Source organism: Bacillus altaicus (genome assembly GCF_042136375.2).
Lineage (GTDB): Bacteria > Bacillota > Bacilli > Bacillales > Bacillaceae_G > Bacillus_A > Bacillus_A cereus_U.
Genome location: NZ_CM143394.1, coordinates 2,300,076 through 2,357,746, shown reverse-complemented (window position 1 = coordinate 2,357,746; position 57,671 = coordinate 2,300,076). Strand labels below are relative to the sequence as shown.

The window sequence follows — 57,671 nt, the reverse complement described above, 5'->3', positions numbered from 1 at the left end:
TCGGATGGCTGAATCGAAATAGATTTTTGTAATGCTTCTTTAGCTCCTTTCCACTTTTCTTGTCTAATGTAAATTTCCCCTAGAATGTTATAAGGAAAGTATGAGGAAGGATTCAACTTAACAGCTTCTTTTATTAATTCAAGGGCTTTATCATCATTCTCTTCCTCAAAAAAGTACATCCAAGCAAGATTATTGAGAGATTGTACATCTCTAGATTCATGTACTGCTTGTTGAAACAATTCCATTGCTTCCTCATATTCATTTTGTTCAAACATTTCAATTGCCTTTTGATTAATGTTCAAGTAACTACCTCCGAAGTAAATAAATTCAACTATTCCATATTATAATTTTAAAATGTAAAAATTGTAATTTCCATAAAAAATAAGTTCGCTTCGTATTAAGTTCTTTCTCCTGTCTAAATTTAATCATATATTTGGATATCCAATTCGCAATGAATTTAGCATAGGTTTTTACAACACCACATAAATTTACGCGCTGTCTCCAATCTGTTTCCTTATTTATAATTAGTACAGTAAATCCATTAAAGTTCTGCTATAACAACAAAAGAGGGATACCAATTCATATGTGAATTGGTATCCCAAATTAATCTGTTTTTAATATCTCCCCACCGTCAACAAAACCGGTTATGATGCATGATCATCTTGCTTCTTCTTCATTAACGCTCTTTTCTTCATCGCTTTCGTCAAGTATCCACCTTTAAACGAACGGATTTCATAAGAAGACATAAATGCTTTCGGTGCAATTTCATTAATAATTTCTAACAGTTCTTTCTCTCTTGAACGCTTCGCAACGATATCTAAGCGATAACGTATAGAATTTATTCCTTCACCTTCAAATACTGTAACGCCAAATCCAAAGTGGCGTAATTCATTTACTAATTCATTACAACGGTCTAGTAAACTAACTTGATACGTAATATATCCAATTGCTAATTTATTCTCTATATAACCGCCTAATAATAGTCCCGCACTAAAGCCGATGACATAGGCAACAATGTTCATCCAATTTGATAAATCTTGAAATACAATACCTAAACTGACAATGTAAATTGCTCCTTCTAACAATCCTACACCTGCAGCGGATCTTGTTTGATTCTTTACAAGCAAAATCGTACGGATTGTTAAAGTTGGAACGTAAATAATTTGAAGCACAAAAATAAGTAAAGCTTGTAACATTGGTATCCACCTCTTTCGCAAATTCTTTTGTCATGATAACATACATAAGCTTTAGAAATCGATGGGTTTTTAAATTTTTTTTAAATTTTTTTCATACTATTGAAATGCCTCAAAAATAAGCGTATTATGTTTGGCGTAAATCCGATAAATACCAGTAAATCATTCGTATTATATCATTTATTTTTAAACGCAAAAAAGGAACCTGATTAGGTCCCTTTCCTCATAACTCTATGTTTTTCAAAGCATGTTCTCTTTGTTTCTCTTCTTCTTTTACTAGCTGCATATTTGCATAGGCTAAATTTGCAATCATTAAAAAGTGCCCACCTAATATTCCAGTACCAAATGCCCACATTTCCATTTCATGCTCAATTTCAAACATAATGATAGCCCCTAATATTGCGGCCGCAAATCGGTTTAAAACTCCTAATCCAGGAGCCTTTTCTTTCATCACAATACTTCTTCCTAATTTCTCAACTCTGCGAGCTAATAACCAAAGACAGTATGCACTTACAGCTAATCCAATACCGAATCCTGTCACTTGTTTTCCAAACGGAGTAACCGCCCACATTAGTAGTAAACCACTAAAGATCGTATACAATTGTAATCGATATACACGTAAGGCTACTTGAATCAAAATATCCGCTCCTAATTTCACATTTTATTATGTGTCAGAAGAAAAGCAGCAACTTACACAGTTGCTGCTTTCTCTTGTTCTTGTTCATGATCCATTTTTTGAATTTCAACACGTTTAATTTGATAAGCATCTTTTTCTAACACCTTAAATTCATAGCCTTCTGCTTCAACGTATTGTCCTTCTTCGATTTCATGATTTTGCATCATAATCCATCCACCGATTGTATCCACATCGTCTTCTTCAATGTGTAATCCAAACAAATCTTTTACTTCTGTGATAAGCACTTTCCCATCAACAATTTTATGATACTCGTTCACATGTTGAATTGGCGGTGCTTCATCTTCATCATATTCATCACGAATTTCGCCGACGATTTCCTCCAATATATCTTCAAGCGTTACAATTCCAGCTGTTCCTCCGTACTCATCATATAAAACAGCCATTGGAATTCGCTTCTTCTGCATTTGCAGTAATAAATCATGAATTGGAGTCGTTTCCATAACTTCAATAATCGGACGCATATACGTGCGAATCGATGATAAATCTTCTTGATCGTTGTTCATATATCGAATAAAGAAATCTTTTACATTGACCATACCGATAATATCATCTTTATCTTCTCCAAAAATCGGATAACGTGTGTATCGTTCATTTTGGATTACTTTCATGTGTTCTTCTACTGAATCTTCAAGATAGAAACCAACGATTTCTGTACGCGGTACCATGATTTCTTTCGCAATGCGATTATCAAATTCAAAGATATTATTTACATACTTGTATTCAGCTTGATTAATTTCTCCACTTTCGTAGCTCTCTGAAAGAATAAGACGTAACTCTTCTTCTGTATGAGCTACTTCATGTTCAGAAGCTGGCTTCAAACCGAATAAACCAGTTACAACACGAGCAGAACCATTCAATACCCAAATAAATGGATACATAACTTTATAGAATATCATTAACGGACCTGCTAATAACAATGTCACTTTTTCAGCTTTTTGAATTGCCATCGTTTTCGGAGCTAATTCCCCGACTACAACGTGCAAGTACGTCATCGTCATAAATGCAAGACCAAATGTTACTACTGATGAGATAGAAGGATTTAAGTTCCATTTCTCAAATAACGGGTGTAATAATTTTTCTATCGTCGGTTCACCTAGCCAACCAAGTCCCATCGCTGTAACTGTAATACCTAATTGACAAGCAGATAAATATTCATCTAAATTTGTTGTTACCTTTTTCGCTGCTAACGCACCGCGTTTCCCTTCCGCAACAAGCTGATCAATGCGACTTGAACGTATCTTAACAATCGCAAACTCTGCTGCTACGAAAAATCCAGTAAATGCGATTAAAATCGCAACCATGACTAAATTAAATATTTCCAATGAATCCCCTTAGTTAAAAAACTAAGGTGTCCACCTCCTGTATACTATAATGTTTTCTTATTTGTTCGTTAGAAAACATAGCCCGATACAAAAATTAAAGAGGTCGGATTTCACTTATTCTATAATAATAGAATAAGTGTCTGTATTAAAGCTGTCGTTTGACCTGATAAAGATTTCGATATTTTTTCACGTTGTGAATCAGTCAATTCATCTAAAAGAGGCTTTAACTCCGTTAGCTCTACTTCTAATCTATGAATATGGTCTGTCACTTCATTCACTTGTTTCGAAACGTGTTCATTGATACCGAGCAGCTTTTTCTTCTCCTCGATTCTCTCTTTAATCTCACAAAGCGGCATATGCATTTCTTTGCACTTCTCAATAAATTGTAATGTCTCAAATGCTGTTTCGTCGTAATAACGATAATTAGATTGAGATCGCTCCGCTTTTAAGATTCCTAGATTCGTATAATAATCAATCGTTCGTTTCGACACGTGAGCCATGAGAGCCAACTGTCCGATTCGATACACCTTCCCAACGATCTTCCCCCCTTGTTTATATTACTATTATCATACAATACATAAACTGTACAGTCAAACGTGATGGTTATCATTCACAAATTATACAAATTTCTAAATTTCATCCTTTATTAATAAAAACAATTAATCTATAACTATACAGCTTTTTCCTTTCAACCTTTCTTATTTAACAGCATACCTTACTAATAACGATTGCTTGTATAGGAGGAGATTAATATTAAAAAAACTATCATTTCTCATTTTTATAATGAAGAATACCTACTTCCATGGTGGCTTATGCATCATACAAAAATATTTGATCACGGCATATTAATTAATAGAGGTTCTACTGATCGTTCCGTAGAGATTTGTAAATTATTCGCACCCCACTGGGAAGTGCGAGATTCCAGATTTCTTGAGTTTGATCCAACAAATACTGATATTGAAGTGATGGGAATTGAAAGAGAAATTTCAGGTTGGAAAATCGTTTTAAATACTACTGAATTCTTTTGTTGTAATAATACAGAAGAGTTTTTCTCATCTCTTCATGCACTAGGACAAAATATGTATGCGATTAGAATGATTTTAATGATAGATAGCCATAAGTACAATTATTCAAAGCCAAGATACTCTATCCCATTAGTAGAACAACGATACCACGGCGTCTTCCCTTATAACCCAAAACTCGGATGTGCCTGGAGATTTATTCACAATCATCTAGATGGTGCATATTTACCTGGTAGACATTATTCGCGGCACGGGAATATAGTTTATGACTATCCTTCATTTATTTTAAAATTTTATTTTAGCCCTTGGAATGAACAGTCAAAGGCAAGAAAATTACAAATTACACCTACCCTTTCAAAAATAGGTGTTCAAATGGGACTCCAAACACATTACGGTCAATCTCCTGAAGAACTGGAAACACGTTTTTTAGAGCTTAGTAACGTAACTCAAGACCTCCGTAATAATCCTGAATATCAAGAATTATTTCCAAAGTTTAAACCATAATGTTTTTTGCATGGTCATCACCTCACACCATTTCATCCGCTTAATCAAAAACAATCTCATTTGCATAAAATATGAATACTGTATATATTATAAATTTTTATTTTAGGAGGAAAAAATGAAAGCTGTTATTCTTGCTGGTGGATACGGTACAAGAATTGGGGAAGAAACACATTTAAAACCAAAACCTATGATTGAGATTGGAACAAAACCTATTCTATGGCACATTATGAATTTGTTTAGCCATTATGGGATCACTGAGTTTATTATTTGCTTAGGCTATAAAGGATATGCAATTAAAGAGTTTTTTCTAAATTACAACTTACACATGTCAGATTTCACAATACATTTAAGCGATAACACAATTACTAGCCATTCTCATCCTATAGAACCATGGAAAGTTACATTAATTGATACTGGTCTAAATACCGAAACAGGTGGACGAGTTAAAAAGATAAAAAATTATGTTGGAGACGAACCTTTCTGTCTCACTTATGGTGATGGATTAAGTAATGTAAATATAAAAGAACTTATTGCATTTCATAAAAAACACGGAAAAATGGCTACTGTTACAGCCGTACAACCTCCTGGTAGATTTGGTTCTCTCGTTTTAGATAAACAATCTGTCACATCCTTTCAAGAAAAACCACTAGGTGATGGTGGATGGGTTAACGGTGGATTTTTTGTTTTAAATCATGATATTTTCAATTACATTAGTGGAGATAAGTCTGTTTTTGAAACCGAAACTTTAGTTCAGTTAGTAAACAAAAATGAACTGGCAGCATTTCAGCATACTGGTTTTTGGCATCCGATGGATACATTGCGCGATAAAAATAAATTAGTCGAGCTATGGGAAAATAATGACGCTCCATGGAAGGTCTGGTAATATGACTTCATCATCTTTTTGGAATAAGAAAAAAGTATTTATTACAGGACATACTGGCTTTAAAGGCTCATGGCTCACCCTTTTTTTAACTTCTTTAGGCGTAGAAGTAATCGGCTACTCTTCTCACCCTCCCTCAACTCCTAACCTTTTTGAACAATGTAACGCAGCAAAAGAGTGCATTACAATTGAAGGAGACATTACAGATTACGATTCTTTATTCCATGCCATAAAACAGCACAAACCTGATATGATATTTCATTTAGCAGCTCAACCAATCGTCACCACTTCATACAAAGATCCTATTGATACATTTAAAACAAACGTCTTAGGCACTGTTCACGTACTAGAAGCAGCAAAGTACGTCGAAAGCGTACGTCTCATTATTAATGTTACGAGTGATAAATGTTATGCGAATGATGGGAGCGGTAATCGAGCATTTGTAGAATCCGACCGTTTAGGGGGCTATGATCCATACAGTGCTAGTAAAGCTTGCGCTGAATTAGTTGCAACATCATATCAAAAATCTTTTTTTCACACGAACACCCTTTCACTCGCCTCAGTAAGAGCAGGCAATGTCATCGGTGGTGGTGATTGGGCAGAAAATCGCTTATTCCCAGATATCATTCGTGCATATTTACAAGAACGTCCTTTAAGTATTCGAAACAAAAATGCTATCCGACCGTGGCAACACGTATTAGATCCTTTACATGGTTATATCCTTCTAGCTGAGAAACTTTGGCATCACACGGAGTATGCAGAAGGATGGAATTTCGGACCAATTAATGAACCTAACAGAAGCGTTCATTATGTCATCCAATCTGTAATAAAATTATGGAATAAACCACTAACAATCCTTTCTCCCACTACAAATACTCCTTATGAATCACCTATTTTAACACTCGATAGTACAAAGGCTATAAGTAAACTCGGTTGGACTCCTAAGCTATCCACAGAAAACTCTATTTCTTGGACTGTTGAATGGTACAAAAAATATGCAGCAGGCGAAAACATAGAATCCTTCACAAGAGAACAAATCGATGCATTCAAAAATTTATAAAGGGGCTATAAAATGGAACAAAAAACATGCCGTTTTTGCGACTCATTGCTAAAGGATACTTTTTTAGATTTAGGCGTTTCCCCTCTCGCTAACTCATTTGTAGCTCCAGAAAAATCATATAAAATGGAACCTTTTTATCCGCTGCACACATTTGTTTGTAACTCTTGTTTACTTGTACAGTTAGATGAATTTGAATCTCCTCACAATATTTTTCACGACTATTTATACTTCAGTTCTTACTCCTCAAGTTGGCTACAGCATGCCAAACAATACGTAGAAATGGCAATTGAGCGATTCCGTTTAACGAAACATTCGCAGGTAATTGAAATCGCAAGTAACGATGGGTATTTATTGCAATACTTTCAAAAAGAAAATATCAATACGTTAGGAATTGAGCCAGCAAAAAACGTAGCGGAAATCGCTATCCAAAAAGGAATTCCTACGAATGTAAACTTTTTCAGAAACGACTTAGCAAAAGAGCTTCCACAAGCGGATTTAATCATCGCAAATAACGTTTTAGCACATGTTCCAAACTTACATGATTTTGTCGCCGGTTTAAAAACATTATTAAAACGAGATGGCACGATAACAATTGAATTCCCTCACCTATTAAACCTCATATCTTTTAAACAGTTTGACACAATCTATCATGAGCACTTCTCTTACTTCTCACTTATAAGTCTTCAAAAAATTTTAGCTCATCATCATTTACAAATTGTCGATGTGGAAGAACTTTCAACGCACGGTGGTTCATTGCGTATTTTTATAAATCATCTAAGCGCCCAATCAACTATCCATTCCAATGTTACAAATTTAATAAAAAAAGAAGTGGATCACGGGCTAGACACATTAGATTGCTATCTCCTTTTTTCTAAACGCGTAGAACAATTGAAAATAAATATTTTAAAGTTTTTGATTGAAGCAAAAGCTTTAAACAAACAAATTATCGGTTACGGTGCTCCGGCTAAAGGAAACACCCTTTTAAATTATTGCGGGATAGGAAAAGAATTTCTAGCTTATACAGTAGATAAAAACCCTCACAAACAAAACCTCCTTCTACCAGGAACCCGTATTCCAATAAAATCTCCAGAAGAAATTAAACGTACAAAACCTGATTACATTCTCATACTTCCTTGGAATTTGAAAGATGAAATTATGAAAGAATGCTCTTTCATTCGTGAATGGGGTGGGAAATTTTTAGTGACGATTCCGGAAGTTGAGGTGATTGAGCCATGAAGAAGATCCTTGTAACAGGTGGTAGTGGATGGATCGGTAAATATATTTTACATTCCCTTATACAAAAGGGCTATGAAGTGCACGCCACCTACAATAAAAATAAACCTTCTCACCTTTCCTGCCATTGGCATAAAGTAAACTTACTTTGCGATGAAGAAGTAAAAAAACTCATTTACGACATGAAGCCTAGTCATCTCATTCATTTAGCTTGGGAAGCAGTGCCGCCAGCATGTTATATATCTATTAATAATTACTATTGGCTTCAGTCTAGCATCTCATTGATTCAACACTTCACAACATGTGGTGGAAAGCGGGTCGTTGTTGCAGGTACAGGTGCAGAGTATGAGTGGTTTAACGGTGTATTATTTGAAGGTTCACCGCTTCTTTCCTATAAAACCCCGTATTCATTATGTAAAAACGCACTGCACTCCTGGCTACAATCATACGCTGGGCAAACCAGCCTCAGCGTATGTTGGGGACGAATTTTTCATATGTATGGCCCTCACGAACGTGGCAATCGACTCGTTTCTAACATTATCACTTCCTTATTAAAAAACGAGGAAGCACTATGTACACATGGAAAACAATCAAGAGATTTCCTCCATGTGGGTGACGTCGCTGACGCTCTTGTAACATTATTATGCTGTAACGTTACAGGCACAATAAATATAGCTTCTGGTCAATCTGTGCAAATTAAAGAACTAGCTTCTATCATTGCTAAAAAAATAGGAAAAGAAAATTTAATTAAACTAGGTGCTATCCCTTTTTCTACAGATGAACCTTTATTTGTAGGTGTTAATGTGGAACGTTTAAAAACTGAAGTAAACTGGAAACCAAAATACGATCTACACACTGGAATTGAAGAAACAATTTTATGGTGGGAATCATTTATAAAAAAGCATAACGATATGCCGTACTAAAGCGTAAATCCTTTGTACCTCCCGCTAATGCTCTATACCACGCTTCTAATCCTTCAGGTGTAATGATATGATGTGTCCCCATCCCTGCATGTATACTACCTTCAGAAAGAGTCGGACCAATTTGCAATTTTCTCTTTCTCATCGCATCGTTCCAAGGACTAAATCCGCACCATACGATACATGCAAGAGGTGGATAATTCATAGATTCATGCATAGTTAAATGTCTTCCAACAGTGTAATTGCCATGATCATGATTATGAATGAACCTCCCTCTTCTCCACATCTGCCATTCTTCCGGTAAATAGCCATGAAATCGCTGTTTCATTAATGAAACTCCATATCGTAGTTTCGGGTAATTATAGTTTAAATCTTCAACCATGATAAGCCCTTCTATCCAGTACATCCTCCCTCCAATGTTTTGTAACGATTTCCAAAACTGCTCTTTATCTTGTACACATAGAAACTCCGTCGTATTCAAAACCATTTTCCATCCTTCTATTTCTTGTTCAACTGCCATTACTTCTCGATCTGTCGCTAGTGCATCAAATTCTGGATGTGCAGAATCTCGTACTTCCCAATGCGGTGCAAGTTTTTTACAAATTTCAACGGAGCGATCTGTAGAACCTTTATTAATTAATATGCCATGATCAAATAGTCTCGTATGATGCATAAGCCACCATGGTAATAAATACTCTTCATTATAAAAATGAGAGATAACGGTTGTAGTGATGTAAATCTCCTCCTCTTTCTCTATTAATCTACTTTTTCATCCTACTCTTAATATACTTATCAGTTATGTAATTGGTTTCTTTTATTTTAAAAATATGTTTTTCTACCATATACTATGCTTTCTTAGACAACCACCATTTTCTAAAGAATCAACTCCGTACAATAACCCTCCTAACAAACTGAAAATTAAGTTATAATATCATTATAAAATTATGAAGGAGGAATGCACTCATGTACTACAACACTTCATTCGAAAACGATCAACCTATAGGCCGTCTATAAACTAAGACGGGCATTCATATAATAAAGTGAAACTTTAATCAGTGGGGGGCTTTATTCCCCACTGATTATTAGTTGAACCAATCGGGCATATACGGGCAGTTGATCCCCCGCCTAACTTCTTTGCTTTCGCTGAACTTTGAGGTAGGGGTCTTACTGCCCGTTAATGCGGGACAAATGCACTATGCCTCGTCTTAGGGAATAAATCATAACCCTAAAAATAGACGGAGGTACTTCAAATGAAACAAACCATTTTAGGAGCTATATGTTTATCACTAGCAGCAAGTATATGGGGCGGTATGTATGTTGTTAGTAAATACGTACTCGACTTTATCCCGCCACTTACACTCGTTTGGCTACGCTTTATTATCGCTTTCGTTGTTCTATATTTCATTTTGAAAATAGCTGAAAAAAAGCAAAAGAAAAAAGTAACCATTCGCAAAAAAGATTGGCTATTATTCGCTTGGATTGGATTTATCGGATATTTCATTTCGATCACATGTCAATTTATCGGTACAAAATTATCCGACGCTCATACAGGCTCCTTAGTAACGTCAGCTACACCTGCATTTATGGTTATATTTGCAGCGTTCATTTTAAAAGAGAAACTAACTACTCGTAGGCTTTTATCAACTATAATAGCGACAATCGGTGTCATTATCGTTATCGGATGGGATATTGAAATCGGCTCCTATTTTATCGGTACAATCATTTTAGTTGGGGCCGCTATTACATGGGCTTTACTGTCCATTTATGTAAAAATCGCTTCAGCTCGATTTTCATCTTTAGTTATTACAACGTACGCAATATTCTTTTCACTCTTTTTCATTACACCTTTTATGGTATGGGAATTCCAATCAAGTCCTATTGCACATATAAACATGTACGTATTATTAGGCGTACTCTATTTAGGAATCGTCTCAACCGCAGGTGCATTTTTTCTTTGGAATAAAGGGTTAGAATTAATGGATGCTAGCATCGGTTCATTATTTTTCTTCTTCCAACCTATCGTCGGTTCGCTACTGGGCTGGCTCCTATTAAATGAAACGTTAAGCAGTAACTTTTTCATTGGCGGTATCCTTATTATATGCAGTGTTCTAATTACTACTTTTGAAAAGCAAAAATAGTATAAAAAAACAGGCAGAGACTTAGTCTCTGCCTGTTCGCATAATTGGGTCTTGATCATGGAATCCTATACAAATTGGTATACTACTTTGTACTCCACTACATGCACTTATAAAACTACACACTGTTCTTGCGATTAAATATAAAGTAATACCTATAGCCTTTTTATCTAAATCAAAGCCATTTTCACCATAAATATCAGCTAACTCTCCTAAAGACGGTCCTTCTATTTCATCCGTCCAATCACTGGCCCAATCCTCATCATCTTCTTCAAGAAACATGTAATTGTCACAAATGTAGAACTGACTATCCCACTCATTATCAAGATCATACTCAAAATAAATCGCCTTTGCTTCTTCACTTTCAGCAATTTCTAACGCTTCTTTCAAACCTATTCTCATACTTTCCTTGTATGAATCTAATGGAATCAATTTAATGCGCTCCGCATGCTCACTTGATGCTAACGTGCTACAAACATCATAATACTTCGATTCTATTTGAGATACTGATAACGAAAATACGTCTTCCTGCATTTCCTCTAAATACTGAAAAATCCCCAAACTATTTCACTCCATACTCTTTACGCAAACCAATGTGCTGGGCGAGACAACACTTTCGGTAATTTCGTATGTTTGTCCCCTTTCGCCGCATTAATTTGAACTTGCGTAAGAAAAATACTATTGGTAAAATCTGTCCCGCGAATATCTGCATCTCGTAAATCTGCTCCGATAAGATCCGCTCCCCTTAAATTTGCATCTCGTAAATTAGCCGCAATAAGATAAGCTCCTCTTAAATTCGCTCCTTGTAAATCCCTCTTTTTAAGGTTAGCTCCCATAAGATCTGCTCCGCGGTGACTAATTCTTTTCTTATTTGAAGCATTCATTTCCTTCCAAACTAATTCACTCGTTTCTAAAAGTAAAATATTCACTTCTGCACGGTGTAATGGAATATTTATTTTCATTAACTCATCCGGACTTAAATTCGATAGGCGTTCTGTCTCTTCAATTGCTTCCTTCAACTCTTTATGAATTGTCTGCGTCGACTTTAATAGAATAGCCTCATTCAAATACCACAGCATTTCATGAAGCTGGTGCATAACTGGAAAAGCATCATACATTTTTCTAGCATGACTAGAATCTTTCCGCCAATCCATTCCTTTAAACGTAACTTGAGAAATCTTTTGTCCAGCACCGAAACATTCAAATACTGTACAACCTTTATAACCTTTTCCTCTTAGCTCTTTATGTATACTACATTTATAATTTGATTGTAAGTTGGAACAAGGTTTACCACCATCTTTATTTACCGCAAAATCTACTGAAGCCGCGAACGGTAATGCCACACAACATAAACCAAAACATTTTTCACAATCTGCTTTTAAACTATTGTGATTTACATCCTCTTCTACATGAAAATAATCGTTATGATCAGTCAAAATATATACCCCCTGTTGTCTTTTGACTATTTCATAATATTCCAACTCCACTAAATAATCAATTTAAAAACAAATGGACCTATTTCATTTCAAACAACAACATAATCCTTTTATTTCTTTTCATTTAAAAAGGACTTCCACTACAATATTAATTATAATTAAATTAAGAACTTTCAAATAATAAGGAGCGATACTATGGCATTAGAAATGAAAACAAACTGTCAAATTTGTGACCATTCCCTTCAGCCCGATTCTGAAGCATACATTTGCGTGTATGAATGTACATTTTGTGCACCATGTACAGAGGAAAGACAAAACGTTTGCCCAAATTGCGGTGGAGAGTTAGTACGTAGACCGAAAAAGAAATAATAAAAAGGCAAAAACGAACAGGAATATGTTCATTTTTGCCTTTTTATTTAACCTTTAAAATTACTTCTATTATTGATTTAAATGATTTTTAACTGCTCTTATAACCAATTCATGATCTACTTCTGGTGGTAATCCTGAGACTGTTATCATTCCAATAACCCCTACATTTTTTATTTGAATAGGAAAGGATCCACCAAACGCAGCATATTCCGAGCCATCTAAACGGTATTTTTCATGATATGGAATTCCGCTTATTTCACTTTCTATCTGCATATAATACGAGCTATGATTATGCAGGGAAACGACCCGTTTTTTACGCTCAATCCATTTCGTATTTTCCTCAGTTGTCCCCGTCATCTTGAAATGAAATAATTGCACACCATTTTTGGTTATATCAACAGCAATCAATTTCCCCTCTCGCTTTGCTGTTTCAACGATAAATAAACCTAATTGCAAGGCATCTTCATTTGTAAAAGAGGAAAATTGAAGTGTTTCCTCCTCTATTAAAATTTGCTTACTTATCTCACTCATATTTGAAGTACTCATATTTTTAACCTCCCTAATTGTTTTATAAACCATAGGCATTTTTGGGAATCACCAGGCTCTATAGTACCGTAAAGCTTGTTTTCTTCTTATTGGTGCTATTATGAATTATATTTAACACAGTAAAAATGTATGTTCTTTAAAGTGCTATAGGTACTAAACATTTAGTACAGGAATTTTCTACTTCTGTGATTCAGCTAATTCATTATAAGAAATACAAAAAAGCAAAGCGCCCACGCTTTGCTTCTTACAGAATCCCTTTTAATTTTTCATAAATTAACTTCGCTAAATACGCATAGCCTTCTGCTCCAAAGTGTAATCCATCTTTTTCTTCATCTTCTACGAATATTTTATAATTTTCTTCTTGAATCATCTCAGCATATAAATTAAGAAAATGGCTCCCTGTTTTTCTTGCTACTTCCTCTACCGCCGCCGCATACTGAACGAGTATTTCATTTGTTCTATGATGTTGTCTTTCTTCATCAACTGGTGCTGGGCTAATAAGCAATACTTTTTCTGGTGAAATACGGCTCACCATCTTCTCTAAGTTTTCTTTATATGCTTGTAATGGGACTTGAGCAAAAGAAACTGCATCATTCGTGCCAAGAAAAACTGTTACAAAGTCTGGTTCATGTGATAATACACCCTCTTCAATCCTTTGTAGTGCATCGAACGTATTATCACCCGGAACACCTGCATTAACCACTTTCCAATTTGGAAACATCTCTTGCAAACGTGGTGTTAACCTTGGCGTTCCACCAAAAAATATTTCATCAGCTGTAATACTATCTCCGAAGCATACTAACGTTTTCATAAAGCTAACTCTCCTTTTACGTATGAAACAACTTTCCTTCTATCGCTTTCATATATCTTTCAGCAGAACGTTCAACTGCCTCATTTGCATTTTCTTTTACTACTCGGTGAAAAGCATTATATAAACGATTAAACTGTAACGGTTTCACTCGATTCGCCATTTCCTCAACTTTTCTCGCCGGTAATGGAATTAAGTTTGGATAGCTATACATGAAGCTTACCCACTGCTGATCCGCTACAACTTGAATGATATCACCTGTTAATAAAATACCTTTTCCATCATTTCCTTCTTCCCAATGTAATACAGAACCACCACTAAAATGTCCTCCGAGACGATGCACTGTTACTCCGTCTGCTAATTGTAAAGACTCGCCAGTCCAATAAATAATACGACTACTAGGACGCATTACCCACTCTTTATCGTCTTCGTGTATATAAATTGGTACATCGAATGTTTCTGCCCATTCTACTTGTGTTGAATAATAATGCGGATGAGATAATGCAATCGCATCTAATCCACCCCACTCTTTTATCTTCTCAATTGTCGTTTCATCTAAATAAGTAATACAATCCCATAGCAAACGATATGACTCTGTTTTTACTACAAATGCCGTTTGACCAATCGCAAATTCTGGTTTTGTCGTAATACTATAAAGCCCATTTTCTTCTTCTATAATTTCATTTTTATACGTATCACTCGTTTGTAAGTTTTCTAAGGTCGTCCAAGACTGCCCTTTCGGATTAACATATTGTCTCTCCTCATCACAAATAAGACAACTTACCGGTTCTTCTACACTCGCTGCATACTGCACGCCACACGTTGTACAAACGAAATTATTCATAGTTATTCCCCTATCCCTTTAATTTTTTATTAAGCTGATATTTGTTGATCGTTTTCTGCTTTTTTATTTTCAAGTGATACGCTTATAAGAGTAATAAAGTAGACAACTGTAACCGCCATAGGAATTACAATAAATCCTTTTTTCGCAAAAAGAATCCCACATACTGACGTTACTAATACAGTTCCTACTGATAAAAAACCATAACTTTTACTTTCATAAATCCATACATATGGTAAAAAATGAACACCTATTAACATCGCTACTACAAAAGGTAACCACTCCGGAAATTGAAAATATGCAAGTAATACAAACGGAATATTCAATACATTTATCCCACCAATTACTCCAGCTAAAGTCCCTAGCGGATTTCCTTTCGCAAACATGTCAATTTTTAATATAGCAGCTATCATTAAGCCGAAAGGAAACACACAGCCCATACCAATTAAATATACCCACACAACTTGCTTTTCTGGAAGAATAACACCAGTTATGCTCGCTACAATCCAAAATAAAAGACCAGCTATTATAACAGGAAATCCCTTCTTCGTTTTTTGTGCTAAATCTCTTTTTGCTTCTGAAATGTTCATTTCTATATCTCCCCCAAAATATAAGTGCTATAATGTCGTCTTATTTTCGCTATCGAACATAATCTCATTCATCCAATAACGCCAAACTACTAAGTAATCTTCTAAATCTTTTGGGTGGTGTCTTATACACGTATCTATACGTAAATATAAGCCTATGACTATTTCCTCATATAAATCTCGTTCTTTTTTATGAAATACACATTGTTTTATCACATAATCAATCGTTTCTTTTGTTACATCTTCTGGAGTTGAACAGAACGCGTAAATTAAATCATATATAGGATCTCCTAGTACTGGTAATGGATCAATTACTCCATACAGCTCATTCTCTTGAAATATAAAATTATGAAATCCGAAATCACCATGTAATAAAAATGGCTGATTTATTCCAGTCCCCCTATTTGGACTATTCGCTAGTTTAAGAACAATTCTATACTCTTCCTCACTTATGTAACGTCTTACATTTTCATAAGCTTCCTTCACATTTGCCGTTAAAAATTCATTCCAAGATTGAACCAGACTTTCTTTCCATCCCCAGCCATCTGCACCTGGAACAATTTGATACTTATTGATAACTTCTTTTACAAGTGTAATAAGCGTACTTCGTTTATGTCCTTGTTCGCACGAAGTACTACCTTCAAGGAAAGAATACACGAAATATGTATGTAAAGGTTCTTTATACAAAAGCTTTGAAAATAACGCATTCCCTTCATAAAAAGAAAGAAAATTAGCTTCTTCACGTATTACTTTCGCTTCATTCGATTTCACAACATATCTTCCATCCAACAAATATACAGTACTTGTCGTTCCTCCGCTCAACACTTTCATGCTAGTTGGATAATGTGAAATAACCTTCTCATTAACTAGTTGTTTAGCGATTACTGAAATGTCCATTCACTCACCCTTACATCTGAAGATTCCCTCAATTCAAAAGACAACTTTACTATTATTTGACAAACCAATTAAAAATCCCTTTCGATATCTTAATATAACAGAAATTAATTTTTATTTTATTAAAACAGCTTCCTTCAAGATTTCATCATATAATTCATTCCATTTATAATGATACGCTGCACTCTCTTCTACTCTAACAAACATCCTTTTATCGGATTCATACTCACCGTCAAACTTATGCACTTCATTAATCTCCATCCGGTAGAATGGCTGATACCCTACTTTTGGATACGGACTATTTTCATTCCAATTTGGATTATCACTATGGTCAACGATAATATATCCAAATAAAGTACATTCTCCTTTTACATAACCTTCTTCCCACGCCGCTCATGGTCTATTAGTAAAACCTTATTATTATGAAAACAAAAACCGTGAACACTCGTGATTCTTTCGTATTCTGGCAATATACAATCTTTTTACCACGTTAACTTCACTTTTGATTCCCCATAATTTGCGGATATAGTTACCATTTCCCTCACTCCAAATGATCTTCATTTAATCTAGTAATTTCTATTGAATTATCTCTTTCTTTTAACTTACGAGCCAAACTTTCTACACCAAATACTTCTGTAAATGTGTGGCTTCCTACAATCAAATTGATGCCTTTAAATTTCGCATGTTGCACTGTATATAATGTTTTTTCTCCCGTTATGTACGTATCACAACCTTTTTCTAGCGCACGCTCAATAAGGTTTGTATTGTTTCCTGCACCTGTTAATATCGCAATCCGTTTTACTGGCCTGTCATGATTTTTCCAGCTCTTCACTTTCTCTTCCATTCTCTCTTCAAGTTTTTCAACTAAATTTGAAAAGGGAATCGCTTCTTTATATTCTCCTATTCCCGGTAGCTCTTCTTCCTCATACGTTGAATATTCCAGTATTGTATCTATCCCAATTTCATTAAATAACGACGTACACGTGCCAAACTTTACGAAATCTAACGGCAAATGAATCCAAAAATGATTCATTTCATATTCTTTTAATTTCTCAATACAAGCCTCTTCCATACCGAATAAAAAACTCCACGGTGCATGATGTGTAACTATCATATCTACCCCATTTTGATATGCTTCTTCAATTGTCTCTAGCGTCAAATTTGTCGTGTAACCTATTTTGTGAAATTCCTCTTTACTAATGTGAGTGAAGCCATACTCGTCATCACCGTATTTATTAAGGTGCTCTTCAAAAAGTGATGTAATATGTTCTTTAAACTGCGTTATATTCATTTTCATTTCTCCTTTCATTTACTTTTATATTTCAAAAATAAGGAAATACTATTTAACGATGTTACATACATATAGGAGGACAATATGAAACCTGAATTTTTAAAAGCTATACATGAAGCGATTGGAAATGTTGAGCATATTCATATAGAAGAAAGTGGTGCAGATAGTTTACTCATTCATCACGATGATGCACAGCAATTAAAACAAGTTGCTGAAACGTTAGAACACAATAATTTCCGCTCTACTATTAGAACAGCTGGAGATGCTTCGTATATTGAAGTGTTGAACAGATAAAGAGAAGTCCCAGCTTTGTGCTGGGCTTTATTCTTTTATATTGAAATTTCAAACTCTTTCACATATACCGCTGTTCCCGCAATATCTATTTGTAACTTCTCATTTTCTACATCTTTCGTTACATAAACCGTTACACGACCATCTTTATTTATTTCCTGTCCTTGCTCAACGATTAACTCCAGTTCATGGTCAAAATCTTTCTCCAAATACGTCGCATAGTACGCTCCCATTACACCTGAAGCTGTTCCTGTCACAGGATCTTCAATCGTTCCAGCATAAGGTGATGAGAAATGACGCCCGTGCATTTGCACCTGTTCATCATAAGTTTCTAGACAAACTGGATGGATAGAATTCTTAGGTATTTCTTTTAATACCGATGGAAACGCCTCATTTTTAGGTTTCATTCTTTCACATGCATCTAGATTTTTAATCGGTACAATTACAGTCCAATTCCCCGTACTTCCATATACAATCGGTACACTTGCATCTAAATCCGTTACTTCCAAACCGATACTATGAGCTAATTCTTCTTTTGAACCTGTAAAATCTTTAAACTGAGGTGCTGCCTGCCTCACTTTAATAAAGGTTTCTCCATTTTCATTTGCACCTATTTGTATTGGTAAAATACCTGCCTTCGTTTCAATCGTAAGGTTTATTTTCTCTTCTAATAAACCTCTTTCACGCAAGGCATATATAGTGCCAACTGTCCCATGACCACATAAATCCATTTCAAACCCTGGTGTAAAATAGCGCATTCTTATATCTGCTACTTCTGAAGAAAGAACGAAAGCTGTTTCGTTAAATCCAACCTTTTCAGCAATACGCTGCATTTCCTCTTCCGTTAATCCATCCGCCTCTAGTACAACACCTGCTGGATTTCCCATATTTGGTTTATTCGTAAATGCGTCGTAATGAAATACGTTTATGTTCTTCATTTACCTATCTCCTAACCCTTTTTAAATAATTTATAATAACTCTCTATCTCCGTTTTCACCGAACAATTATTTCTCCAAAATATCCTCTGCATCTTTTCATTTGAAGTATGTGTGCTTCCGATGTAATAAGTAGCCCCCATTTCCTTTAACATATGTAAAGATTGAAGATGCAGTTGGGAAGCAATTCCTTTCCCGCGATAATAAGGCATTACCCCAAAGTAAAATAAACGTCCTTCACTTTCTGTTCCAGGCTCTATATGCGGTATGGACAAACCAATCGGCTCATTTTTATCATAAAAAACAATGCATGACTTTTCCCAACCTTTACCTAACTCTGTTTGCACTGAATGCAGATGTTCATCGACATTCAGAATTGACGGTCGATTTCCTGATTCCAACATACATTGCTCCCAAATGCATGTGAATTCTCTTTCCGATAATGTCCCTTCTTCTATCGAGCGATATGTATATTGTTTTTCAAGCGCCTCTATATTGTTCAACTCTCTACACACTTCTATCTTTGCCGCGTACAAATCAAAGCCCTCATCAAGTAACACTTTTACACTTGCGTTATAACTACTAAACCTTTTGTTTAATACAATACTCGCTCTTTTTAACTCCCAATTAAAACAAACTTCTTCAAATCTACTTACCTTTTCTTTGTAAGTTTGTGCGCTATAAAAAACATCTTCTTCTATTTCTTCAATCGTTACTGCATTTGGTAAACCATTTAATACTTTTCTCGAAGGACCAAATAAATTTTGAACAACTGTAAGATCGTACTTCACCACTTTATTTCACCTACACCCGGCTCAATAAACTTCCCTGAAACCTTCTCATTTGAATCTATTACCCAATCATATATATTTTGTGCTCCTTCAGCCGGAGTCATATTCGCATCAAAGGCACCAATGTCAGTCTTTAATTTTCCAGGGTGAATTGCGGTTACACGAATTCCTTTATTCTCAAACTCTTGTTGTAAGCAGAGCGTTAACATATTTTGTGCGGCTTTTGCGATCCGATATGAATATGAGAACTTACCTTGTGGAAACTCTTTGTTCGCCATTTTATGCAATGAACCTAAACGAGAGGATACATTTATTATTCTTGGTTGATTCGACTTAGTTAAAGCCACATATGTACCTTTTACAGCTCGAATAACTCCTAAGCAATGAACATTAAATAGTTCCATTAACTCTTCAGAATTTGTACGTAAAATCTCGGTTTCCTTACCAGTAATTCCAGCGTTATTTATAACTAGATCAATATACTTTGTATATTCCTCCAGCTGGTTCTTAATTTGCTCCGTACTCTCATCAATCGATAAGTCTGCTAATATAGGAAAACATCTAGAACTAAACATTTTCTTCAATTGCGTTACCGCAACCTCAGTTCTAACTAGCGGATAAACAATATGTCCATTTTCATGAAACACTTTCACTAGCTGTAACCCTAATCCACGATTTCCACCTGTAATAAGTACCCTCATATATCCATCTCCTTATTTTTATAATAAATAAGAAAATCTGCCCACTTACCATTCCCCATAGAAAATGCCTCTCTCGTACATTCAAATGAAAAACCAGCTCTTTCTGCAAGACGAATGGATGGCTTATTATCGATATGTATATGTAATTCGATTCTATGAAATTGAAGGCCATTAAAAAATAACGGCAGCGCAGCTTTTACACTTTCTACTCCGTATCCATTTTTCCAATGTTGATTATGAATAGAGTAACCCATCATTGCCCATTGATAGTCCATACGTAAAATTTTTATAAGTTCTAGCTTTCCAATATTGGCGCCATCTTCTTTCTGAAAAATACCTAACACATACATTTCATCCCGTCGTGCCGCCTCATCAAATCCTCTTATCCATTCCGTAAACCATTCTTTCGTTGAAGACGACATGTCATGATAGCCATCATCGTATTTATATTGAGATGGTAACCTCTTATTGAATCCATCTAACCAACTTTCATAATCCTCTTTTTGAAATGGACGGATAATCAGTCTCTCTGTCTCTACTTGTAATAGTGGCAGCTTCATTTATATCTCTTCCTTTAATTATTAATTGAATATTCTTTATTATCTTACACAAAATACAAAATCTAGTAAATTATTATGTTTTTTATAAACAAAAATCCAGTTATGCTTTTTACATAACTGGATTCTTCATTATTTAATAACCTTTTATTTTACAAGAAAAACATCCCTTAATTCCCTCTTCAACACTTTCCCTAAAGCGTTTTTCGGTAATTCGTCCATAAATACAACTTCTGGTATTTTATAGCTTGCTAGTTTTTCTTTACAATGCTGAATAATCTCTTCTTCTGTTAAAGACGTTTGAATGTCCTTTACAATGTAAGCTGTTGGAATCTCTCCCCAAAAATCATTTGGAACTCCAACTACTGCAACTTCTAAAACACCTTTTATTTCATGAATAACATCTTCTACTTGATCTGGATATACGTTGTCACCACCGCGTACGATAACGTCTTTATATCTTCCCATAATATGTAGGAATCCATCGTCATCTATCATGCCAGCATCACCCATGTTAAACCAATTATCTTTTACTACCTTCTTTGTCGCCATTTCATTATTCCAATATCCTTTAAACATGTACGGACTTCTTACGTGGATCTCTCCAACTTCATTTGTTGTTAGTTCATCACCTGTTTCTGGATGAACAATTTTCAACTCAACATGCTTAAGTGTTTTCCCTACAGAAGACATTTTTTCTTTTCCCATATTTGGATGCCAAGAAGTTACTACCCAACCTTCTGTACTACCATAACCTTGCACCATATAAATGCCTTTTTCCATATATTTTTGAATGAGTGTTTCTGGCACCTTTGTACCACCACTTTGCGCTACTTTAAAGGCCGAAATGTTGCGCTCTTTTTTATCTAATTCATCAAGCATGTAACTATAAACAGCTGGGAACGCAAGCATCGTAGTAATTTTCTCTTCTTCAATCTTATCCCAAATAAGAGTAGGATTCGAATCAGCTAAAAAGACCATCGTAACGCCATGATAAATACAATTTAAAATAGAAAGCACGCCACTCATATGAAACAATGGGTGCACTGATAAAAAGCGTTCACCTGCTGGAATTTCTCTTTGCCCCGCAATTTCAGTAAAATAATGGTGTAAGTTTTTATGACCAATTACACATGCTTTTGCCTGTCCAGTCGTTCCTGAAGTAAATAAGTAAATGGCATCATCATCTTCATGAACTTCCACATTCGGCTCTGTTATTGGCTGTTCCTTTAATTTTAATTCAAATGAGCCAAATCCTTCTTTTGTCGTCTCAATTACATAAGGAATTTCTTTAACTCCATTAATCTTTAATACAACTTCACTAAATTCATCATCAATAACTAATACTTTTAATCTCGCTTCTTTTACAATCGATTCTAATTCATAAGCAGTAAGCTGATGATTAAGCGGAATAAATACCGCTCCAATTTTTAAGCTTGCCATCATAACGCTTGGAAACGGATGATTATTTTTGCATAGAATTCCTATACGATCCCCTCTTTTCACACCGGTATGTAACAAATAATATGCAAGCTGATTTACTCGTTCATTATACTGCTGAAACGAATACCTTTTCTCTCCACCGATAAGCGCTTCCAAATTTGGTGACTGCATTGCTCTTTTTTGTAATAATTGTCGCATCGTTCTCAAGTAAAACTCCCCTTTATATATGTTAGGTTTTTTATTTTACCAGATTAATTATTAATTTACTAAAGATTACACTTAGTAAATATAAAACCAATAAAGTGAAACTTTAATCAGCCCTCACCAATCGGGCTTTTACGGGCGGCCCGACTCCCACCTAACTCCCTCGTATTCACTGAATTTTGAGGTGGGAGTCCTACTGCCCGCAAATAGCGGGATAAAAAAATAGCCATCTACTTAAGCAAGTAAATGGCCATTTCTCCTTATATATTAGAATACTTCTTATTCATCACATATTGCACATACTCAGGTGCACTTTTATTAATCTCTTCATCACTCAGCTTATATTCTGCACCATATAAATAAAACGAAGGTATAAATTCCATTCCCGTGTATAAGCTTGTAGCGTGAAATGGTTTCGTCAACTCAGCCATTGTAATCCCGCTATTTTCATAGTCTTTTTCTAATCCACCTATAGAAATAGCTACACCAAACTCTTTTCCCTTCACTTTATCCCCTTTAGATCCGTAAGCAAATCCATACGTTAACACATCATCAAACCACTTCTTTAATAAAGGCGGTGAGCTATACCAATAAAATGGAAATTGAAATATATATCGGTCGTGTTCTACTAACAGCTTTTGTTCCTCTTCAACATTAAACTCCCAATTTGGTGCCGCTTTATATAGTTCATGCACCGTAACTTCATCGGAATGTTTCTCAAGTTCTTCTATCCATCTTTTATTAATTCGAGACTTTTCAATATCAGGATGTGCTACAATTACAAGTGTTTTCATATAGTTTCTTCCCCCTTATAAATAATTCAAACCCTTTAGTATTAGTATGAATGAGTCACATATAATTGAAAAGTACGTACTTTCAGGTACTATAGGAACCTTGAGGTACCTTTGGAGGTGTTATATGAATCAAAATAATGACTGCCCAATTGCAACAACACTCGATGTAATCGGCGGAAAATGGAAAGTTTATATTTTATGTGTTTTGATGGATGGAAAAATGCGAACAAATGAAATCAAACGAGAAATTCCAAACCTTACACAAAAAGTTCTTACACAACAACTTCGGCAACTTGAAGCTGATGGGATTATTCATCGTACCGTATATCAAGAAGTACCACCAAAGGTTGAGTACACAATAAGTGAACACGGAAAATCTTTAATGCAAATTATGAATGAACTATTTGAATGGGGAAAAGATCATCAGATGAAAAGATTAAATGATTAAAAGAACCCTACCTACTTTGTTACATCTTCTATGCAAAGAATTCTTTTGAAATTTTGTAATAGGAGTATCGTCACATAACTATTAAGTTAAGAAAATAGATTACCCCAAAAATGAACTTCTTTGCTATAAAAGACAAAAAGTTTCTGTTTTGGGGGCACTATAAAATTTAAACTTGATACCGATGTGTTACTACCTCAATTTGATATAGGCTTCGTGAATTTCGTGTGTTTGTCCTCGTTGTAGCTGGAATGGATTTGGCAATTGTTACAGAAAAAAGAACCAACATTCTTACAAATCTGAAAAAACGAAAATGGCTGTTTATGAAACTTTCTATATTTATACTTAAAGTTGGTGCTACTTCTTTATTGCATTAGATAGTAATGTAATTTATAATACGTTTAAATGATTAAATTCTTAAACGGAAGGTAATGTTAGCGAAATGAACTGTAATGATAAAGTAATGCATATTTTAGAAAATTTAAGACCATGTTTTCAAGGGTTGGGAGATCCAACTCGTCAGCAAATTGTATCACTTTTAATTGATAAAGATAGCTTGAATGTGACACAAATTGCGGAGCATATTCCCATGTCAAGACCTACTGTATCTCATCATTTGAAAATATTGAAACAATCAGGGTTACTTCAAGTTCAGAAAAAAGGCACTGAAATGTATTATTGTCTTGAATTTAATGAAACAATAAATCTTTTAAAAGAACTTGTTTCTTTAGTTGAAGATGAATGTAAGAATTAGGTACTCATTTATAGTTTAGGGACACCTTTTGTCCCTTTTTTTTAGCGATATTACGTTAAAAGGTTTAAACTTTTAATCATTTAAACTTATAATCTCACACTAATTAAAATGGAGGTTTCAGATGAATAAGAAAACAGTATTAATTGTTGGTGGGTATGGAGTTGTTGGTAGTCAAATTGCTCAAATTTTACATGATCGACATCCTGATTTGGAAATTAGATTAGGGGGAAGAACCTTAGGGAAAGCGTTACCTTTTGAATCAGAGAGAGTAAAAATAGTCAAGGTAGACAACACAACAGATGATCCTTTAAGAAATTTGGATGATAATTTCACATTAGTTGTTAATGCGGTTAATGACCCGCAAGATAGACTACTTCTATCTGCAGTTCGAAAAAAAATTCCATTGGTTGACATTACTCGTTGGACTGAACGCTTTAAGAGTTCTATTGATCGATTAAAAAATGTTGAGGTCCAATCCCCTGTTGTATTAGCTTCAGGGTGGATGGGGGGGACAGCAGCCCTTTTTTCTAAAATTTATTCAAAAGATCTTCAAGAGGTTACGGTTGATATCAACGCACTATATTCTCTTCAAGACAAAGCAGGACCAAATTCAACAGCATATATGGACCGGTTAACTATTCCATTTGAAGTCAAAGCTCGAGAGGGAATGCGACAGGCTTATCCAATGACTAATCCAATCAAAGTCCGCTTTCCCAACGGTTATATAACCAAATGTTATCGTTTGGATACTCCTGATCACGTAACCCTGCCAGAATCAATTCATGCTGTTTCGGCTAACTTTCGTATTGCTTTTGATAGTAAAATATCTACATATGGACTGGTTTCTCTGGTGAATACAGGGATTTGGAAAATGATTAGCGGAGAAAAATTTACCGATTTACGGAAAAATATTCTCTATAAACCCGGAAAGGGAAGTGCACATAACATAGTTATTCACCTTAAAGGTTATGATGCTACTGGTGTATTGCATAGACGATGTGTGAACATATCAGATCCGTTAGGACAGACACATCTTACTGCTTTAGGAGCAGCTGTCCAAGCAGAGAACATTTTGCTAACATCTGATATTGTGGTTCCGGATTCTGAAATTTACTTTCCGGAAAATCTATTAGATTTGGGTGTGAATGCATCTACAATTTTAGATTTTTATAGGGAATATGGGGTTAATATTACGAAAGAAAATATATAAAAGATACCGTTCTATTCGTGGTAGTACACATAGGGCTATCAAGCTAAGAAATACAAACATCTCCAAAACGAGAGAATGTGCATCTTCATGTGAAAATGTACATTCTCTCGTTTTGCGGTGTTATAAAATTCTTAAGTTGATGGGCATGTGGCTGAACCCCATCGCTATCAACCTAAGAAATCAATCACCCCATCGCTATCAACTTAAGAAAACAAGTTACCCCCAAAAAGAGAAAAATAAACTTCGATGCTATAAAAACACAAAATTTCCATTTAGGGGGTACTTTAAAATCTTAGCTTGATGGGCATGGGAAGTACCCCCCAAAACGAAAAAATTCATTTGGCGGAATTTGCTTTTGTTAGCTTCATAGCGATTCGGTATCGTCACATCACTATTAAGCTAACAAAACGCTGACTTCTCAAAAGAACTAACTGTAGGGAAAGAAAATTTCATATTCTTATCAATATAGCTCTTGTATAAAAGTCTTAAAAATTATAGCCACAGAATTACTTTCCTATCCTCTTCTTAATTTTGAAGTCTAGAAAGTCAGCATTTAAACTAAACTTGCTAATATCGCTTTTGTACGATTGTCCGTTACCTCATAATAGATTTCTAATCCTTTTCGAGTACCAGTTACGATTTTAGCAGCTTTTAATTTAGATAGATGTTGACTAATTGTACTTTGAGGCATTTGTAAATTCCCATACATTGTTGTTACATTCGTAGGGCCTTTTGCAAGCATTATTTTTACTAAGGATAAACGGACAGGATGTGCCAATACCTTTAATACTTCAGCGATTTCTTCATACATTTCTTTTGTTTTTTTCATATTTTTTCTCCCCTTTTATATAAATATTAATGATATCCATATATATAATTCGAAAGGATATACGATTTTGTGTCCGTCATTTAAAAAATTAAAATAATAAGAATTTCTTTAGTTTGAAACTAGAGAGATTTATTAACATGAAACGAATTCCCATCTTCAATATTCTATGGATTCTTCTTTTCATTCCCTTGATGTTATTTGGCAGGAAGGTCTTTGTCCTCATTTTTAGGTCCGTTATTTTCGTTTATATTACCTTTATTTCCTTGTTTTTATCCCCCATCGTTGTTTTCTTGCTAGTGTCCATTATTTCCTTGCTGAGATCCTCTACCGTTGTTCCCTTGTTGATTTCCATTATTCCCTTGCGATCCTCTACCGTTGTTCCCTTGTTGATTTCCATTATTCCCTTGCGATTCTCTACCGTTATTCTCTTGCTGATGCCCATTATTCCCTTGTGATCCTCTACCGTTGTTTTCTTGCTGGTGTCCATTATTTTCTTTTTGAGATCCTCTACCATTATTCTCTTGCTGATGTCCATTATTTTCTTTTTGTGGACCTCTATCGTTGTTTTCTTGTTGATCTCCATTATTTCCTTGCTGAGATCCTCTACCGTTATTCTCTTGCTGATGTCCATTATTTTCTTTTTGAGGTCCTCTACCGTTATTCTCTTGCTGATGTCCATTATTTCCTTTTTGAGGTCCTCTACCGTTGTTTTCTTGTTGATCCCCATTATTTCCTTGCTGAGATCCTCTACCGTTATTCTCTTGCTGGTGTCCATTATTTTCTTTTATTTGCTTCGGTTGCTGTTCCTTGGATTGCTTTAGTTCTATATGCTCCTGCTTCTCGTATCTTTCTTCTTTTGCAGGAGACGAATCCGATGATACATCAGGAGATGACTTTGGTTGTGAATGTATCTCCTCATCGCGCTCCTCTTGATTAGACGGCGGTGCAGGTGGAGTAAGCGATTTCTGCTTCTCTTTCTCTTGCTTTATATAAACACCTGTGCCAACTCCTGCTTTATTGGCATTCTCTCGTATTTGCATCGTACTGCTTTGATATACGACTGTAACATGTTTTATCTCATACTCTTTCTTTAATTCTTGCATAGCCTTTTCCAACTGAGGTTCTAACGACTTGTCCTTTGTAACAGCTGTTAGCATAACTTGCTTATCATTCGTTAAGTACTTATCCTTTTGACTCTGCTTTATAATAGTACGTATTACGTCTTGCAGGTGTTTATTTTCCCATCGTTTCATTTCTTTTAAAATACGCCTTCCATCATCATTACAAGCTCGCAAATCTATAACACGAAGATCCTTTGTTACGCTCACCTCTAAACTTGGATTTATATCAACTGAGACATAAGCAAATACTTTTTCTTCCGGTTGGTTGTAGAAAAGCAACACACATAGAAAACAAGTAACAAGTAATGATACAGGCTTTAAGAAAGAAGGGATTGAAAAACGCGGTGCTCTTTGCTCTTGTTCGTTAAACGAGATTTCCTCTCCAATCATGTAAGAGTGTACTTTTCTTTTAAACGTAATAAACTCTCCATTTGGAGTTAAAACAACTACGCTATGTTTTTTTATATCCATCACAATTCCTTTATTCATCATGCTTCTCCCCTCTTATATAATCAAGAATATATGTATAGTTGTTTGCAAAGATAATACACATCGCAATAATGTATTTTCGATGTCGCTCCAACGTTTTACGACTTACCCTAACACGTGGTTCAATATGTTTCAGCGGTAATTTTTTCTTTCTGAACAGCTCTTCCATCATTTTCTCGTCTTTTATAATAATCTTTACAATTTCTATTAAGTGCTCACGCGTATCACGATGCTTAGGAGATTCCTTAGCAAGCTCTGAAAATGTGATTTCAAACTCAGCTAGCACACTTTGAAAATGAAGAATTTCCTCCTTACGGTTACTATTTTCCATCTCTTTCATATACTCCGTAAGCGATACTTGTATTTCTAATATTTCCTCTTGCTTATCTTCTTTTAAAAAGACAAGATTATACTTAGACTCCTTGCGTATATAGTCAATTACATCTCTTTTTATAAGAAGATCAGCAAACGCTAGAAAAGATTTTCCTTTTTTATATGAATACTGTTCAATTGCTTCGTTAAACGCAAACAATCCAATACTATATTCATCATCCTGTTCTGTAATGTACCTGCGGCAGACAGACGAGATCGATTTTCTAATAAACGGCTGATACTGTACGATAAAAGCTTCCTTATCTCCTCCGTTGTTTTGTATGTTAAATACAATATCTTCTATTTTCGTTTTTTTTAAGATTTTCATTACTAAACTCAACACTAGTAATCTCCCTGCCTCCTTCTGCTTCAAATAGCAAAATGGCCACTAAACAAGTGACCATTTAACCACATTTTCTTAGTACTTTTCTTTGGGCTTGTCTTCTTGCTGTTGCTCATATTTTTCGAGGCCGACTATTTTATATGACTATTTTTTCCACTTGTACTAAAGTGAAGTCTGTATTTTGTACTACTTTCTTGTTTTCTTTTGCAATACCACTTGCTCTTTTCTATTTTAGCTGCAATCTTTGAATAACTCTTCGCTATATTTTTGGTAATTTTAGCTTTTTCTTTCATTTATTTTCTTCTACTTATATATATTCGAAGGAATAAATAATTTTATGGGGGTCAAAAAAATATTTTTTATAAAATAGTTATTTTTTCAAAAATAAAAACCATCAATTGGAAGAAACTCGTTATAACTCCTCCTTATGGTAATTCCTTTGTAAACCTTTTTATTTAAATGTATAATTGTATTAAAAGTCTAAAATTTCAGGATCAGAGGGCAGCGTCATGAAAAGTTTTGGTACGTTAGTAATCTCTACCGTCATTTCAGCAGGCTTAGTGTATTATAATATCGATTCCTTTTATAATAAATTTACATCCGGGAATACATATTACTGGGTAAACGGTATCCTAGCTGCTGGATTCCTTATATCCTTAATTATCAACATAAAAGATATCATCAAGAAAAACTACACAACTTCTGAATCAAATTAAGGAGCCTATTATGGTTCCTTTTTCTATGCAAAATAAAAAAGCAGCTGTTAAGCTACTTTGAATTCTTCTTATCCCCAAATGAAATGATATATATATTCTCCCGTTACACGTTCATTAATTCCAGCGATCCTAGCGAATCTCATTAAGTCCGCCCCTTGAAGAAAATACACCGAGATCGTAACTGGTACTTGTGACCACATGAATTGATAAAGCTCATTCACTCTCTGATTCGTCGAAACGATTAAATCATTTACAGGTCCATGATTCCATGCAGAGGTTTGAACTGAAGTGAACGGAAGGTCTTTCCCATTAACCACTATTCTTACCACACTTTGAGTTATGTCCACAACAATCCCCTCCACCATTACAAAATTTAAGCCTGTTTCTATACTCATATTCTTGATTAATAATAAATGTTTAAGGCAAACCCCTATTTTCATTTTTACTCAAAAACAATTTATTTGATAAAATAAAAAAGCAGCGGATTCGCTACTTTAAAATCTACATAACTCCCTTTTCTTTTGCTCTCTCATAAAGAACCGTGCGGCTTACACCTGTAACTTCACATATCTTCTTTACTGTAAACTTGTTTTCCTTTCGGTTTGCAAGCAGATCTAAAGCATGTTCCATATTAGGATTATCATCATCGTACTTCTTAGGGCGCCCTTTATAAACACCACGCTCTTTAGCTAGTTCAATACCTTCTCGTTGCCGCATTCGAATTAGGTCACGTTCTAACTGATTAACACCAGCCATTACAGTGAGTAGGAAAGTGCTGTATGGATTATCGCTTGTAGTATCAAGCCAATTGTCTTTTAACGACTTAATAGAAGCGCCTTTTTCTTTAATTGTTTCTATAAGTTTAAATAAGTCTTGTGTACTTCTGGTAATACGTGCTAATTCAGTTACTACAATTACATCACCTTCACGCAGATTGTCTAACATACGTAATAACTCAGGTCTGTCTGTTGTAGCCCCGCTAACTTTTTCTTCAAACACATAATCAAATCCATAATCACTCAATTGTTTGAGTTGCCTTGCTAAGTTCTGATCTTGTGTCGATACACGAGCATATCCAAGAATCATTCTATTTCTCCCCTTTGTCCGTAAATTAACTATAGCTTAATAACAGCATTTAATTTCCGTACATGTAAACCGAACATGAAGAGAGTTGTAAAATAAGTATTTTAAATATGTCTAAATTATGAACGTATGCAATTCTAAATAAGTACACCCATAGCGGACGTTTCATTCTTTATTTTCATTCGCTGTGTTCATTTGTTTTGTTATCTTTCCTTAACAAGAAATCAGACCAGAAAATCCATGTACCAAAAAAGAGCGCTTTTCTTCAAAGCACTCTCCAATAGGAATTTACCATTCTCGACGCTTATCACAATCACAGTCACGATCATGATTACGTTTACGACGACATTCATCACAATCACAGTCGCGGTCACGTCTACAACGACGGTCATCACAATCTCTGCGTCTGCAGAACATTAAATCATCCCAAAATCTATCACAATCTCGGGAACGTCTGAAATTACAATTACATCCCATAAATATAATTACCTCCTCTTAACTCTAGGATTCATCATATTCTATGCTAAAAAACAAAAACAGCTTGTTTACTAGTCTACTTTCTGCATTTTAAAGTAATAATGTTATTATCTAATCTTTAAGTTTCAAATCTATTTTACCCCTTATCTTTCCTTAACAGCAAACAAGACGCTACCCAGATCACGGCAGCGCCTACGAAAATTGCTATACACTTAATCAAACTCATTTATCCTCACATTATTTATTTCTTTGCTTCCATACCCCATTCTCTTTACGATAAGTATTCTTTCCATTCATGAAGTCAGCTGTATTACCAGGAATACTATATTTCTTATTCTTAGCCTTCTTCTCCAGTCTTTTTTCTTCTTGAATAGCTTGCAAATCCGCCTTCCATTGTTTCAACAAATCCTTTTCACGTCGCATCGAATTTGTACCCCTTGGATTAAAATGTGAACCAAATAATTAGATTCTTCCTATTTTAACAATAGGAACTTTTTTTGCTGGCATTATAGGATTTTCTAAGATGAATAATTGGATTGCGATGCTTAGGAGTGTAGCAACAGTCTTACTAACATTGTTATTATCAGTGTTTTTAACACTAACTTTGATTGTGGGTTATGCATTAAGTTAAACGTAGTTTTTTATGAGTAAAACTCAATATTCCGTCAATAATATAGATGACATTAGATTTTTCTCCTTGTTCCCCCTTGGAGATGAGCAGTTAGTTTTTGCTAACTGCTCTTTTATTTATAACAAAGATAAGATTCTTTAGAATGATTCTTCTTTATTTCTCAATATAAGGAGCCTTGGATTTTCATTAAAACTCCTGTAGTATATGAACAAAGAGTAAGGTAAGAGTTACTCTTTGCCATTTTAGGAGAGGTTCTGTTGGAGACAACAGGACCTTTTTTCGTAAAGAGATGGTTTTGTTTAATTTCTCACCACTAACCACAAAAAAATATCTTATAATCGTTATATACTAAACTAAATTAAAAGATTAGGAGTAGATCAAATGCCAGTTACACTAGAACTTATTCTTTTCATTCTTATAGCAATTAGTGCTGTTGGCTATTTAGTAAAAGAATTTCAAAAAACTAGGAAAAGAACACTTGGAATTTCACTAGAATTCTTGGTTCTTTTCTGGTCAATATGGAAAATATCGACTATCATAATCTGATTTGTAAAACATGAATTCCTTCGAATAAAAATCAATATTATGTCCATAATGTTGATAGGCTGTATGCCAAAATCCATTTAGTTTTCTCTGTATCTCCTTGTATTGAGCAGTTAGTTTTTGCTAGCTGCTCTTTTATTTATGAAAAAAGATAAATTTTTTTATAATGATTCTTCTTTATTTCTCAATATAAGGAGTCCTGGATTTTCGTTAACAATCTTATAGTATATAAACAAAGAGTAAGGTAAGAGTTACTCTTTGCCACTTTAGGAAAGGTTCTGTTGGAAACAGCGGAACCTTTTTTCGTGATTTAAAGGTACTAAGACAAAATGAAATATTTACCATGAAGGTAATTGTTAAATATTTTACGCTTATACAGTATAATGGGATAGTTATTGTGTATTGGCATTAAGAGGAGCGTCCTGATTAAGCGCTTCTCTTTTTTTATAAAATAGCTCCAAATTACTTGGACACATTTACCAGTTTATTCAACACAAATATCATGTTAAAATCCCTTGTGAATACGACATAACTCAACTTGGTGAAGCCCTGTAATATTTCCTATAGGGCTTCTTTTTTTACAAGCAGTTATTTCATTACGCTGACTACCTTGTTGTGCAAAATAACGATTTTGTTCACTTTTTTGATACATTTATAAAACATTCATATGTTATCTTCAGTAAGTTCTATTTCCTTTATAATATTGTGTGAAGTATACCAACGAACGAAGCCTAAAAAACTCTAATGAAGTGATGAAAAAAACCTAATTTCTCTACAAAACATTGAGAAATTAGGCTTTTTAATAGAAAAAGTAGCATTCATAAACAATGAATACAGTTTAACTCTTCAATTCTATTTTCACAGATTCATATATTCTTCTAAAGTCAGTTTTTCCTTATATATATTTTCAGCAATATCTCCTACATAGCGAATATGCCAAGGTTCATATGCATAACCCGTAATACTTTCCTTCCCCTTAGGATAACGAATGATAAACCCTGCACGATGCGCGTTTTCTTTCAGCCATTTTCCTTCCTTCGTATTCGCAAAGGATAGCTCTAGTTCATTGTTCGCACTTTTAGAAGAAACATCCATCGTTAACCCTGTTTGATGTTCGCTATGCCCTGGCTTTGCAGAGAAGCGATCCGTATGCTCTTGCCCTTTCTTTTTAACATTGTTGGCATACAGACCTTTTTGATACTCATAGGAACGAAATCCTGAAACAGCATTCAACTGGATCCCATCTTGCTTAGCTAAAAGGAATAGTTTTTCTAACGCTTCCGCTGCTTCTTTACGAAGATGACTCTTTTCTACCGTTCCACTAAATGAGAACGGTACATTTGGTACAACTAAATCCTCTGGCATATAGTCTTCGGGTAAACCATATTCCTTATTTACTACAGCCTGTATACTAGCAAAGGAACTTGCTATCTTATTTGAGGTCCCATTTTGCTTACTATTTTTTTCTTTATTTATGGAGTTTTCACTAGTTTCATGGTTTGTCTTATATGGTTCTTTACCAATAGATATATTGGTGTAAATGATAAAGATACCTAACATTACTACTATACAAGTTAAGGTTCCTACTAATTTAAGTCTCATCATTCATTTCCTTCCTGCAACTCCTACTGTTACTCATTCATCATACTTCAACCATATCAAATCCATATTAATTCCCTGTGAACTTTTCTTCATAACGTATTCCTTAATAGATTGATAGTATATCTTCCCTTTCTTTTGGCACCCTTAAAATATCAGCTCTATTCATACATGTAGAAAAATAATCTAAAAATTTGTATAATAAGATAAGAAGTGTAGCATTCTATTATAGAAAGGTCTTGGTATAATGCTAGGTATTGATGTCAAAAAAACAAAAGAAGAGTTAATTATTTCATGGCAATTTGCGGAGGTCACGATTCCATTACGTGATGTGATTGAGGTTACCGAAGATGCTACCTATGCGGGTGTTGAAGAACCAAGTGCAATCCGTATCGGAACAGCATATGGGACAACTGATCGTATATTAATTAGAACTGTAAAACAAAATTATGTATTATTTACTACAAACAAAGTGTCGATTTTAAAAGCTATTCTTGCTTAAATATGGTCATATAAATAGACTCAAACAAAGTTCGAATAAAGCAAAGGAGAGAAGTCATAGAATAGACTCCTCTCCTTTGTTTAATCGAAATAAATTTTATAATCCATACTCACTTCAGTATAGCTTTTACAACATAAGTACGTCTTACTGTTTTGATTCTAATATTACTAATCTTATTAAGACCAAATCCACACATCATCATTATTTTGAGTGTTATTGTTTACCTCATGCACTTTTTCGATATGATCAACTGTGTTGTAATTAATAGAAATGCCGCCCCAACCTACATACTTCATATCAATTTTAACTTTCTCACCTGTTTTAAATACTTGTCCCTTTGTTAAGAACACGTCAATAATGTCTTTCTCCCCATTTAGTGATGGATACTCAACAACGACATATTTAGTAGCACTGTCTTCCATCGTACCTACTTCTGATACTTCACCAATCACATAATCAGGTGAGCCATTTTCTTTCAAATGCATACCTAATTTGTTTGTAGTATTTTCAACTTCTGTTGCAACCATATATTCCGTAAAATTACGCATCATAGATCCAGTCGCTTTTACTTCGTCTCCTACTTTCACATTCGAAAGATTTTCTATATACACACTAACAGGTTCTTCGTATTGTTTAGATTTCACAACAATCACACCATGATCCACTTCTACAACGTGTCCTTCTAATGTCGAGAAATTCGTTTCAATAGAAGCTGCACTCGCTTTTGTTGCTTCTAATCCTGGTAGATTCGTTCCTGATAATGCTGCGAACCCTAAAGCACCTGCTAAAATTAATTTTTTCATACCCATTCTATAACATCTCCATTCATGATGATTGTATTTGTTTGATTGGTATCGACCAACCTGTAACCATTATAGTTACAGGTTGGTCGGAATTGCAACCATTTTATTCATGCAATCCTGCATACTACATTTTCGCAATATATCTATGTAATTTTCTTATGCCTGTTTCTAACTAACAAAAAATAACTTGATAAGGTAATTAAAAGACCTACTATTTATAATGTAATCCTCGTTAGAACACAAAAATGCAAACAAAAATTAAAAGGCTAATACTTTCTTTTTTTGGTAAAATTATCTTCATTGAGATAACAGGAAAGGATTTGTTGCTTTATCACGGCAGAAAAAACACAGTTTGTAAAAAAAGAGCATTATATCCCCCATTTCTCTATGAGACCTTTTGAAATAGCTAAGGGATTTTGTCTCACAGTGAATTTAGAAGCTGACACTTTGGAAGCTAAGGAAAAGAAAACAGGGAATTATTACAACAACTCAAAAATAAGCAAATAGATTAAAATACTGTAAATAGGACTAAATTATTAACATAAAAAATAAGCACATCTTGTAAAAAAACAGATGTGCTTATTTTTAAATTTTTATGCATTTTTACGTTTTAGGAAAATCACTCCACCAACAATTAACAATAATGCACCTGCAGCCATAGAGATCCAACTTGTAAGGTCAGCGCCTGTTTGCGGTAACCATCCAATTTTAGATTGAATTTCTTTCTTAGGTTGTGGTTGCTCTTTTACTTGCTCTTTAGGTTGCTCTGATGTTGGAGTATTTTTATCTTGATTCGGCTGTTCCGGTTTTACCTCTTTGAATTTCACTGTTTGTCCCTTATCTTCAAATTCAGCGTGAATAGCTACTAAGATATTATCTTGATACAGTTCTTCAAATACTACTACTTCTTTACCTTGTAATGCAGAAGCATTAAATGTGAAATCTACTGTGATAGAACCATTTTTTTCTTTTGCAGTAAACTTAGATTCTACTGTTACTTCTTTATCATCAACTAATAATGGTTTTTTTGTTGCTTTATCCATTAGTTTGCCTTTTACAACGTACTCTTTACCCACGATTAAGTCTTTGTATTCCACTTTATCTTGGATTGTTACAGATTTAGAAGCGTCTAACTCTTTAGAACCATCAGCTTTGTTTGTAGCTGTCGTTTTAATAGAAGGCTCTACAAATCGAACTGTTTGACCTACATCGTTAATGTCAGTGTGAGTTGCAATTACTTGACCTTCATGCAATAAGTCTTCAAACACAACTACTTCTCTTCCTTGCTGTTCAGCACCAACGAAAGTAAAGTCTAATGTTACAAAACCATTCTTTTCTTTTGCAATGAACTTAGTCTCTGCTGTTATTTCTTTACCATCAATTAATAATGGTTTGTTAATAGCTTTGTTCATTAATTTACCTTTTACAGTGTACTCTTTACCAACAACTAAGTTAGTATACTCTACTTTATCTTGAATAGTGATAGAATCCTTTGAATGAATCTCTTTTCCACCATCAGCTTTGTTTGTAGCAGTTGTTTTTACTGATGGCTTAACGAACTTAACTGTTTGACCTTTATCATTGATATCAGCATGTGTAGTAACAACTTTTCCGTCTTTCAGTAACTCTTCGAATACTACTACTTCTTTTTCTTCTAAACCAGTTGCATCAAAAGTGAAATCTAGTGTAATAGAACCGTTTGCTTCTTTTGGTGTAAACTTAGTTTCAGCAGTTACTTCTTTACCATTTACAACTAATGGTTTATTAGTCTCTTTATCCATTAATTTACCTTTTAAAGTGTACTCTTTACCTACTTGTAGGTCTTTGTATTCCACTTTATCTTGGATTGTTACAGACTTAGAAGTGTGCATTTCTTTTGTACCATCTGTTTTATCAGTAGCTGTTGTTTTTATTGAAGGAATCTTTTCATCTTTGACAATGTGTTTAATGATTTGACCATTCTCTTTGATTTCAAAAGAAAACGTTTCTTCATTCAATACATAACCTTTTGGTGCAATAGTTTCTTTATATGTGTATTTTCCAAATGGTAACTTTTCAAACTTCGCGATACCTTTATCGTCTGTTTTTCCTTTTACTACTTCTTTTCCTGCTTCGTTATAAATAGTAAACTCTGCATTTGGAAGTTTGTTGTTTCCATCAGCTACATCAACTTTTGTAATTTCTAGATCACCTTTGATAAGATGATTAACTGCTAATAGCTCAATAATTTTTCCGTGTTCCTTTATTTCGAACACAATTGGTTCTGTAATAAGAACGTAACCATTTGGAGAAGCCTTTTCTACAAATGAATATTTACCATACGCTAAATCTTTGACGTTAACTTCACCATTTTTATCTGTCTTATATTCCCCAATTACTTTCCCGCTTGCATCTTTTAGCTCGAATACTGCACCTTCTAATTTTTTACTGATATCTTCATTATCTACTTTTAGTAATTTCACACTACCTTTTACTTCGGTATTTTCCACTGTAAAAGAAAGTGTTTTATTGTGTTCTTTAATTTCAAAAGGATACTTTGTTTTATTTCCAATATATCCATTAGGTGTTTTTGTCTCTAAGAAATAATACTTACCATACGTAAGACCTTCAACGTTTGCAATTCCATTTTCTTTTGTTACTACTTTTTCCACTTCTTTTCCATCTTCAGTGAAGACTGTGAATTCAACATTTGGTAAAACTTTTCCTGAATCACTAAGTTTTTTAATTTCGATGTTTCCTTTTACTTTGTTATTTATTACTTGAACAGCTCCTGTTTCCCCTGTCTTAACTTCTATAGTTTGTGGTTTATCACCTGAAACATAACCTGTTGGCGCTTTAATTTCTTTTAGTGTGTAAGTACCAATTGGTAGGTTATTTAATTCTGCAGTACCATTAGCACCAGTCGTGATTTTTCCAACTGATTCATTATTAGCATTAAAGACTTCAAATACTGCACCAGCTAAAACTTCCCCATTTTCTCCAACCTTTTTAATTTTTAAAGAACCAGCAGCTTCCCAATTTACTGCAAGGTCACTACTAAGCTTCTCCTCATTTCTTTCTAGTAGTACTGTAGCATTCTGGACAGTATCAGTACCGCGGTAAGCAATTGCTTGAACTTTTGTTAAGTTAGCAGCAACACTTAGATTAAATTCGCCTGTTTTTGTATCTTTAGGAATCTGGATACGGAATTTTTCCCCAACTGAAAGTTGATCTCTCACTTCTCCATTTTCACTAACAATTTTAACTCCATTAGGTGCATTTTTCGCTACTACTTTATAAGAACCACTCTTAGCATTTGTTTGTACTGTGTATAGGTTTGTTTCAAAAAACTCACCCTTTAATTCTGCCTTTTGCTTTTCAGTAGGAATCACATTCATAAAAATATCTTGAGTATCTTCACTTGTATTTGCAGCATTAATAATTGTCTTAGCCGCTTTTTCAACATTTTTATTTTCATGCTTTAATTCATTTACATCAAGTTGACCTAATGCATTCCAAACCGCAAGCTGAGTTGCATAATGTGCTTCATTCTTATTAGCTACTCCCAGTTGTTCTATACTTTTTTGTGGGAAACCATTTAATAGAACCCTATATACTACATTATCTGTTTTCCCCATTTCAGGAAGATCTTCACCATTTGGTGATTTTAAGCCAAGAGTTAAACAATAAGCAATTTGACCGCTTGAATTTTTAATAATTTCAGTTCGAATGTACTTACCTAAACTGTTGCTATAACTCCAGTTCATTGAATACTTTTCATGCGTCATAACCTCCGCATTTGCCTTCGGTAGAAACACATTAAAGAATAATGCTAGTACTGATAATAATGCAAAAACTCTTTTAACAACTCTTCTCCCCAATTTTAAAACCTCCCTAGATAAAATGAATCCGATGTATTATTCAAATATTTAAAATAATCACAACGAAGATATTTCATATTATAAGACATAAAGTTACAAATATTATATTATTTTTACAAATTATTTATTTTCTCAACAACTACTATAAATTATAATATTAAAACATTTCATTTCACAAAAGTAACAATATTAGGATACCTTAACAAAATAAGAAACTTGGTAAAATACTAGAATAACGGTAGTTGGAGTACGGAAACGATTCTTGGCATGAAGGACCACTACAAAGATATTTTAATATGTAAACAGATATTTTCAGATTGAATATATGTATTAATAATGAAATTTTATTGCATTTACACCTGCAATGTTTATATAAAAGATAGTAAATTATGTTTTTATAGGATTTTTTCTATTAGTTTACTGGAAATTTGCATTATTATGTGACAATAAATATCATTGTATTTAATATAAAATGATATAAAAAAAGGGGTACGTAGATAATTATTAGAACTTTCAATCAATTAATTCATTCTACTAAAATTAGTATTAAGAATATTAGTAAAAAAGTAACAACGTTATTACTAAGTTCGAATATTGGTCTAAGTACCCTAGCATCTCAATGGTAACCTCTTGAATACTTTTACGTTTTTAAATAAATTAAAATAACAAAAAAATAATAATTTTTAATTTTTTTCTTTGTAATTTAATAAGTTACATGTTAATATGGCGAAGGTTATAAAATGGATTTCGCCATACACAATGTTTTTTCGGAATATTCACTCCAGAGAAACGTAACTATTTCAGTAATTTTCTTCATCTTTTACCTATACAAGGGCTACTTTCAATTTTTTTGTTCATAAGTAAAAGTAACTTTTTATTTCTATCTTCCTCATCGATTTTAATATAAATGGTAAAAAAGCACTTTTTCAAGTGCCCTTCCTTTTCTTTTTTAAAGATAGAAAATCTAATAAAATCAAACACCTAGATTAAACACATACATAATCCTACTTACAAACTCTCAGAGAGGTATAAACTATGGGAATTCCTACACTATTATTAAATACATTTATTATTATTATTTGTATCCTTAGTTACCAAGTATTTTGGCTAGAACATAAAGAAAAAATGGCATGTAATAATATATTAATTTCTGTACTTTCCTCCATTGCAATTATTTTTTGTACGACTTTTCCTTTTCATTTACACGCTGGGTTCATTTATGATTTACGTTTTATTCCCATTATATTAGTTTTTCTATATGGAAATACAAAGAGCATTATTTGTATTGGAGTTTTATATCTTTCTTATAGATTTTACTTAGGTGGAAGCGGAGTTTTCCCATCATTTATTATCTTTACTATTATTTCTGTTATTACAATCATGTTTCGTTACTTGTCACCTACTTATTTCAAGGAAAAGAAGATATTATTAAGTATTCTACTTATTTTGATATGTACAACTTCCCTTTCTATCTGCGGTATTGTAACGCAAATAAATACAGGTGGTAAAATTGACTCTACTCTCATTGAATTTTTATTCAATTATATAATCATAAATATTTTCACAGTATTATTATCAGTTTATTTAATAGAAAGAATGATCGAGAAATATAAAATAAAAGAAAGAATGCAAAGAGCAGAAAAATTTTATATAGCTAGCGAACTAGCTGCATCGATCGCGCATGAAATTCATAATCCACTGACCACGGTACGTGGATTCACTCAATTACTAAATGAAGATGAGAGTGCTAAGATGTCTCAAGATAAGTACTTAGAAATTATGTTACTTGAAATGCAGCAAATACAATCTACTATTAATAACTATTTATCTTTAACCAAACCACAAAACATTATAAAAGAGGAACTAGATATTAATTACATATTAAATCAAGTGAAAGATAATATTTCACCACTCGCTCTTTCATATAATGTTGAAATAAAACAGCATATTACAACAGATTCCCTTTACATAAATGCTAATACTGAAAAATTAAAAATATGTCTAACCAACATCATACAAAATGGAATTGAGGCTATGAAAAATGGTGGCGTATTACAAATAAATATACAAAAAATAAAAGATAATATTGTAATTGATATTATTGATACAGGAATAGGAATGTCTTCCCAACAAATAAAACGTATTGCCTTGCCATTTTATTCAACAACAGAAAAAGGTACTGGGCTTGGTACTATGATTGCGTACAGTATTATTAAAGAATTAAACGGAGATATAGAGATAGAAAGTGAACTAGGAAAAGGAACACACTTTTCTATCACTATCCCCTGCTAATATAATAGAAGATTTATTTAAATGATATTATTTTGTAGCTAATATAACCATATAAAAAGAAGACGTAACTATTCGTCCTCTTTTTATATGGTTCTGGTGCAAAAATGTTAGTTAGAAACATAGAGTAGCAATTTCACAATTTATTCACAAGTACCGTTAAGCGCAAGTTTACGTTAAGTATGCTATTTGCATAATAATGTTTTCAAGAAAAAAGTAGCTGTACTTTTGTGCAGCTACTTTTTTATGCAATAAATGCCCCTTTTATACTTTGAAATGTAATTTGCAAACTACAATTTGACATAATTCTAATAGTATGGGATGTATATTTCTCCATAAAAGCAACTTATTTTTATCTCTTTTAAACAATTTATCATATTATTTTCATCTAATTAGGCACAGAAACGTTTTGCAAAATCTTACTACTTTTAGGAAAAACGTTTTTAGGGTACATTTTAAAATAGCTCTTTTTCTTTGAAATGTTTCTGTGCTTAATATTTAAAATATCTTATGTCAAAATTTTCCGCAACAAATATGTTAAATGATTCATAATTATATATAATATGGAATATTAAAGTTAAATATTCCTTATTATACTCTATTAAATATAGCGTATTTAATTTATTAGTAATTAATTTATTAGTCTAAGTATGAATTATAAAGTATGTTCGTTTAAAATTTTCACAATATAATTTTATATTCGACGTTTTTAATTACTCGTGAAACATTTGCAAATGTTTTAACCGTTATGTATAAGGTAAATATCCCCTCTAAATATAAGATTTACTTAATTTAGATTCTTTCTCTCATAGTCGTAATGTCGAAAAAAGTCGAATTTTTATATTTTTTCTTTATTTTCTAGTTGTAAACGTTTTATTTTCATGTTACCATCTTAATCAAACATTAGATGGTAATAAAACTTAAAGTATTTCTTTCCCTTAGAGACATATAAACGTTCGGTAATACCATGAAAATAAGGCCAAAGAAATATGAGTTACCTGATAAAAGATTTAATAGGATTTTTACCAATTTAATTTTCTGTTAATTCAGAATGTAACACTTTAACATTTTGTCCCTAAACAAAATTTAAATTTTAGTGTGGTAAACTCAAAAAGCTAAATCACCCACCCAAATTAATAAATGATATATCCTGTTATATCTAGCGATCAGTCATGAGAAATAGATTTCTTCCTAAGAAAACTTAGCCCATTAATAAAAAGTGTCTAAATTTCTATCTTTATTACCCTCTATTGTTGATAACATATTTACCAACTATAAAAAAGAACCTATTGAAGGTTCTTTTTTATTATAATCATTAGCACTTCAATTATTGATAATCATTGGTGTTGAATCTTTATTCCCTCACCTTATATAGTTTTCTTTTATTAACACTTGAAGACTTATTGAGGTACGGTTCTGATTTTAATTTTTTTTTTATTTTTAAGCGACTAATTTCCGAATGATGGGCCATCCACAGTTTTATATCTAATAAAGAAAGAATTATGTCTGTTTCAAGTGACATTTTGCTTACCTCCTTCTCTCTTATGGGTTATGTAGATAATATATCTCTTGAATCTGGAGCCTTTAGAACACATAATGGATACCCTAAAAAATGGACTTTATTTTATCTTTATCTTATCTTTACCTTATCTTTAAATTTTTCTATTAAACTTAGCATTTAGAAAAAAATTTCCGAGTCTAAAAAAGCTGGGAAATAGAGAATTATTGAATTTTTTTAATAACCAGCCACCATTGAAAATAGGGTTTCTTGTAAAAGGAGGAGTAATATTTGAAGAATAAGAGAAAAGTACAAACTATTATATTATTCTTTATTAGTATTTTAGGGTTAGGAACAATAATCGGGATACTATATTTTAATGACAAAACCAATACTCAAAAAAATAAAGCGTTTGCTACCGAGGAACGTTTATTGCAATATGAGCCCATCATGAAAAAAGAATTAGAAAAATATAATTTGGGAGAAAAAACAGCAATTTTACTAGGAATTATGTACCACGAGAGTAGGGGTGAGGGCAACGACCCTATGCAATCTTCCGAATCACTTGGATTAAAGCCAAATGAAATCCAAGAGATAAACTTGAGCATTAAACAAGGGGTAAAGCACTTTGTTCAAATGTATAGATATGGAGAAGAAAAAGGTGTTAGCATGGATACAATTATTCAAAGCTATAATATGGGGCCAGGCTATATTGATTTTATTGCCAATCAAGAAGCTAAACAACACTCGGAAGATACAGCTAAACAGTTTTCTAAGTTGAAAGTTGATCAGAATCCAGCTACATACACTTGTGGTGGAAATAAACAAAATTTTAGATATCCATATTGTTACGGTGATTTCACATATACAACAAAAGTGAATGAAAAAGCAAAACTTATTGAAGAACGCCTCCAAAAAAATTAAAATTGTATATATTTGTTTGAAGGAGTTTTCCATTTACTTTTATATGGTTTTTCATCAACTTTTATCCCCTCTTACCATCTAAATGTATACATACAACTATCGTATCATATTTCAATTTAAATACGGCTCTAGTTACATATTTCGCAAGAAATCTATCCAGAATATAAATGAAATCACCATTTCACATGAAATAGTATCCACTTAGCGAATTCATTAGGCATAAAAATAAATGTAGATTCAATAAAAAGAGAGTACCCTCGCTATTGGTGCTCTCAATGTGAATTTGGGTTTATCCTGAGCATTGAATAGGACACGAAGAACTCGTCCTGTTACATAATATTATGCTTGTCCATATTATAAATGTGCAATAAAAAAAGCACCCTCGCCCAGGCGCCAAGAGATACATATACGTTGAGGTAACTAACACGTTAGAAAAGGCCCTTCCATATCATTGTATGATTATCAATTATCTTTATACCTAGCAGACTCATTAAATACGTTTAATGTATCATTTCTATTAGTTTAACCATGCCTAATGCCATCCAATTCATGGTTAGTATTCTAAATAGACCAACGATGTATTATAATCCTTTATATACCCAAGGAGGTTTACCATGCTTAATTTTCATAAAACATTCCCCATCTTAGGATTCTTTTGGTTTTTATATAGTTTTATCGGCATCATCTTTTTATTACTATTCCTTAGCGTGTAGTAACAACGCGTATAAATATATGTTTAATGTGTGATTTCTATTATCGGCTTTGTTAACTAACACTTAAATTATTTTAACAGCCTTTTGTTTAATTCCCTCAAAGCTGTTTTGTTACTATCCCATTTTAAAAGCGTTACGGCTTCCTCAAAGCACAACCATTTATACTTGAAGTGTTCTTTAGATAATTTAATATTTTTTGTAGGAACTTTAACTCCAAAAGAAAATTCTTTTATTACATAAACATCTTCTCCCCAAAGAAATTCACCAACTACATCCTATACTGGTAGTGAAGACACAGAATCTAGTTTTATATATGGACATTCTCTTATAATACCAGCCTCTTCAAACGCTTCCCGTTTTGCTGATTCAATAGGAGTCTCACCATCTTCTCCACCACCAGCTATTCCTTGCCAATAACCATAATCACTTCGATTAAAAATGCCATATTGAATGGAATCATCAGTTTTTATATAAGGAAATATCAATACTTGATACGGCGCTCTCATTGCTTAACCTCCTCTCGAAAAAATATGAACAATTTATTCACTAACTTGCTATTTTAGTAAATAAAGAGCCAACATCAAAATTCTACATTAATAATGCAGGTTTATGGTATCGGCTCTCCATTTTTTAAGAATTTTATTTTTCATAAATAGGTTTACTCTTAACGTGATAAAAACCTGCTTATTTCTTATTTAATTTGCTTAGCGTGTTTTTTTTCGAAATGCTGGCGGTATCACATGTTGACTAACCAGTCCAAATAGTCCCTAAAACGGTCGTTTAAGGAACTTTATTTATATCTATCAAAACTGACTGAAATATGTTTAAAATTCAGTTCAAAAACTCATTACCAAAAACAAAGTTTTATATCAAACATCAAATACCGTTTATGGAACACTCTTAATGTACGGAAAACCAAGTTTTTTAAATAAAAAGTTCCTTAGCGTACGAAATTCGCGTTATGTTGGCGGGACCCCATCGCCATCAAGTTAAGGTTTTGAAGTACCCCCTAAACGAAAAAATTCTTTCTCTATAGGGGCACCATATCAAAAAAGAAAATTGTAAGTTTAGACACATTTTAGATACAAAATAACCGATTCCTTATACGTTAAGGGACCGGTTATTTATTTCCCTACTTTTTTAGGGAGGTTTTTCTCGTAATGGTCTTAAATGATTGATTTAAGGTTATAAACTTAAATCATAAATAAAAGATAGAGTAAAAACTATATAAGAAATAAATGTAATGAAAACAAGAAAACATATAAACTGAGCATTAGATACATATTGTTCTATTCTTTTTTTCATTTTAATTAGTATTATTTTTCAGATGTGAAGTATCAATTTGAATTTCACCTTTCCAAGATCCAATTACTTTTCCAATTCTATTTATATTTACATCTAAAGTAAGGGGCTGTTTAAAATCGTCTTTTCCCTCAGAAACTATAACAAATGTAGCAACACCTTCGGGTTTATCATTATCACGAATGCCTACATCATTTAATTTTTTACCTGCTGCCATAAGTTCAAAAGGAAGACGGTCATCTGAATCATGGATAAATGATAGTCTCCCTTCATGTTTAATCTCAGGGTTTTCCTCTTGTTGCCCATTAATTTTACCATCACTTTCGAGCTCTAATCCTGATGTATCAAATTCAAATGGTACTAAATTTCCGTCAGCTTTTTCCATTCTATAATGAACTGATATACGTGAATCTGCGATATATAATTCTTTGAAATGTACAGTAATACCTTGATCTGTAATTTTTTCATCAATAGGAATATATTTACCATTCTTCATCATATCTTGTGTGACACCATTTTCATCTTGTATTCCTTCATTTACAATTTTATCATTTGTAATTGCATCAGAAAAATATGAGGCAACATTTGTAGCCGCTACTTGTACTTGTGGAATCATTGCTGTTGTGAAAAGTGCTGCTGCAGCTACTGCTGTATACATGAAACGTTTTGATTTTTTACTCATGTTTGTAAAGAGTCCCTTCTTCTGTTGTTTTTTGTGATTTATATTAGAAACATTGTCTAGCTTGGAACGACTTTCAAATGTTTTCCATGCTTGTTCTATATCAATTTTGATTTCTTGTGGTGAATTTGCAGATTCTTCATCTAGCATTACGTTTTCCCATTGATTTAATTTGCTGATTTCTACTAATAAATCTTGCAGTAGTTTTCTATTAATGGGGTACCGCCACATCGCTATCAAGCTAATAAAAAGAAATGCCCCCTAGAATGAAAAAAACGCCATCCTTTCCTATGATTCTACAGAAAGAATACCGTATTTTTTCATTTTAGGGGAACAATTAATCTCTTAAGTTGATGAGCATGCAGCAAGCCCCTTTAAAGGTAATATTGTGGTACCAGGCTGCCCTCTATACTGAAAAGGTAATATCACAACTCAAACTGCTATATTTATTTCCTGTCGAATACACTCTTTTTTATTAGCACGTTTCCATAAATATATGGTGTAGAAGAATAAAATTGCAATAATAATATATGCAAAAAGCGACGAGGCTTGAACATTCCCCATAAAATTAAAGAAATTATTAAAAGCGTGGAAAGTAATGGTGATAATAATTGATTGCTTATTTACGATAAGTAAGGACAGAACAAGTCCAACTAAAAATGCATATATGATTTGTAAAATGGTATCTTCAATAGACTGCCCACCAATTAGTTGTAATAAATGGGTGATACCAAACAAAAAACTTGAAATCAAAACTGATTTTTTTATCCCCTTTGAAAACAACATTTTGAGCATAAATCCACGAAAAAAGATTTCCTCAATAAATGCAACAACAAAAAATTGCATGATAAACATAAAAAATAAGTCAGATACCGATGTTGTGTTTAATCCTTTATTACCAAGTAGTATTACTAATAGAACAAGCACTAATGGGGAATTTAATAAAATGGTATTCTTCATTGAATTATTTAACTTAATATCAAAGAAATAGAATTTCCACTTGTTCTTTATTGTTAAATATATTAAAATCCCCACTGCTAAAGGAACAAGTCCAATAAATTGTAATACTGGACTGGATGGCTTAGTAATAATTTGATAGGCCCCGTTAAGCGTGTAAAAAATCATTAATAAAAATTCTAACCCAATAATTTTTAAAACAATATTCTGATTTACCTTCATCTAGAATCCTCCCCTATTTATCGATTTGAGCATTTTTCTTTTGGATTACTGCACTGTTACTATTTATAGATTAATAGTAACTTATTAATTCATCAAATAATTTACTGATTTTTCAAAAAAATATAGTATAAAACACTTTATTGTCCTCATGATAAGGTAAACAAATACCTCAAACGAGAAAATTGATCTCTTCAAATTGAAAATATATAAAATTCCTTTTTGGGGGTTTTATATATTTTTTTAGTTGATGGCGATGTGGTGAGACCCCATAAAGAAAAGACACCCTAAGGTGCCTTCCTCCGACTTGAACCACTTTAATTTAATAATATGTATTGGACATTAAGTAAACACGTCCTATAAAACAGAATCATTTATTTTCAACAGATTGTTAGTGTACAAATACAAGAGAATCGAGATCGTTTGTTTGGCTAGATTAAAGCAACGCCACACCACACCTATATGGTTGAGATGTGTTACGCCTTCTAATCGGAGAATCAGCTTTATAGAACGTGTCCACAATTTATATTTTACTACATGTAATATTTATTTTATGTAATTTTTACAAATATGTATAATTACATAAAATTTACGAGAAAAAGAGAGTATACTTTGATATTGTGTAATAAAGATAAGGCCCACCTACGGAAATAGGTGGGTTTTTTGTTAGGCATTACTATCTCATTGCACAAAAGGGAATTTGCATTAAAATAATATCATATTCTTAGAGTTCTTATATTGAGAAAAAAGACACTCTTATGAGTGCCCCTTTTTTTAGTAACCGAATCCGCCGCTACCGCCGCCCCAACAACTACATCCTATAATGATTAACAGGATGAATAGAACGATCAGTAAAGCAAATCCGCCACCTAACTGTCTACGCTTAAAGACTAAAGTTACCTTTAGCCCTCCAAGACTCGGGCTAGTTCTTACTCGACGGGAATCCCACCCGTTATATGATACGACCTAGGCTCGGCCGCACACCTGCCTCGTTAGTTAATATGAAAATGAAACCCAATGTCTTTCAGGCGAAAGTATAATCTTGGTTTGGAAATATACAACTGTTTGGACATAAAAAAGACCATCGAAATGATGGTCTTGCAGACTGTAGACAAATGCATAAAATAACGGATGAACCTTTCTCTGAACACTTACTTTACTTCTTTCATAAATAGTCTAACGTTTTCAGCGATTTCTTTGAATTTGGTATGGTGTAAATAATGTGATCCATCCATGGTTACTACTTTTCCATGTACCGAGTCTTTGATCTGCCCTTCATGCAGAGGTATCCATCCTGCTACACCTTCATTATTCGCTTGTACAAAGAGAAGAAGTGGAAGATATTTAGGGAAGATTAAACCTTGAGCCCCTTTAAAATTAGACGAAATATGGTCCATCTCATTCAAGGTTGTGTCATTATACATGTTTTTATTCGAAATCATTTTCATTTGCTCTACGGTTTTTTCATCAAATGCCAGTCCAGCATAGGGGTCAGCACTGATTTTCATAGCCAATCTTAAGAGACCTGATTTTTTGAGATATGCAAACGTTTTTAATGGGAAATTGATATCCATACCCGGTTGTGTTGCAACACTGCTATCGATTCCGACAAATGCAGTCACCTCGTTTGGATATTTGTTCACATAATCAATTCCATAAATGCCTGTAATGGAGTGGCCCATGAGCATGTATCTGTTAATATTAAGCTGCTGTAGAGCTTCATGAACTTCACTTACCATATTCTCCGTGGTTCGCTCTTTTACAGTTTCATCACTTAATCCATAACCGAAAGGCTCTACCGCAACAACTTTGTAAAATGGAGATAATTCATCGATAAGAAGCTTAAAATCAAGCCCTGGAGTAGCTGTTCCATAACCAGGCAGGAGCACGATCGTTTCCTCGCCCTCGCCTTGAATTAACACATTCATGTTTCTCCCGTCTACAGATACGTGCTGCCCGTAGGGCACTATTCGTTTTTGCTCCGAATGACTACTCATCACATTTACGATATAAACAATACCTAAAAAAAGTACAATGGCTAGAACGATTGCTCCTATGATTTTAAGTAAGATGTTTCGCACTTTCTTTATTTTCATTCCCCTCAGCGTTTTCTTTTCCTCTTGTTGTGTCACTGTCATCTTCTCCTGTCCTGATCTGTTTGCCTTCCTTCATGTGCCTGTAATGAAAACTTAACCAATGAAGATGTACTCACCATGACGACAATATGAACTGAATATGAACTGCCAAAAAAAATGCTACGGCTCTATATGCAAGTAAGCTTGCATATGAGTCGTAGCATAGAGAATGAATCTAACTAATCTGTTGGTGTAGTGATTGGCAAGGTGACAATGAAGGTCGTTCCTTGACCAGGTTCACTTTTCACTCGGATCTCACCTTGATGAATCGACACGATCTGTTTAACGATAGCGAGTCCCATACCACTTCCGTCATACTTACGACTGTGGGAACGATCGGCCTTAAAAAAACGCTCGAATATACGCTTCTGGTCGTCAAGGTGAATACCAATACCAGTGTCGGATATTAGGATTGTCACGTTTTTGATATCTTGTTTGATGCTTACGTTAATCACGCCGGCATCCTCGGAAAATTTGATGCTATTTCTGAGGATATTCGTCCATACCTGATTTAACAGGTCATGATCAGCCGTTACTTTAACTGTCTGTAAATCAAGCTCGAAATGTATATCGCGAGCAGACCATTGTGGCTGGAGCGCCACGATTATCCGTCGGATTTGTTCATCGAGGCTGAGCGTGACGAGCCGCAGTTGCTTTGACTGCGATTCAAGAAAACTCAGCTTTAGCAGGTTATCGCTCATTTTGGACATCCTTTTCGCTTCAGCGATGATAATATCAAGATAACGGCTTCGTTCGTATTCTGAAAGGTCAACTTGCTTAAGCACTAGAGCATAACCGGATATCGAAGTGAGCGGAGACTGAACTTCGTGCGACACGTTCGTTACGAATTCCCTGCGCATCTGCTCAAGTTGCTGCAGATCGTGCATCATTTCTTCGAAGCTTCGAGCCAAAGTACCCAGCTCACTCGTTTGCTTAATATTCAACTTGACGTCGAAATCTCCAGATGCTATCCGCTTGGTCGCTTTTGTCAGCTTTTTTATCGGTCTTACCAGGAATACAGAGGCAACTAGAATCAATAAGCTTCCTGCAATCAACGAACATGTTGCAAAGACCAATGCCCACTTTGTGACAAAAGAGGCTGAAGGAGGGGCGAGCGCTTCCAAAAATATCGCTTTCGTTCCCATTTCCGTTTTCAACGGCAACCCTAAGAGGACCGTGGCAATACCATTAGGAGTGTCCTGAACAACACCTCCATCTAATACTTTCTTTAGTTGCTCCATCGTCACAGGCGCAGGTTTGTGTCCGTGAAGTTTACCGTAAGACTTGAACTGACCCGTTGCTTCGTAAATTCGAATATAATAAGAATCGAGCTGCTTCATTTCACTTACGAACAAGTCCGCTTCACGTAACGGAAGGGTCTTGTAAATCCGGACGATGTCTTGGCCAAAGTTACGTAAGTTGATTTGAGCGTTTTCGTTCAATTTATCTTCGAATATCCAAGTTGACACCAAAAAAGAAGTGATCGTGCCCCCGATGATGGAGACTAAAAATGTCAGGACAACACGTATATATAAGGATCTGATCATTCATAAACCTCAAGCCGATACCCAAGCCCGCGCACCGTTTCGATCCGAAAATCGGGTGTTGTTGCGAACCGTTCACGCAGCCGTTTAATATGTACGTCTACCGTTCGATCATCTCCGGCGTAATCGATACCCCAAATCTGATCGATCAACTGCACGCGCGTATAGACTTGTCCGGGTGTTCCAGCGAGCTTATACAGCAATTCGAACTCCTTTAGCGGCAACGTAAGCGACTCCGTCCCTTTCATCACCTTATAGGTCTGTCGATCAAGGATGACGTTCCCGAAATGGATCTTCTGCGTGGAGCCAATCTTGTATCGTTTGAGTAGTGCCCTAACACGAACCGTCAACTCTAACGGATCGAATGGTTTGGTTAAATAATCGTCCGTCCCAAGTTCGAAACCTTTCACTTTCTCCCATGTTTCTCCTCTCGCAGTCAGCATAAGTAAAGGTAGATCAGGATTGGCTCTTCGGAGCTCCTTGCTTAACGTCCAACCATCCATAATCGGCATCATAATGTCAAGTACGACAAGATCGACATTCGTTGAGATGTAGACGGCCAGTGCTTCCTTGCCGTCCGCTGCTTCAGCTGTTGCGAATCCGTCGTTGCGTAGAAATAAACAGACGAGTTCGCGAATGTTCGCATCGTCGTCAGCAACTAGTATAGTAGGCATCGGTTCCCTCTTTTCCCTGTTTTCCACCGCATTATTTCAAGTAATCATTATACTATAAATTAACACGTATGCTGATTAACCAAAGTAATACAGTTTCTTGATTTATCGACCCGTAGAATTCAAGTGTTTCTTTCAAACTAATTTGCCACTCAATTGACAAGGCTTCACAAAGAAACAGGCTTGTGAAACCTGCAAATGACAAGCGTTTATTTTGTCTTTTGGCCTTGTGCACGAAGAAATTTCAGCAAAGCATAGGCAATTATAGCTGTGAATAACTGATTGAACAACGCATTGGATGTTGTGCCAAACAATACGGGAACGTTCAAATTCAGCTAAATCCAGCGGAAAAATGATTCAATTGCCCAGCGCTATTTGTACATGGCGGCGATTCCTTCGGACAGATAGCTTGATAGAACACATATTCCCCAAACTACTCCAGTAATTACACCATCTGAAATAACACGTCCCATACCCACTAATTATTTTTCATCAAATGCGTAAATGGCGTATCAACTTTGATTGCACATTCGTTCCAAATCATTACTTGTTAATTTAAGTGAATTCCATCATAAAGATTCATATAGGTTTAGTAATTAGTCAAAGTTATTAGGGTGTTCTGTCATATAATTTATATATTACCATATAATTACCTCCTGATTTTTGCATATTATATTTCTACATCGACACATAATATATAACTTTTTCTCATTGCTTATTGAACTAATCTGCTCCGTTCAAGAAGAACCCTATCAGTTTAAATAACTCAGATTTTGGCAAAATTAAATTGATTCAAATGATACCCACCTTTTAGTAATCTCAGAAAATTTCTTAGTCGCGAGTGAGGTTGGTTTTCTTATAGCTAATCCAATAGTTCGATAGCTATCACTTTCAAGTGGAATGGCTGCAAAAGAATTTTTTGATGTCGGTATAATCATTTCTGGCAATATACTAATTCCTAGATTATTCTCCACCATGGAGATCACTGAGTATTCATTCATATTTTCGAATCGAATATTGGGGCTAACTTTATTCTCCCTAAATATTTTTTGAATATCATCATAACACTGATATGTTGGCATAATAAAAGGTACATTTTCTATTTGTTGCATTGATACTTGGTTTTCCTTACATAATGGGGATTGGTTAGATACAACACATAAAAGTCGATCCCTCTTCAATTGTACGATTTCAAAGGATTTTTCAAATGATTCAAAGTAAGTATCATTATTAATAAATCCACAATCTAATCTCCCGTTTTGTAACCAATTCTCAACCTCAGCATAGTTTCCTTCCAATAATTCGATTTCAATATTTGGAAACTTTTCCTCCATTTTTTTAAGAATACCAGGAATCCAGTTTTTAGAAATACTAGAAAAAACCCCCACTCTTACTGTTCCTTTTTGGAACCCATTGATAGCGGCTACTTCCTGCTTCAGCATGTTGTTATAGTATAAAATTTTCCGAACGGTAATTAAAAGCTCCTCTGCATTTTTGGTCAATGTTAAAGTAGAGTGATTACGAATAAATAAAGGAAAGGAAAACTCTTTTTCCAAACTGCTAATTGCATGACTTACAGCAGATTGGGTGAAACCTAACACTTCTGCAGCTTTTGTAAAACTATTGAGTTCTGCCACTTTGTTAAATATTTCATATTTTGTTAAAGTCACTATGGTCCTCCTCATGAATTTTATTCATGTCTCCATTATATTTCTTCGTTTTATTTAATGCCATTACCAACATACAATAAGTGCATGCTCTATTATATGACCCTTGACAAGGGATGTATTTTTTATGGAAGGATGAAGTGAAATGCAAAAAATTTTAGTTACAGGTGCTGCAGGTAAGATTGGCCAAGATGTTACAAGATTCCTAGATAAGCAAGGGAATTACCAGTTACGGCTAGCAGATATTAACTTATCTGCTTTAGAAACTTTTAAAGATACAAATCATGAAGTCATATATTTAGATGTTTCTGATTTAGCTGCTTGTCAAGAATTTACGAAAGGTATAGATATAGTTATACACTTGGCAGGTAATCCTTCGCCAAATGCTGATTTTTATGGCTCCTTATTAGAAAATCATATAAAGGGAACCTATAATATTTTTAGAGCTGCTAGTGATAATAATGTATCCAAAGTGATAGTTGCTTCCAGTGCTCAAACAATTGAAGGCTATCCTTTGGATTATCAACCACATGCTTATTCACCCACGAGACCCAAAAATATGTACGGGGTAAGTAAGTGTTTTGCAGAGGCTGTTGCTTCTTATTTTGCTTATGAAGAAGGGTTACAAAGTCTTGCTATTCGTATAGGTGCATATGATGATTATAATCCATATGGTAAACCACTAACAGCTAGAGATATGAGTGCATACTTAAGCCCAGAAGATTTTATGGACCTTCTCTTAAAGTCGATGACGGCAAAGAACTTACCTCCATTTTCAATTTTACATGGTGTATCTAACAACAGGTTTAAACGAATTGATATTGAAGGAACAAGAAAGTTAGTTGGTTATAGCCCAAGTTCTGATGCTTTTGTACTAAGTGGTATTAAGTTCTTTGATTCTTGATAAAGGCATATCTAGAAAAGAGATTATATTATAGTAATTATCGTAGGCGCTACCATGATCTGGTTGGCGTCTTGTTTGTTGTTAAGGAAAGATAACAAAACAAAATTTCCTTAAAATGAAAAAACACGCCCTGCACCTGCCCACTTGACTGCTTCATAGACAGCGGGAACAGCAAGGAAAAGAGCTGTAAGCCCGAACATTGTTGCGATTATATAAACTATGAAGCCAAGCATGATACCCAAAAGAGAAATGAGATAAATCATATTTGGACCAGGTGAACACACCATGCTAAGTGAAACAATTGCAAAAACTAGTAAAGTACTAAAACTGACCATGAATCTTCCACTCCCTTACAGTAATTTCCTTTTGTTTCATTTTATAAGAACGTAGCGTGTAGCAGACTATGAATATTATACTTATGTAAAAAAGGCTAACAATTCAAGATTGTTAGCCCTCACCTTCCGTAATCACGCCTTTTAAAATACAACAAACGACTGCTTCTTCAACTTGCACTATATTCTCCTTTAATTACAAAAAACGAACCTCGAATTGTTCCAGCAAGTTTAGACTTCTGCCTAGCAAACTTAAATTTCTCTTCTAACTCCTTTGGTATCTCCATTCCCTCAGAAAGCTTAAATCCAACAGCCCGCTTCTTCGGGTTATCCAACGTATACATGACGTTGACTGCAAGACCATCCTCATAGAAGACATAGGCAAATTTAATATTTTCCACTTGAAAACACGATGTTTCTAAAGGTTTTGCCGCAAACTCAATATCACGTTCTTCTTTCAAAACGCGGTTCACATAATCTAGAGTGTCCTCGCTTTCACTAGCTGATACCACCGTAAATTCATGCTTGTATTTGTTCATAAAGTAACGTGCTTCATGGGCACGTAAACCAGCAAGCGCTTCTGCTATAGATGAAGACGCTAAGCCAGCTGTAGTTACATTTTTAAAATCAACGATATAGGACAATTCCATCTCTCCTTTACTCTCTTTACTTCCTAACAACTGGAATCCACATTTCACCAAATACTAAGCCGTTTCGCTGCCCCATCTCAACCGTCGCATTTGGCCCACCAACATAGGCAAAATCCTTAACTTCAGGTAAGACTTGACCAAAGGCAATGCCAGTAAGCTTATTACTTAGCTCCTCAGCCGTCTTGCCTTCCCCTTTAACTACTAAGTATTCCACCATAGGAAACTGAATAGCTCTAGATTCTTCTTGTATTTGTACCTCTGTCATAACACCAGCATAATACATCATCTTGTTATTCACCGCTTCGCTCACAGAAAAAATGTAATCATTTGTGGCTAAATCCTTTAAAGTGTCAAGCCTTCCATCTTCTTTAACGGCCCACCAAAAGTCTTCCTTTTCTTTATTTATTCCAGCAAAGTCTGTGTATTCGCTCTTAAGTTCAGTTCCAATACCTAACACGATAAAGCTATCTTTTTCTTCTAAAGTATAATTTTTCATATTCAAAACCTTCCTCTTTTTAAATTAATCAAATGATTTATCTTTTCATCTGATGAGTTTATAATATCCTTAAATCATGTCAAAAAATGATACTGTTTAGGAGACCAACATGAAAAAAGTTGAACGGATTAATACGATCATGCGGTACATCAACAACCGCTCCCACTTTACAATTTCTGAAATCATACGAGAATTTAACATCTCACGATCGACAGCTATTAGAGACATTAGAGAAATTGAAGAAATGGGGATGCCGCTCGTCGCTGAAGTTGGAAGGGATGGGGGCTATTTTGTCATGCATAACTCTATCCTGCCCGTTGTTCGCTTTACTGATAATGAGGTCAAAGCTCTTTTTATTGCCTTTATGGCCACAAGAAATCAACAACTTCCCTATTTAAAGAGTCGTCAGTCTTTAGCCGAAAAACTACTAGGACTCATCTCAGAAATCCAGCAAGATGACCTTGTTCTTTTAAATCAAATCTTGCTTTTTGAAGGGACTAACCCCCATAATCCCGACCTACTTGAGCTTTCTGACCTCCCCCATCCTATGTTAGAAAAACTCATCCAAATTCTTCTTTTGGATAGTCATTTATTGATTACCGTAAAAGAAGAGGAGGAAATCAAGTCTTATCCAATTTATCTACTACACCTTTATCAAGAAAAAAGCCATTGGATAATTGAAGGCTTTGACATAAAAGAAGAAAAAAAGAAGATGTTTCTTGTCGATCATCTCATTAATGCCGAACCCTATACGACGAAAAATAGATTAAGCAAGAAAAAGATTTTAGAAAAACTAAGTAAGAAGGACGAAGCAATCAACCTGGTACTTGAACTTGGTCCAAAAGCGATTGCCCAGTTCAAAAAATACCATCCTTTAAAAATTTCTATTTCCTATACAAATCCTTACCAATCCACAGCCATTCTAAAGACTTTTATCAATGTTAACGATCTCGATGAATTAACAGAGATAACAAATTGGCTACTTTTCCTAGGTAAAGATATCAAAATTAGGGAAGTTCCTGAAGAAGTGTTAGAAGGTTTAAAAGAGAGATTATGTTTATACTGCCCATAAGCAGTGGCCAGTTAAACCCAAAATAATATTGAGTTTGACTAGATGCCAGTTACCTCTATTTAAATACCTAGTAAAAACATTTTATTCGTTACCCCTACTTTAAAAGCTCTTCTAAGAATAACGCCAACACAAAAAAAGACATGAACTAATCTTTGTTCATGTCTTTTTATATTAGAGTTTAATCCTCATTAAATTGCTTGTTTAAAATTCGAATGCGGATTTATCTTATCCATATTCTCTTTCGTTCTTTTTTCATATTCACTATTTTAGCACTTGAACTAACAATAGCGAATTATAATAATGACTTAATACTTGCTAGGACAGTAAGTATACCTACAATAATGACAAACACATTGCTCATTTTCCCTCTGTATTTAGCCAGTACTGG

57 protein-coding genes and 6 pseudogenes (2 of these 63 cut by a window edge) are annotated in these 57,671 nt (G+C 34.2%); 17 read left to right on the top strand and 46 right to left on the bottom strand.

What is annotated here, in order from left to right; genetic code table 11:
• The 5 genes from ACE38F_RS12305 to ACE38F_RS12285 all read right to left on the bottom strand — a co-directional run.
• Positions 1-302: the 5' end (the start) of a tetratricopeptide repeat protein gene (locus ACE38F_RS12305; RefSeq protein WP_375370467.1), read on the bottom strand. Its footprint begins 613 nt before the window's first position; the window shows 302 of its 915 coding nt (coding positions 1-302); it begins with the start codon at positions 300-302; its stop codon lies beyond the left edge, outside the window.
• 342 nt (positions 303-644) lie between these two features.
• Entirely contained in the window at positions 645-1,196 is a 552-nt protein-coding gene (locus tag ACE38F_RS12300) for a DUF2179 domain-containing protein (protein ID WP_215553647.1), read from the bottom strand.
• Between the two features lie 220 nt (positions 1,197-1,416).
• The gene (locus ACE38F_RS12295; protein ID WP_375370468.1) at positions 1,417-1,830 is read right to left on the bottom strand and encodes an ATP synthase subunit I; all 414 of its coding nucleotides are present in this window, start codon (positions 1,828-1,830) and stop codon (positions 1,417-1,419) included.
• A 53-nt stretch (positions 1,831-1,883) separates the two neighbouring features.
• Entirely contained in the window at positions 1,884-3,212 is a 1,329-nt protein-coding gene (locus ACE38F_RS12290; RefSeq protein ID WP_375370469.1) for a hemolysin family protein, read from the bottom strand.
• Between the two features lie 119 nt (positions 3,213-3,331).
• Complete coding sequence (locus tag ACE38F_RS12285) at positions 3,332-3,739, bottom strand: MerR family transcriptional regulator (RefSeq protein ID WP_078174507.1); 408 nt, start codon at positions 3,737-3,739, stop codon at positions 3,332-3,334.
• Between the two features lie 225 nt (positions 3,740-3,964).
• Here ACE38F_RS12285 and ACE38F_RS12280 point away from each other — a divergent pair, with 225 nt between their 5' ends.
• The 5 genes from ACE38F_RS12280 (at position 3,965) to ACE38F_RS12260 (ending at position 8,834) form a co-directional block, all read left to right on the top strand.
• Complete coding sequence (locus tag ACE38F_RS12280; RefSeq protein ID WP_078176817.1) at positions 3,965-4,738, top strand: glycosyltransferase family 2 protein; 774 nt, start codon at positions 3,965-3,967, stop codon at positions 4,736-4,738.
• Positions 4,739-4,853: 115 nt separating this feature from the next.
• Complete coding sequence (gene rfbF, locus ACE38F_RS12275; RefSeq protein WP_215553649.1) at positions 4,854-5,621, top strand: glucose-1-phosphate cytidylyltransferase; 768 nt, start codon at positions 4,854-4,856, stop codon at positions 5,619-5,621.
• 1 nt (position 5,622) lies between these two features.
• Positions 5,623-6,678 carry a CDP-glucose 4,6-dehydratase gene (rfbG, locus tag ACE38F_RS12270; protein ID WP_375370470.1) on the top strand — a complete coding sequence of 352 codons (1,056 nt, stop codon included), beginning with the start codon at positions 5,623-5,625 and terminating at the stop codon, positions 6,676-6,678.
• A gap of 12 nt (positions 6,679-6,690) precedes the next feature.
• Positions 6,691-7,914 carry a methyltransferase domain-containing protein gene (locus tag ACE38F_RS12265; protein ID WP_375370471.1) on the top strand — a complete coding sequence of 408 codons (1,224 nt, stop codon included), beginning with the start codon at positions 6,691-6,693 and terminating at the stop codon, positions 7,912-7,914.
• Positions 7,911-8,834 carry an NAD-dependent epimerase/dehydratase family protein gene (locus tag ACE38F_RS12260; protein WP_341306259.1) on the top strand — a complete coding sequence of 308 codons (924 nt, stop codon included), beginning with the start codon at positions 7,911-7,913 and terminating at the stop codon, positions 8,832-8,834. Before ACE38F_RS12265 ends, ACE38F_RS12260 begins: the two co-directional genes overlap by 4 nt.
• Here ACE38F_RS12260 and ACE38F_RS12255 read toward each other — a convergent pair.
• On the bottom strand, positions 8,803-9,588 hold the full coding sequence (locus ACE38F_RS12255; RefSeq protein WP_341307941.1) for a glycosyltransferase family 2 protein: 786 nt from the start codon (positions 9,586-9,588) through the stop codon (positions 8,803-8,805). The genes ACE38F_RS12260 and ACE38F_RS12255 overlap by 32 nt on opposite strands.
• A 493-nt stretch (positions 9,589-10,081) precedes the next feature.
• Between ACE38F_RS12255 and ACE38F_RS12250 the strand changes: the two genes are divergently transcribed.
• Positions 10,082-10,969, top strand: coding sequence for a DMT family transporter (locus ACE38F_RS12250; protein WP_375370472.1), 888 nt, complete (start codon positions 10,082-10,084; stop codon positions 10,967-10,969).
• Between the two features lie 21 nt (positions 10,970-10,990).
• On the opposite strand, the gene ACE38F_RS12245 is transcribed toward ACE38F_RS12250, so the two are convergent.
• Complete coding sequence (locus ACE38F_RS12245) at positions 10,991-11,527, bottom strand: hypothetical protein (RefSeq protein WP_341306257.1); 537 nt, start codon at positions 11,525-11,527, stop codon at positions 10,991-10,993.
• A 20-nt stretch (positions 11,528-11,547) separates the two neighbouring features.
• Entirely contained in the window at positions 11,548-12,402 is an 855-nt protein-coding gene (locus tag ACE38F_RS12240; protein WP_375370473.1) for a pentapeptide repeat-containing protein, read from the bottom strand.
• A gap of 195 nt (positions 12,403-12,597) precedes the next feature.
• On the opposite strand from ACE38F_RS12240, the gene ACE38F_RS12235 reads away from it, so the two are divergent.
• Positions 12,598-12,771, top strand: a complete 174-nt coding sequence (locus tag ACE38F_RS12235; RefSeq protein ID WP_001162783.1) for a DUF1272 domain-containing protein — start codon at positions 12,598-12,600, stop codon at positions 12,769-12,771.
• Between the two features lie 69 nt (positions 12,772-12,840).
• Here ACE38F_RS12235 and ACE38F_RS12230 read toward each other — a convergent pair whose 3' ends face one another.
• The 7 genes and pseudogenes from ACE38F_RS12230 to ACE38F_RS12200 all read right to left on the bottom strand — a co-directional run bounded on the left by ACE38F_RS12230 (position 12,841) and on the right by ACE38F_RS12200 (position 17,738).
• Complete coding sequence (locus ACE38F_RS12230) at positions 12,841-13,317, bottom strand: heme-degrading domain-containing protein (RefSeq protein ID WP_193647756.1); 477 nt, start codon at positions 13,315-13,317, stop codon at positions 12,841-12,843.
• Between the two features lie 244 nt (positions 13,318-13,561).
• Complete coding sequence (locus tag ACE38F_RS12225; protein ID WP_375370474.1) at positions 13,562-14,128, bottom strand: SGNH/GDSL hydrolase family protein; 567 nt, start codon at positions 14,126-14,128, stop codon at positions 13,562-13,564.
• Between the two features lie 16 nt (positions 14,129-14,144).
• Positions 14,145-14,969: an MBL fold metallo-hydrolase gene (locus tag ACE38F_RS12220; RefSeq protein WP_375370475.1), complete on the bottom strand. Its 825-nt coding sequence runs from the start codon at positions 14,967-14,969 to the stop codon at positions 14,145-14,147.
• A gap of 29 nt (positions 14,970-14,998) precedes the next feature.
• Positions 14,999-15,556 (bottom strand): DUF7010 family protein, encoded by a 558-nt coding sequence (locus ACE38F_RS12215; protein ID WP_375370476.1) that lies wholly within the window; start codon positions 15,554-15,556, stop codon positions 14,999-15,001.
• A gap of 27 nt (positions 15,557-15,583) precedes the next feature.
• Positions 15,584-16,450, bottom strand: coding sequence for a phosphotransferase (locus tag ACE38F_RS12210; protein WP_375370477.1), 867 nt, complete (start codon positions 16,448-16,450; stop codon positions 15,584-15,586).
• 111 nt (positions 16,451-16,561) lie between these two features.
• A pseudogene (locus tag ACE38F_RS12205) lies at positions 16,562-16,920 on the bottom strand (NUDIX hydrolase).
• Between the two features lie 68 nt (positions 16,921-16,988).
• Positions 16,989-17,738 (bottom strand): Nif3-like dinuclear metal center hexameric protein, encoded by a 750-nt coding sequence (locus ACE38F_RS12200; protein ID WP_375370479.1) that lies wholly within the window; start codon positions 17,736-17,738, stop codon positions 16,989-16,991.
• 84 nt (positions 17,739-17,822) lie between these two features.
• Between ACE38F_RS12200 and ACE38F_RS12195 the strand changes: the two genes are divergently transcribed.
• Entirely contained in the window at positions 17,823-18,032 is a 210-nt protein-coding gene (locus ACE38F_RS12195; protein ID WP_002066340.1) for a hypothetical protein, read from the top strand.
• Positions 18,033-18,067: 35 nt separating this feature from the next.
• Here ACE38F_RS12195 and ACE38F_RS12190 read toward each other — a convergent pair whose 3' ends face one another.
• The 6 genes from ACE38F_RS12190 to ACE38F_RS12165 form a co-directional block, all read right to left on the bottom strand.
• On the bottom strand, positions 18,068-18,967 hold the full coding sequence (locus ACE38F_RS12190; protein ID WP_375370481.1) for a PhzF family phenazine biosynthesis protein: 900 nt from the start codon (positions 18,965-18,967) through the stop codon (positions 18,068-18,070).
• A gap of 11 nt (positions 18,968-18,978) precedes the next feature.
• Positions 18,979-19,755, bottom strand: a complete 777-nt coding sequence (locus ACE38F_RS12185; RefSeq protein WP_262449137.1) for a GNAT family N-acetyltransferase — start codon at positions 19,753-19,755, stop codon at positions 18,979-18,981.
• Positions 19,752-20,456 carry an SDR family NAD(P)-dependent oxidoreductase gene (locus ACE38F_RS12180; RefSeq protein WP_088039858.1) on the bottom strand — a complete coding sequence of 235 codons (705 nt, stop codon included), beginning with the start codon at positions 20,454-20,456 and terminating at the stop codon, positions 19,752-19,754. The genes ACE38F_RS12185 and ACE38F_RS12180 overlap by 4 nt, the downstream gene beginning before the upstream one ends.
• A complete protein-coding gene (locus ACE38F_RS12175; protein WP_002142553.1) occupies positions 20,453-21,016 on the bottom strand; it encodes a GNAT family N-acetyltransferase in 564 nt (187 codons plus the stop codon). The genes ACE38F_RS12180 and ACE38F_RS12175 overlap by 4 nt, the downstream gene beginning before the upstream one ends.
• Before the next feature lie 144 nt (positions 21,017-21,160).
• Positions 21,161-22,663 carry a class I adenylate-forming enzyme family protein gene (locus ACE38F_RS12170; protein ID WP_375370482.1) on the bottom strand — a complete coding sequence of 501 codons (1,503 nt, stop codon included), beginning with the start codon at positions 22,661-22,663 and terminating at the stop codon, positions 21,161-21,163.
• Positions 22,664-22,920: 257 nt separating this feature from the next.
• Entirely contained in the window at positions 22,921-23,454 is a 534-nt protein-coding gene (locus tag ACE38F_RS12165; protein ID WP_002161059.1) for an NAD(P)H-dependent oxidoreductase, read from the bottom strand.
• A gap of 124 nt (positions 23,455-23,578) precedes the next feature.
• Here ACE38F_RS12165 and ACE38F_RS12160 point away from each other — a divergent pair, with 124 nt between their 5' ends.
• The 3 genes from ACE38F_RS12160 to ACE38F_RS12150 all read left to right on the top strand — a co-directional run bounded on the left by ACE38F_RS12160 (position 23,579) and on the right by ACE38F_RS12150 (position 25,863).
• Entirely contained in the window at positions 23,579-23,902 is a 324-nt protein-coding gene (locus ACE38F_RS12160; RefSeq protein WP_375370483.1) for a winged helix-turn-helix transcriptional regulator, read from the top strand.
• Between the two features lie 439 nt (positions 23,903-24,341).
• The gene (locus ACE38F_RS12155) at positions 24,342-24,653 is read left to right on the top strand and encodes an ArsR/SmtB family transcription factor (protein WP_000995769.1); all 312 of its coding nucleotides are present in this window, start codon (positions 24,342-24,344) and stop codon (positions 24,651-24,653) included.
• A gap of 121 nt (positions 24,654-24,774) precedes the next feature.
• Positions 24,775-25,863 carry a saccharopine dehydrogenase NADP-binding domain-containing protein gene (locus ACE38F_RS12150; protein WP_375370484.1) on the top strand — a complete coding sequence of 363 codons (1,089 nt, stop codon included), beginning with the start codon at positions 24,775-24,777 and terminating at the stop codon, positions 25,861-25,863.
• 553 nt (positions 25,864-26,416) lie between these two features.
• On the opposite strand, the gene ACE38F_RS12145 is transcribed toward ACE38F_RS12150, so the two are convergent.
• The 4 genes from ACE38F_RS12145 to ACE38F_RS12130 all read right to left on the bottom strand — a co-directional run bounded on the left by ACE38F_RS12145 (position 26,417) and on the right by ACE38F_RS12130 (position 29,310).
• The gene (locus ACE38F_RS12145; RefSeq protein WP_016091834.1) at positions 26,417-26,692 is read right to left on the bottom strand and encodes an ArsR/SmtB family transcription factor; all 276 of its coding nucleotides are present in this window, start codon (positions 26,690-26,692) and stop codon (positions 26,417-26,419) included.
• A gap of 293 nt (positions 26,693-26,985) precedes the next feature.
• A complete protein-coding gene (locus ACE38F_RS12140; RefSeq protein ID WP_375370485.1) occupies positions 26,986-28,302 on the bottom strand; it encodes an anti-sigma-I factor RsgI family protein in 1,317 nt (438 codons plus the stop codon).
• Positions 28,295-29,017 (bottom strand): RNA polymerase sigma factor SigI, encoded by a 723-nt coding sequence (sigI, locus tag ACE38F_RS12135; RefSeq protein WP_375370486.1) that lies wholly within the window; start codon positions 29,015-29,017, stop codon positions 28,295-28,297. The genes ACE38F_RS12140 and sigI overlap by 8 nt, the downstream gene beginning before the upstream one ends.
• A 131-nt stretch (positions 29,018-29,148) precedes the next feature.
• The gene (locus tag ACE38F_RS12130; RefSeq protein WP_341306242.1) at positions 29,149-29,310 is read right to left on the bottom strand and encodes a hypothetical protein; all 162 of its coding nucleotides are present in this window, start codon (positions 29,308-29,310) and stop codon (positions 29,149-29,151) included.
• Between the two features lie 216 nt (positions 29,311-29,526).
• Between ACE38F_RS12130 and ACE38F_RS12125 the strand changes: the two genes are divergently transcribed.
• The gene (locus tag ACE38F_RS12125; RefSeq protein ID WP_000834521.1) at positions 29,527-29,733 is read left to right on the top strand and encodes a hypothetical protein; all 207 of its coding nucleotides are present in this window, start codon (positions 29,527-29,529) and stop codon (positions 29,731-29,733) included.
• 68 nt (positions 29,734-29,801) lie between these two features.
• Here ACE38F_RS12125 and ACE38F_RS12120 read toward each other — a convergent pair whose 3' ends face one another.
• The 5 genes from ACE38F_RS12120 to ACE38F_RS12100 all read right to left on the bottom strand — a co-directional run bounded on the left by ACE38F_RS12120 (position 29,802) and on the right by ACE38F_RS12100 (position 34,069).
• Positions 29,802-30,173 (bottom strand): hypothetical protein, encoded by a 372-nt coding sequence (locus ACE38F_RS12120; protein WP_002084333.1) that lies wholly within the window; start codon positions 30,171-30,173, stop codon positions 29,802-29,804.
• A 61-nt stretch (positions 30,174-30,234) separates the two neighbouring features.
• Complete coding sequence (locus tag ACE38F_RS12115) at positions 30,235-30,819, bottom strand: recombinase family protein (protein ID WP_375370487.1); 585 nt, start codon at positions 30,817-30,819, stop codon at positions 30,235-30,237.
• Positions 30,820-31,104: 285 nt separating this feature from the next.
• Entirely contained in the window at positions 31,105-31,233 is a 129-nt protein-coding gene (locus tag ACE38F_RS12110; protein ID WP_274378583.1) for a hypothetical protein, read from the bottom strand.
• A gap of 297 nt (positions 31,234-31,530) precedes the next feature.
• Positions 31,531-31,716, bottom strand: coding sequence for a hypothetical protein (locus ACE38F_RS12105; RefSeq protein ID WP_002137396.1), 186 nt, complete (start codon positions 31,714-31,716; stop codon positions 31,531-31,533).
• A gap of 1,609 nt (positions 31,717-33,325) precedes the next feature.
• The gene (locus ACE38F_RS12100; protein WP_033709884.1) at positions 33,326-34,069 is read right to left on the bottom strand and encodes a M15 family metallopeptidase; all 744 of its coding nucleotides are present in this window, start codon (positions 34,067-34,069) and stop codon (positions 33,326-33,328) included.
• Between the two features lie 244 nt (positions 34,070-34,313).
• On the opposite strand from ACE38F_RS12100, the gene ACE38F_RS12095 reads away from it, so the two are divergent.
• A complete protein-coding gene (locus ACE38F_RS12095) occupies positions 34,314-34,568 on the top strand; it encodes a SunI/YnzG family protein (protein ID WP_002165351.1) in 255 nt (84 codons plus the stop codon).
• A 176-nt stretch (positions 34,569-34,744) separates the two neighbouring features.
• Here the strand turns inward: ACE38F_RS12095 and ACE38F_RS12090 are convergent, their stop codons facing one another.
• Together ACE38F_RS12090 and ACE38F_RS12085 are read right to left on the bottom strand one after the other, a co-directional pair.
• Positions 34,745-35,377, bottom strand: coding sequence for a hypothetical protein (locus tag ACE38F_RS12090; RefSeq protein ID WP_264539875.1), 633 nt, complete (start codon positions 35,375-35,377; stop codon positions 34,745-34,747).
• A 587-nt stretch (positions 35,378-35,964) separates the two neighbouring features.
• Positions 35,965-39,231, bottom strand: a complete 3,267-nt coding sequence (locus ACE38F_RS12085) for a VaFE repeat-containing surface-anchored protein (protein ID WP_375370488.1) — start codon at positions 39,229-39,231, stop codon at positions 35,965-35,967.
• A 1,035-nt stretch (positions 39,232-40,266) separates the two neighbouring features.
• Between ACE38F_RS12085 and ACE38F_RS12080 the strand changes: the two genes are divergently transcribed.
• Positions 40,267-41,523: an ATP-binding protein gene (locus ACE38F_RS12080; protein WP_375370489.1), complete on the top strand. Its 1,257-nt coding sequence runs from the start codon at positions 40,267-40,269 to the stop codon at positions 41,521-41,523.
• 1,351 nt (positions 41,524-42,874) lie between these two features.
• On the opposite strand, the gene ACE38F_RS12075 is transcribed toward ACE38F_RS12080, so the two are convergent.
• Complete coding sequence (locus ACE38F_RS12075; protein WP_002137499.1) at positions 42,875-43,042, bottom strand: hypothetical protein; 168 nt, start codon at positions 43,040-43,042, stop codon at positions 42,875-42,877.
• 267 nt (positions 43,043-43,309) lie between these two features.
• Between ACE38F_RS12075 and ACE38F_RS12070 the strand changes: the two genes are divergently transcribed.
• On the top strand, positions 43,310-43,942 hold the full coding sequence (locus ACE38F_RS12070) for a lysozyme family protein (RefSeq protein ID WP_002035240.1): 633 nt from the start codon (positions 43,310-43,312) through the stop codon (positions 43,940-43,942).
• Between the two features lie 781 nt (positions 43,943-44,723).
• Here ACE38F_RS12070 and ACE38F_RS12065 read toward each other — a convergent pair.
• The 9 genes and pseudogenes from ACE38F_RS12065 to ACE38F_RS12025 all read right to left on the bottom strand — a co-directional run bounded on the left by ACE38F_RS12065 (position 44,724) and on the right by ACE38F_RS12025 (position 53,832).
• Positions 44,724-45,161, bottom strand: a pseudogene (locus ACE38F_RS12065) (NUDIX hydrolase).
• A gap of 800 nt (positions 45,162-45,961) precedes the next feature.
• A pseudogene (locus tag ACE38F_RS12060) lies at positions 45,962-46,834 on the bottom strand (DUF4179 domain-containing protein); the annotation flags it as partial.
• Positions 46,835-47,068: 234 nt separating this feature from the next.
• A complete protein-coding gene (locus tag ACE38F_RS12055; protein WP_341306231.1) occupies positions 47,069-47,815 on the bottom strand; it encodes a CPBP family intramembrane glutamic endopeptidase in 747 nt (248 codons plus the stop codon).
• Positions 47,816-48,586: 771 nt separating this feature from the next.
• Positions 48,587-48,682, bottom strand: a pseudogene (locus ACE38F_RS12050) (YjcZ family sporulation protein); the annotation flags it as partial.
• 281 nt (positions 48,683-48,963) lie between these two features.
• Positions 48,964-49,944, bottom strand: coding sequence for an alpha/beta hydrolase (locus tag ACE38F_RS12045; RefSeq protein ID WP_375370490.1), 981 nt, complete (start codon positions 49,942-49,944; stop codon positions 48,964-48,966).
• 182 nt (positions 49,945-50,126) lie between these two features.
• On the bottom strand, positions 50,127-51,494 hold the full coding sequence (locus tag ACE38F_RS12040; RefSeq protein ID WP_375370491.1) for a sensor histidine kinase: 1,368 nt from the start codon (positions 51,492-51,494) through the stop codon (positions 50,127-50,129).
• Entirely contained in the window at positions 51,491-52,165 is a 675-nt protein-coding gene (locus ACE38F_RS12035; protein ID WP_215579125.1) for a response regulator transcription factor, read from the bottom strand. Before ACE38F_RS12035 ends, ACE38F_RS12040 begins: the two co-directional genes overlap by 4 nt.
• Before the next feature lie 386 nt (positions 52,166-52,551).
• Positions 52,552-52,788 (bottom strand): annotated as a pseudogene (locus tag ACE38F_RS12030) (GNAT family N-acetyltransferase); the annotation flags it as partial.
• Positions 52,789-52,944: 156 nt separating this feature from the next.
• Positions 52,945-53,832 (bottom strand): LysR family transcriptional regulator, encoded by an 888-nt coding sequence (locus tag ACE38F_RS12025; protein WP_215553681.1) that lies wholly within the window; start codon positions 53,830-53,832, stop codon positions 52,945-52,947.
• A 142-nt stretch (positions 53,833-53,974) separates the two neighbouring features.
• Between ACE38F_RS12025 and ACE38F_RS12020 the strand changes: the two genes are divergently transcribed.
• Positions 53,975-54,733: an NAD-dependent epimerase/dehydratase family protein gene (locus ACE38F_RS12020; protein ID WP_341306229.1), complete on the top strand. Its 759-nt coding sequence runs from the start codon at positions 53,975-53,977 to the stop codon at positions 54,731-54,733.
• Between the two features lie 131 nt (positions 54,734-54,864).
• Here the strand turns inward: ACE38F_RS12020 and ACE38F_RS12015 are convergent.
• The 3 genes and pseudogenes from ACE38F_RS12015 to ACE38F_RS12005 form a co-directional block, all read right to left on the bottom strand.
• Positions 54,865-55,068: pseudogene (locus tag ACE38F_RS12015) on the bottom strand (LysE family translocator); the annotation flags it as partial.
• A 167-nt stretch (positions 55,069-55,235) separates the two neighbouring features.
• Positions 55,236-55,715, bottom strand: a complete 480-nt coding sequence (locus tag ACE38F_RS12010; RefSeq protein WP_252188728.1) for a phage tail protein — start codon at positions 55,713-55,715, stop codon at positions 55,236-55,238.
• A gap of 16 nt (positions 55,716-55,731) precedes the next feature.
• Positions 55,732-56,211: a GyrI-like domain-containing protein gene (locus tag ACE38F_RS12005; protein ID WP_375370492.1), complete on the bottom strand. Its 480-nt coding sequence runs from the start codon at positions 56,209-56,211 to the stop codon at positions 55,732-55,734.
• A gap of 109 nt (positions 56,212-56,320) precedes the next feature.
• Here ACE38F_RS12005 and ACE38F_RS12000 point away from each other — a divergent pair, with 109 nt between their 5' ends.
• Positions 56,321-57,283 carry a helix-turn-helix transcriptional regulator gene (locus ACE38F_RS12000; protein ID WP_375370493.1) on the top strand — a complete coding sequence of 321 codons (963 nt, stop codon included), beginning with the start codon at positions 56,321-56,323 and terminating at the stop codon, positions 57,281-57,283.
• Positions 57,284-57,575: 292 nt separating this feature from the next.
• Here ACE38F_RS12000 and ACE38F_RS11995 read toward each other — a convergent pair whose 3' ends face one another.
• Positions 57,576-57,671, bottom strand: the 3' end of a protein-coding gene (locus tag ACE38F_RS11995) for an aromatic amino acid transport family protein (protein WP_215553687.1). It continues 1,224 nt past the right edge of the window; only the last 96 of its 1,320 coding nucleotides appear in the window; the start codon falls outside the window, past its right edge; its stop codon occupies positions 57,576-57,578.

Excerpts from the sequence above, each read along its gene's own strand:
- ACE38F_RS12300 (WP_215553647.1), bottom strand. The coding sequence starts at position 1,196 with ATGTTACAAGCTTTACTTATTTTTGTGCTTCAAATTATTTACGTTCCA.
- rfbF (WP_215553649.1), top strand. The coding sequence starts at position 4,854 with ATGAAAGCTGTTATTCTTGCTGGTGGATACGGTACAAGAATTGGGGAA.
- rfbG (WP_375370470.1), top strand. The coding sequence starts at position 5,623 with ATGACTTCATCATCTTTTTGGAATAAGAAAAAAGTATTTATTACAGGA.
- ACE38F_RS12265 (WP_375370471.1), top strand. The coding sequence starts at position 6,691 with ATGGAACAAAAAACATGCCGTTTTTGCGACTCATTGCTAAAGGATACT.
- ACE38F_RS12260 (WP_341306259.1), top strand. The coding sequence starts at position 7,911 with ATGAAGAAGATCCTTGTAACAGGTGGTAGTGGATGGATCGGTAAATAT.
- ACE38F_RS12250 (WP_375370472.1), top strand. The coding sequence starts at position 10,082 with ATGAAACAAACCATTTTAGGAGCTATATGTTTATCACTAGCAGCAAGT.
- ACE38F_RS12235 (WP_001162783.1), top strand. The coding sequence starts at position 12,598 with ATGGCATTAGAAATGAAAACAAACTGTCAAATTTGTGACCATTCCCTT.
- ACE38F_RS12230 (WP_193647756.1), bottom strand. The coding sequence starts at position 13,317 with ATGAGTACTTCAAATATGAGTGAGATAAGTAAGCAAATTTTAATAGAG.
- ACE38F_RS12225 (WP_375370474.1), bottom strand. The coding sequence starts at position 14,128 with ATGAAAACGTTAGTATGCTTCGGAGATAGTATTACAGCTGATGAAATA.
- ACE38F_RS12220 (WP_375370475.1), bottom strand. The coding sequence starts at position 14,969 with ATGAATAATTTCGTTTGTACAACGTGTGGCGTGCAGTATGCAGCGAGT.
- ACE38F_RS12215 (WP_375370476.1), bottom strand. The coding sequence starts at position 15,556 with ATGAACATTTCAGAAGCAAAAAGAGATTTAGCACAAAAAACGAAGAAG.
- ACE38F_RS12210 (WP_375370477.1), bottom strand. The coding sequence starts at position 16,450 with ATGGACATTTCAGTAATCGCTAAACAACTAGTTAATGAGAAGGTTATT.
- ACE38F_RS12200 (WP_375370479.1), bottom strand. The coding sequence starts at position 17,738 with ATGAATATAACGCAGTTTAAAGAACATATTACATCACTTTTTGAAGAG.
- ACE38F_RS12195 (WP_002066340.1), top strand. The coding sequence starts at position 17,823 with ATGAAACCTGAATTTTTAAAAGCTATACATGAAGCGATTGGAAATGTT.
- ACE38F_RS12190 (WP_375370481.1), bottom strand. The coding sequence starts at position 18,967 with ATGAAGAACATAAACGTATTTCATTACGACGCATTTACGAATAAACCA.
- ACE38F_RS12180 (WP_088039858.1), bottom strand. The coding sequence starts at position 20,456 with ATGAGGGTACTTATTACAGGTGGAAATCGTGGATTAGGGTTACAGCTA.
- ACE38F_RS12175 (WP_002142553.1), bottom strand. The coding sequence starts at position 21,016 with ATGAAGCTGCCACTATTACAAGTAGAGACAGAGAGACTGATTATCCGT.
- ACE38F_RS12165 (WP_002161059.1), bottom strand. The coding sequence starts at position 23,454 with ATGAAAACACTTGTAATTGTAGCACATCCTGATATTGAAAAGTCTCGA.
- ACE38F_RS12160 (WP_375370483.1), top strand. The coding sequence starts at position 23,579 with ATGAATCAAAATAATGACTGCCCAATTGCAACAACACTCGATGTAATC.
- ACE38F_RS12155 (WP_000995769.1), top strand. The coding sequence starts at position 24,342 with ATGAACTGTAATGATAAAGTAATGCATATTTTAGAAAATTTAAGACCA.
- ACE38F_RS12150 (WP_375370484.1), top strand. The coding sequence starts at position 24,775 with ATGAATAAGAAAACAGTATTAATTGTTGGTGGGTATGGAGTTGTTGGT.
- ACE38F_RS12145 (WP_016091834.1), bottom strand. The coding sequence starts at position 26,692 with ATGAAAAAAACAAAAGAAATGTATGAAGAAATCGCTGAAGTATTAAAG.
- ACE38F_RS12140 (WP_375370485.1), bottom strand. The coding sequence starts at position 28,302 with ATGAATAAAGGAATTGTGATGGATATAAAAAAACATAGCGTAGTTGTT.
- ACE38F_RS12130 (WP_341306242.1), bottom strand. The coding sequence starts at position 29,310 with ATGAAAGAAAAAGCTAAAATTACCAAAAATATAGCGAAGAGTTATTCA.
- ACE38F_RS12125 (WP_000834521.1), top strand. The coding sequence starts at position 29,527 with ATGAAAAGTTTTGGTACGTTAGTAATCTCTACCGTCATTTCAGCAGGC.
- ACE38F_RS12120 (WP_002084333.1), bottom strand. The coding sequence starts at position 30,173 with ATGAAAATAGGGGTTTGCCTTAAACATTTATTATTAATCAAGAATATG.
- ACE38F_RS12115 (WP_375370487.1), bottom strand. The coding sequence starts at position 30,819 with ATGATTCTTGGATATGCTCGTGTATCGACACAAGATCAGAACTTAGCA.
- ACE38F_RS12110 (WP_274378583.1), bottom strand. The coding sequence starts at position 31,233 with ATGTTCTGCAGACGCAGAGATTGTGATGACCGTCGTTGTAGACGTGAC.
- ACE38F_RS12105 (WP_002137396.1), bottom strand. The coding sequence starts at position 31,716 with ATGCGACGTGAAAAGGATTTGTTGAAACAATGGAAGGCGGATTTGCAA.
- ACE38F_RS12100 (WP_033709884.1), bottom strand. The coding sequence starts at position 34,069 with ATGAGACTTAAATTAGTAGGAACCTTAACTTGTATAGTAGTAATGTTA.
- ACE38F_RS12095 (WP_002165351.1), top strand. The coding sequence starts at position 34,314 with ATGCTAGGTATTGATGTCAAAAAAACAAAAGAAGAGTTAATTATTTCA.
- ACE38F_RS12090 (WP_264539875.1), bottom strand. The coding sequence starts at position 35,377 with ATGGGTATGAAAAAATTAATTTTAGCAGGTGCTTTAGGGTTCGCAGCA.
- ACE38F_RS12080 (WP_375370489.1), top strand. The coding sequence starts at position 40,267 with ATGGGAATTCCTACACTATTATTAAATACATTTATTATTATTATTTGT.
- ACE38F_RS12075 (WP_002137499.1), bottom strand. The coding sequence starts at position 43,042 with ATGTCACTTGAAACAGACATAATTCTTTCTTTATTAGATATAAAACTG.
- ACE38F_RS12055 (WP_341306231.1), bottom strand. The coding sequence starts at position 47,815 with ATGAAGGTAAATCAGAATATTGTTTTAAAAATTATTGGGTTAGAATTT.
- ACE38F_RS12040 (WP_375370491.1), bottom strand. The coding sequence starts at position 51,494 with ATGATCAGATCCTTATATATACGTGTTGTCCTGACATTTTTAGTCTCC.
- ACE38F_RS12035 (WP_215579125.1), bottom strand. The coding sequence starts at position 52,165 with ATGCCTACTATACTAGTTGCTGACGACGATGCGAACATTCGCGAACTC.
- ACE38F_RS12020 (WP_341306229.1), top strand. The coding sequence starts at position 53,975 with ATGCAAAAAATTTTAGTTACAGGTGCTGCAGGTAAGATTGGCCAAGAT.
- ACE38F_RS12010 (WP_252188728.1), bottom strand. The coding sequence starts at position 55,715 with ATGGAATTGTCCTATATCGTTGATTTTAAAAATGTAACTACAGCTGGC.
- ACE38F_RS12005 (WP_375370492.1), bottom strand. The coding sequence starts at position 56,211 with ATGAAAAATTATACTTTAGAAGAAAAAGATAGCTTTATCGTGTTAGGT.
- ACE38F_RS12000 (WP_375370493.1), top strand. The coding sequence starts at position 56,321 with ATGAAAAAAGTTGAACGGATTAATACGATCATGCGGTACATCAACAAC.